Source organism: Parabacteroides sp. MSK.9.14 (assembly GCF_019041495.1).
Lineage (GTDB): Bacteria > Bacteroidota > Bacteroidia > Bacteroidales > Tannerellaceae > Parabacteroides > Parabacteroides merdae.
This window is the reverse complement of record NZ_JAHPXO010000010.1, coordinates 57,672-115,342: the sequence shown is the minus strand read 5'-3', so window position 1 is coordinate 115,342 and position 57,671 is coordinate 57,672. Positions and strand designations below refer to the sequence as shown.

At 45.7% G+C, this 57,671-nt stretch carries 42 protein-coding genes and 2 tRNA genes (2 of these 44 cut by a window edge); 34 read left to right on the top strand and 10 right to left on the bottom strand.

The annotated features are described in order from the left end of the window. Window positions 1-365, top strand: partial view of a uracil-DNA glycosylase family protein gene (locus KTG12_RS07540; protein ID WP_005646132.1) — the 3' portion only. The gene continues 229 nt to the left of window position 1, outside the view; the window shows 365 of its 594 coding nt (coding positions 230-594); the start codon falls outside the window, past its left edge; its stop codon occupies window positions 363-365. A 34-nt stretch (window positions 366-399) separates the two neighbouring features. Here the strand turns inward: KTG12_RS07540 and KTG12_RS07535 are convergent, their stop codons facing one another. Continuing rightward, a complete protein-coding gene (locus tag KTG12_RS07535; RefSeq protein ID WP_022322407.1) occupies window positions 400-1,902 on the bottom strand; it encodes a glutamine synthetase family protein in 1,503 nt (500 codons plus the stop codon). Between the two features lie 175 nt (window positions 1,903-2,077). Between KTG12_RS07535 and KTG12_RS07530 the strand changes: the two genes are divergently transcribed. Beyond that, window positions 2,078-2,153, top strand: a tRNA-Trp gene (locus KTG12_RS07530). 8 nt (window positions 2,154-2,161) lie between these two features. On the opposite strand, the gene KTG12_RS07525 is transcribed toward KTG12_RS07530, so the two are convergent. Beyond that, complete coding sequence (locus KTG12_RS07525) at window positions 2,162-2,497, bottom strand: helix-turn-helix domain-containing protein (RefSeq protein WP_005640764.1); 336 nt, start codon at window positions 2,495-2,497, stop codon at window positions 2,162-2,164. Between the two features lie 335 nt (window positions 2,498-2,832). Here KTG12_RS07525 and KTG12_RS07520 point away from each other — a divergent pair, with 335 nt between their 5' ends. The 21 genes from KTG12_RS07520 (at window position 2,833) to KTG12_RS07420 (ending at window position 34,001) form a co-directional block, all read left to right on the top strand. After that, window positions 2,833-5,916 (top strand): TonB-dependent receptor, encoded by a 3,084-nt coding sequence (locus KTG12_RS07520; protein ID WP_005650890.1) that lies wholly within the window; start codon window positions 2,833-2,835, stop codon window positions 5,914-5,916. 12 nt (window positions 5,917-5,928) lie between these two features. Beyond that, on the top strand, window positions 5,929-7,863 hold the full coding sequence (locus tag KTG12_RS07515) for a RagB/SusD family nutrient uptake outer membrane protein (RefSeq protein WP_046452383.1): 1,935 nt from the start codon (window positions 5,929-5,931) through the stop codon (window positions 7,861-7,863). Between the two features lie 444 nt (window positions 7,864-8,307). Further along, complete coding sequence (locus tag KTG12_RS07510) at window positions 8,308-8,691, top strand: DsbA family protein (protein WP_022322405.1); 384 nt, start codon at window positions 8,308-8,310, stop codon at window positions 8,689-8,691. A 37-nt stretch (window positions 8,692-8,728) separates the two neighbouring features. After that, window positions 8,729-10,816 (top strand): BT4734/BF3469 family protein, encoded by a 2,088-nt coding sequence (locus KTG12_RS07505; protein WP_138273218.1) that lies wholly within the window; start codon window positions 8,729-8,731, stop codon window positions 10,814-10,816. A 274-nt stretch (window positions 10,817-11,090) separates the two neighbouring features. Then, the gene (locus KTG12_RS07500; RefSeq protein WP_005640751.1) at window positions 11,091-12,257 is read left to right on the top strand and encodes a Gfo/Idh/MocA family protein; all 1,167 of its coding nucleotides are present in this window, start codon (window positions 11,091-11,093) and stop codon (window positions 12,255-12,257) included. A 32-nt stretch (window positions 12,258-12,289) separates the two neighbouring features. Next, a complete protein-coding gene (locus KTG12_RS07495; protein WP_005640749.1) occupies window positions 12,290-15,388 on the top strand; it encodes a glycoside hydrolase family 2 TIM barrel-domain containing protein in 3,099 nt (1,032 codons plus the stop codon). Between the two features lie 216 nt (window positions 15,389-15,604). Then, window positions 15,605-17,185, top strand: coding sequence for an SUMF1/EgtB/PvdO family nonheme iron enzyme (locus KTG12_RS07490; RefSeq protein ID WP_046452387.1), 1,581 nt, complete (start codon window positions 15,605-15,607; stop codon window positions 17,183-17,185). Window positions 17,186-17,220: 35 nt separating this feature from the next. Continuing rightward, complete coding sequence (locus KTG12_RS07485; RefSeq protein ID WP_005640744.1) at window positions 17,221-18,606, top strand: Gfo/Idh/MocA family oxidoreductase; 1,386 nt, start codon at window positions 17,221-17,223, stop codon at window positions 18,604-18,606. A 3-nt stretch (window positions 18,607-18,609) separates the two neighbouring features. After that, window positions 18,610-19,551: a sugar phosphate isomerase/epimerase gene (locus KTG12_RS07480; protein WP_005640742.1), complete on the top strand. Its 942-nt coding sequence runs from the start codon at window positions 18,610-18,612 to the stop codon at window positions 19,549-19,551. Between the two features lie 24 nt (window positions 19,552-19,575). Further along, on the top strand, window positions 19,576-20,265 hold the full coding sequence (locus KTG12_RS07475) for a hypothetical protein (protein ID WP_005640741.1): 690 nt from the start codon (window positions 19,576-19,578) through the stop codon (window positions 20,263-20,265). Window positions 20,266-20,276: 11 nt separating this feature from the next. Next, entirely contained in the window at window positions 20,277-20,855 is a 579-nt protein-coding gene (locus tag KTG12_RS07470; RefSeq protein WP_005640738.1) for a LuxR C-terminal-related transcriptional regulator, read from the top strand. 84 nt (window positions 20,856-20,939) lie between these two features. Next, window positions 20,940-23,264 (top strand): TonB-dependent receptor, encoded by a 2,325-nt coding sequence (locus tag KTG12_RS07465; protein ID WP_138273216.1) that lies wholly within the window; start codon window positions 20,940-20,942, stop codon window positions 23,262-23,264. Window positions 23,265-23,267: 3 nt separating this feature from the next. Next, the gene (locus KTG12_RS07460; protein WP_138273215.1) at window positions 23,268-25,349 is read left to right on the top strand and encodes a TonB-dependent receptor; all 2,082 of its coding nucleotides are present in this window, start codon (window positions 23,268-23,270) and stop codon (window positions 25,347-25,349) included. A gap of 245 nt (window positions 25,350-25,594) precedes the next feature. Further along, window positions 25,595-26,800, top strand: a complete 1,206-nt coding sequence (locus KTG12_RS07455; RefSeq protein ID WP_046452391.1) for an MFS transporter — start codon at window positions 25,595-25,597, stop codon at window positions 26,798-26,800. Then, window positions 26,797-28,164, top strand: coding sequence for an oxygen-independent coproporphyrinogen III oxidase (gene hemN / locus KTG12_RS07450; protein WP_046452392.1), 1,368 nt, complete (start codon window positions 26,797-26,799; stop codon window positions 28,162-28,164). The genes KTG12_RS07455 and hemN overlap by 4 nt, the downstream gene beginning before the upstream one ends. Before the next feature lie 4 nt (window positions 28,165-28,168). Further along, entirely contained in the window at window positions 28,169-29,545 is a 1,377-nt protein-coding gene (gene hemG / locus KTG12_RS07445; protein ID WP_046452393.1) for a protoporphyrinogen oxidase, read from the top strand. 29 nt (window positions 29,546-29,574) lie between these two features. Next, on the top strand, window positions 29,575-29,964 hold the full coding sequence (locus KTG12_RS07440; protein WP_046452394.1) for a DUF2007 domain-containing protein: 390 nt from the start codon (window positions 29,575-29,577) through the stop codon (window positions 29,962-29,964). 13 nt (window positions 29,965-29,977) lie between these two features. Next, window positions 29,978-30,160, top strand: a complete 183-nt coding sequence (locus tag KTG12_RS07435; RefSeq protein ID WP_005640727.1) for a hypothetical protein — start codon at window positions 29,978-29,980, stop codon at window positions 30,158-30,160. Between the two features lie 173 nt (window positions 30,161-30,333). Beyond that, a complete protein-coding gene (locus KTG12_RS07430) occupies window positions 30,334-31,668 on the top strand; it encodes an NADP-specific glutamate dehydrogenase (RefSeq protein ID WP_005640725.1) in 1,335 nt (444 codons plus the stop codon). A 165-nt stretch (window positions 31,669-31,833) separates the two neighbouring features. After that, window positions 31,834-33,264, top strand: a complete 1,431-nt coding sequence (locus KTG12_RS07425) for a phosphotransferase (protein WP_005640721.1) — start codon at window positions 31,834-31,836, stop codon at window positions 33,262-33,264. Next, window positions 33,261-34,001: a nucleotidyltransferase family protein gene (locus tag KTG12_RS07420; RefSeq protein WP_138273213.1), complete on the top strand. Its 741-nt coding sequence runs from the start codon at window positions 33,261-33,263 to the stop codon at window positions 33,999-34,001. Before KTG12_RS07425 ends, KTG12_RS07420 begins: the two co-directional genes overlap by 4 nt. A 527-nt stretch (window positions 34,002-34,528) precedes the next feature. On the opposite strand, the gene KTG12_RS07415 is transcribed toward KTG12_RS07420, so the two are convergent. Next, window positions 34,529-35,104, bottom strand: a complete 576-nt coding sequence (locus tag KTG12_RS07415; protein WP_005640715.1) for an RNA polymerase sigma-70 factor — start codon at window positions 35,102-35,104, stop codon at window positions 34,529-34,531. Between the two features lie 158 nt (window positions 35,105-35,262). Between KTG12_RS07415 and KTG12_RS07410 the strand changes: the two genes are divergently transcribed. The 5 genes from KTG12_RS07410 to KTG12_RS07390 all read left to right on the top strand — a co-directional run bounded on the left by KTG12_RS07410 (window position 35,263) and on the right by KTG12_RS07390 (window position 43,575). Then, entirely contained in the window at window positions 35,263-36,282 is a 1,020-nt protein-coding gene (locus KTG12_RS07410; RefSeq protein WP_005640713.1) for a FecR family protein, read from the top strand. Window positions 36,283-36,522: 240 nt separating this feature from the next. Then, on the top strand, window positions 36,523-39,831 hold the full coding sequence (locus tag KTG12_RS07405; RefSeq protein WP_173022569.1) for a SusC/RagA family TonB-linked outer membrane protein: 3,309 nt from the start codon (window positions 36,523-36,525) through the stop codon (window positions 39,829-39,831). A 20-nt stretch (window positions 39,832-39,851) separates the two neighbouring features. Beyond that, the gene (locus KTG12_RS07400) at window positions 39,852-41,396 is read left to right on the top strand and encodes a SusD/RagB family nutrient-binding outer membrane lipoprotein (protein ID WP_138273210.1); all 1,545 of its coding nucleotides are present in this window, start codon (window positions 39,852-39,854) and stop codon (window positions 41,394-41,396) included. A gap of 81 nt (window positions 41,397-41,477) precedes the next feature. Beyond that, window positions 41,478-42,551, top strand: a complete 1,074-nt coding sequence (locus tag KTG12_RS07395; RefSeq protein ID WP_119215921.1) for a metallophosphoesterase — start codon at window positions 41,478-41,480, stop codon at window positions 42,549-42,551. Between the two features lie 28 nt (window positions 42,552-42,579). Next, a complete protein-coding gene (locus tag KTG12_RS07390; RefSeq protein ID WP_138273209.1) occupies window positions 42,580-43,575 on the top strand; it encodes a metallophosphoesterase family protein in 996 nt (331 codons plus the stop codon). A 231-nt stretch (window positions 43,576-43,806) separates the two neighbouring features. On the opposite strand, the gene KTG12_RS07385 is transcribed toward KTG12_RS07390, so the two are convergent. Then, complete coding sequence (locus KTG12_RS07385; protein WP_216945422.1) at window positions 43,807-46,767, bottom strand: PEP/pyruvate-binding domain-containing protein; 2,961 nt, start codon at window positions 46,765-46,767, stop codon at window positions 43,807-43,809. A gap of 371 nt (window positions 46,768-47,138) precedes the next feature. Between KTG12_RS07385 and gdhA the strand changes: the two genes are divergently transcribed. Further along, complete coding sequence (gdhA, locus tag KTG12_RS07380; RefSeq protein ID WP_138273208.1) at window positions 47,139-48,473, top strand: NADP-specific glutamate dehydrogenase; 1,335 nt, start codon at window positions 47,139-47,141, stop codon at window positions 48,471-48,473. 80 nt (window positions 48,474-48,553) lie between these two features. Here the strand turns inward: gdhA and ruvC are convergent, their stop codons facing one another. Both ruvC and KTG12_RS07370 read right to left on the bottom strand, forming a co-directional pair. After that, window positions 48,554-49,111: a crossover junction endodeoxyribonuclease RuvC gene (gene ruvC, locus KTG12_RS07375; RefSeq protein ID WP_005640695.1), complete on the bottom strand. Its 558-nt coding sequence runs from the start codon at window positions 49,109-49,111 to the stop codon at window positions 48,554-48,556. Then, window positions 49,108-49,422, bottom strand: a complete 315-nt coding sequence (locus KTG12_RS07370) for a DUF4286 family protein (RefSeq protein ID WP_005640693.1) — start codon at window positions 49,420-49,422, stop codon at window positions 49,108-49,110. The genes ruvC and KTG12_RS07370 overlap by 4 nt, the downstream gene beginning before the upstream one ends. A gap of 83 nt (window positions 49,423-49,505) precedes the next feature. Between KTG12_RS07370 and KTG12_RS07365 the strand changes: the two genes are divergently transcribed. Continuing rightward, window positions 49,506-49,579: transfer RNA gene (locus tag KTG12_RS07365), tRNA-Ala, on the top strand. Between the two features lie 63 nt (window positions 49,580-49,642). Here KTG12_RS07365 and KTG12_RS07360 read toward each other — a convergent pair. From KTG12_RS07360 to KTG12_RS07345, 4 genes are all read right to left on the bottom strand, one after another. Beyond that, entirely contained in the window at window positions 49,643-51,217 is a 1,575-nt protein-coding gene (locus KTG12_RS07360) for a sulfatase (RefSeq protein ID WP_119215922.1), read from the bottom strand. Between the two features lie 132 nt (window positions 51,218-51,349). Next, on the bottom strand, window positions 51,350-52,702 hold the full coding sequence (locus KTG12_RS07355) for a Gfo/Idh/MocA family protein (RefSeq protein WP_005640686.1): 1,353 nt from the start codon (window positions 52,700-52,702) through the stop codon (window positions 51,350-51,352). 326 nt (window positions 52,703-53,028) lie between these two features. Continuing rightward, window positions 53,029-53,814, bottom strand: coding sequence for a porin family protein (locus KTG12_RS07350; protein WP_005640685.1), 786 nt, complete (start codon window positions 53,812-53,814; stop codon window positions 53,029-53,031). Between the two features lie 14 nt (window positions 53,815-53,828). After that, on the bottom strand, window positions 53,829-54,947 hold the full coding sequence (locus KTG12_RS07345) for a PCMD domain-containing protein (protein ID WP_005640683.1): 1,119 nt from the start codon (window positions 54,945-54,947) through the stop codon (window positions 53,829-53,831). Window positions 54,948-55,122: 175 nt separating this feature from the next. On the opposite strand from KTG12_RS07345, the gene KTG12_RS07340 reads away from it, so the two are divergent. The 4 genes from KTG12_RS07340 to KTG12_RS07325 all read left to right on the top strand — a co-directional run. Next, window positions 55,123-56,436 carry a Gfo/Idh/MocA family protein gene (locus KTG12_RS07340; protein ID WP_005640681.1) on the top strand — a complete coding sequence of 438 codons (1,314 nt, stop codon included), beginning with the start codon at window positions 55,123-55,125 and terminating at the stop codon, window positions 56,434-56,436. Between the two features lie 112 nt (window positions 56,437-56,548). Then, window positions 56,549-56,848: an STAS domain-containing protein gene (locus KTG12_RS07335; protein ID WP_005640679.1), complete on the top strand. Its 300-nt coding sequence runs from the start codon at window positions 56,549-56,551 to the stop codon at window positions 56,846-56,848. A gap of 21 nt (window positions 56,849-56,869) precedes the next feature. After that, entirely contained in the window at window positions 56,870-57,280 is a 411-nt protein-coding gene (locus KTG12_RS07330; protein WP_005640677.1) for an ATP-binding protein, read from the top strand. Between the two features lies 1 nt (window position 57,281). After that, window positions 57,282-57,671, top strand: partial view of a sensor histidine kinase gene (locus KTG12_RS07325; protein WP_005640675.1) — the beginning only. 732 nt of this gene lie beyond the right edge of the window; 390 of the gene's 1,122 nt are visible here — the first part of the coding sequence; the start codon lies at window positions 57,282-57,284; the stop codon falls past the right edge of the window.

The window sequence follows — 57,671 nt, the reverse complement described above, 5'->3', positions numbered from 1 at the left end:
CAAAAGCCTTCTGCCGGGAAAAAGGGATCGGAATCGGTGATACGGCTATGGAAATCATCCGTTTAAAGAATAATGCTTCCGACAACTTCCTGCAAGTGGTCACACCGTTGAACCCGGTTGAGGTTCTGGCCAAAATACCAGAATGCGAAGCAATCGTCGTAACAGGTCAAAAGGCAATGGACACGCTTATCGCCACGCTGCCTCCGGTTGAAGAACCCAAAGTCGGCTCCTACTCCCGTTTCACCCTGTCGAGCCGCATTTTCCATCTCTACCGCATGCCTTCTTCCTCCCGGGCTTACCCCAAGCCGTTAGAGGAAAAGGCCGCAGTATATAAACAGATGTTCGAGGATTTAAAGATGATATAAATCAGTCACTTTCGGCTTGATCCTAAAGTAACCATCATCCGCAATGAAAATACCGGTTTACCAGTTCAAGCATTCCTTCCGGATCATTTTTCAGGTCTTCACGTAATGTCGTGTCATCATAACTTTCCAGTTTTTTTATGATACCGTCAATCATGCTCGGACTAAAGACATTATACTGTTCGAATATCCCCCTCTGCTGTTGCAGGCGTTTGGCAGAGGCGGCACAGCTATCCGGCAGTTGGTCCAATGTTTCCAAACGAGCCTTGTTTTCTTCCTGATGAATATTCACGTTCACATAAGTCTTTTCTGCAATATCCAACGCATCCGGGATTTCAAACCCGTAACGGCAAGCGACCGCCAGTCCCGCCAACAACTGATATAAATCGGCCGATCCGTCCGGCGAACGCATTTCGACCGTCTGCTTCTGCGTCGTGTCATAATGACTATCTGCCTCCAACGGGTTTGCCAGCGAACACATATCCTTCTTGGCAGCCCACCCCAACGGAACACGCACTAAAACAGAGCGGTTACGGTCGCCCCAGCAAATATTCGTCGGAGCCTCCTGGTGAGGAACCAGACGGAAATAAGAAGTCGGATTCGTATTGCCGAAAGCCGTAATGGACGGAGCTAACTTCATCATGCCGGCAATTGCCTTACGAGCCGTTTCCGACAAAACGCCATCCTGCAACATCTGATTCTTGCCATCCTTCATAATACGCATATGTATATGCAGACCGGAACCCGCTTTTCCAGCCGTGATCTTCGGAGCAAACGTAATGTTCAACCCGTACTCGTATGCCAGATTACGGATCACCCATTTGGCAATCATCAACTGGTCGGCGGCATCTTCCACCCGCGTAGGCAGGAATTCAATCTCATTCTGTTCATATATTTTACCATTCAAGGTAAAATTACCAACTTCCGAATGCCCGTATTTTATCTGTCCTCCCGCTTGTGCGATATATTGCATACATTGCGTACGGAACTGGTTGAACTTCGCATAAGGCCCCGATTCATGATATCCGCGTTGATCAGTTGCCGGGAACAAATCTTCCTCATCCGCAATCACATAATACTCCAGCTCTCCCATCGCCTCGAACTGCATACCTGTCACATCCGAAAACGCCTTGCTTGCCTTGTGCAGCGTATATTCAGGCGAGCTTTCCAGCGGTTCGCCATCCTTATTAAAGAACGAGCACAGCATGCTCAACGTCGGCAATTCGGAAAAAGGATCGATAAACGCCGTACGGAAACGCGGAATCACATACAAGTCGCTGCTACCCGCCTCGATAAACGAAAACAGGCTAGAACCGTCCACACGTTCCCCGCAGGTCAGGATTGCATCCAGATATGCAGCATTGTTAATAACAAAATTCAATGTTTTCAAGCGCCCGTCACCGGCAGGATACATAAAGTTCACCATCCGGATATTCTTCTCTTTAATGTACGATACGATATCCGCCTTTGTAAATTCGGCAGATGGCTTCTGAAGGAACTCAACCAAAAGGTTGGCATTCATGTCTAATTCGTCTTTCATGTCTTTGTCGATTGTTTGTATAATTATATACCCGATTAACAACTCTATTACACCAAAGATAGGAAAGAAATTCCGGGAATCACCAAAGAATCGAGAAAATAAGTGGTTTCATCAACTATTTTTCGTACATATAGTTGGAATTATAGAATATTCTCTTACCTTTGCACCCGCAAACACGGAAGTAGCTCAGTTGGTAGAGCACTGGTCTCCAAAACCAGGTGTCGGGAGTTCGAGCCTCTCCTTCCGTGCCAAAAGGAAATCATTTCGATTTCAACAATTCCGCAATCTGTTCCCCAAACACAATATTCAATATCTGATCTTTTTTATCGCTGTCCAATTTTATTTGCAGAACAGCTTCGGTCGATGTTCCATTTCCTTTCGCCATAACATATTTATCGGGAAATGTAATAACATCTATTACAGACATCTGCAAAGCATTTGCAATTTGCAATAGCGTATTATATTTCAATTCGCGTTCACCCGACATGATCAAGCTAAATCCAGCCTGCTTCATACCAATCTGCATAGCAAGATATTCCTGCGAATAGCCTCTATTTCTTCGAATTGTATCTATATTCTCCAATATACTGTTCATACTTTCAAATTAACAATTGTCTAAGAAGAAAATAAGCATACATCGTAATATTTTATTGCGATTATTTTTGCATATATAACATTTTGCAATATCTTTGCTGCTGATACAATTCAAAACTATTAACGAGGATTGTGTTTACAAAACTCATTCTTAAATCAATCAAGAGAGTTGTTAACCTATAAAGATATAATCAAATGTGTAAATTTTTATCTAAAATATATGTTCCACCTAATACATGTTGCCTATGATCTATCATCTCTAAATTCCGTTTTTTTAGCTGGATAGCAATATCCATATTAGTTTTTTAACCTTATATTCATTTAATATCCAAACACATGGAAAGATATTCTTTAAACCATTTATTCAGGATGCTCGGCTGTTTTATGCTTTGCATCATGTTTACAGCAACGGCATTCGCACAACAAAAGACTATAAAAGGAACTGTTGTGGATGCGACCGGTGAGCCCTTAATCGGTGTCAACGTATCAGTAAAAGGGACAACAATCGGTATAATCACCGATATTGACGGCAATTACACATTGGAAGTTCCCTCCAAATCAACTATCGTCTTTTCTTACATCGGCTATCAAACTCAAGAGGTTGCAGTAAGTAACCAATCAACGATCAATGTAACTTTAAAAGAAGACACTCAAAAACTGGAAGAAGTCGTAGTAGTCGGCTACGGCACACAAAAGAAAGTGACTGTAACCGGTTCTGTTGCCAGTGTATCCGGCGAAGAACTGAAAGCCTCACCGACAACCAACCTTACCAACGGCATGGTAGGCCGTATGCCAGGTGTTATCGGTTTTCAGACAGCTGATGAACCGGGTGGTGGCGGTACCACAATTCGTATACGTGGTACAAATTCTTTAGGCAGTAATGACCCATTGGTTGTAATCGATGGTGTGCCCGACCGTGATGGTGGTATGAACCGATTGAACCCGACTGAAATTGAATCAATCTCCGTATTGAAAGACGCATCTGCCGCCATCTATGGTGCACGTGCAGCGAACGGTGTAATTTTAATTACAACAAAACGCGGAAAAGAAGGTAAACCAGTTGTTTCATTTAACGCAAGTGCAGGTTTCTCACAACCAACCCGTTTACCCAAAATGACTAATTCATACGAATATGCAACCATGTTGAACGAAGTTCTTCCGGGCTCTTTCTCTGACGAACAACTCGAAGGTTTCCGCACACACGCCAATCCGTGGAAATATCCAGACACCGACTGGTTTGATGAAATCGTAAAAGGCGCCTCTCCGCTATATCGTGCAGACATCGGCGTATCTGGTGGTACAGAAAAAGTAAAATATTACGCAAACTTCGGAGCTAATGGTGAAGACGGTTTGTACAGAAATTCCGCCAATCGATACGATCAGTACAGTCTGCGTACGAACTTGGATGTCAAGACCAGTAAGTATGTTGATTTCCAATTAGGTGTAACAGCCCGCTTGGAGGACACTAAATATCCGGCTAAAGGAGCAGGTGATATTTTTGGTGCAGCCCGTCGTTCTCGTCCCGACCAGGTAGCATGGTGGCCTTCAGGCGAACCGGGACCTGCAGTTGAACGCGGTGACAACCCGGCTGTAACCAGCACTGACTTGGCAGGTTTCGACCACTATAAGAACCAGTACATCCAAAACAATTTGTCAGTCAATATAAAAGTACCTTGGATCGAAGGTCTAACTTTACGCGGAAACGGTTCTTACGACATCCACTTCCAAAACCGCCGTTTGATGAAAAAACCGGTGTACTTGTACACATGGGATGGAACAACTGAAGGGAGCGAAGGATTGAGTGCATCCAAACAATGGTTGGACACTCCACAATTGGAACGTAAACACAGTGAGCAAATCGGTTGGATGCTAAACGGATTAATCGACTACAATCGTACATTCGGACAACACACTATAGGTGTTACTTTCGGTATGGAAGGACAGAAAAAGCAATACGAAGAAACATGGGCATTCCGTCAAGGTTTCATCTCCGATTCCAAACCGGAATTGAGTTTAGGGGGTGAAGAAGGGCAGTCTGCAAGAGGTTATTCTTGGAAAGAAACCCGATTGAACTATTTCGGACGTGCTTCTTATAACTACTTGGAACGCTACTTATTCGAATTTGTTTGGCGTGTAGATGGTTCTTACCGTTTCCCGAAAGAGAGCCGCTATGGATTCTTCCCCGGCGTTTCTTTAGCTTGGCGTGCTTCTGAAGAAAATTGGTGGAAAGATAATATCCGCTTTATCGATTACTTCAAACTGCGTGGTTCAGTTTCTCAGACAGGTAACGATGCATTGGTAGATGGAGATGGCAACTATGACCACTCCATCCAATATCTGACTACTTACGCATTCAACAATGCCGGTACTGTATTCGGTGGCCAGGAAAACAAACGTCTCTATCCGAGCCGTACTCCCAACCCGAATATCACTTGGGAAGTGGGTACAACTTACAATGTCGGCTTAGACTTCAAATTCTTGCAGAATCGCCTGAGTTGGGAAACAGACGTTTTCTATCACAAACGAACCAACATGCTGATCTCCCGTAATGCTTCTCTGCCTGAAATCACCGGTATCACATTACCTCGTGAAAACCTGGGAGAAATGAAGAATAGAGGCTTCGAATCATTGGTCAGCTGGCAGGATAAGATCGGAGAAGTCGAATACGGAGCATCTCTGAACATGACGTATGCACGCAACGAAATCACTTTTTGGGATGAAGTACAAAATGTGCCCGAATACCAATTCTCGACCGGCAGACCGGTAGGTAGCCGCAATATGTTACTCTACGTTGCAGACGGCATTTTCCATACACAAGCAGAAATTGATGAAGCACGTGCAAAAGGGTTATTATATTCAGACAACACCGTTCCGGGTGACATCCGTTTTAAAGATATGAATGGTGACGGTAAAATAGATGGTTTGGATCGTATCCGTCCAGAGAAGAACCAGGAACCTCGTTTTGTTGCCGGTCTGACCCTGACAGCCAAGTGGAAAGGCTTCGATTTGATGATGTTATGGCAGGGAGCAACCGGGGCTGAAGTGTATATCGAGACATGGTCAGGCTTAGTTGGCAACTTCTTGAAGAGCGACTACGACAAACGTTGGACACCGGAAAATCCGTATTCGGAAGGACCGCGTACATGGGACCGTGAAAACCAGTATTGGATCAACAACGACAATACCTATTTCATGAGAAATGCCAACTACCTACGTCTGAAAAATATTGAATTGGGTTATACATTCAATTTCGAAGGATTGAAAAAAGCGGGCATTTCCAATTTGCGTCTTTACACCAACGGGACCAACTTGATTACCATCGACGGTGTTAAAGATGCAGACCCAGAACAGCGTGACGCCAGTTTAGGAGGCTATCCTTTGAGAAAAATCATCAACTTCGGAGTTCAAGCAACATTTTAAAAGATAATTATTATGAAAACAAAATTGAAATATATCTGCCTTTCGGCAGCAGCGGGACTGACACTTTCACTTAGTTCTTGTTCCGACTTCATGGACCTCACACCTGAAGACCAGTATGACGAAGCAACAGTCTGGTCGGATGCAGATTTAGCAAAAACGGTTGTCAACGATGTCTATTCGTACGTATGCGACATAGCACAAGAAGTAAATCCAGACGCCTGGACAGATGATGCTTTCTTTACGCACGTATACGGATGCCGCGATATCAACGAGGCGACCGTCTCACCGAGCAACTTGGGCGCTTACGACCGTGACGACTGCCCGTTCAAATGGAGCAAGCAATACAAAGGAATCTATCGTGCCAATCTGGTTTTGGCAAATATCGACAACGTTCCTGAAAAGACCGGTGTAGACTTGAATATATTGAAAGGAGAAACTTATTTCCTTCGGGCATATATCTACACTGAGTTGCTCCGTGGTTTCGGTGGCGTACCCATCGTAGACAAAGTGTATAGCATTGAAGAAGCTTCGGCCTTAAATTTACCACGTGCCAATGTTGCGGATGTAATGGATTTTATTCTGAAAGACATCGAACAAGCTACCAGCCTATTACCTGAACAACAAACCGGTGTCAATTTAGGTCGTGCTACCAAAGGAGCAGCTAAAGCATTAAAAGCACGTCTGTTACTGCATGTAGCCAGCCCATTGTTTGCTGATCGTACCGTCAATAAATTAGAGTGTAACCAATATACAGGTGACCGTCAAGCATTATATCAACAAGCATTAGATGCCGCTAAAGATGTTATCAATGACAGCAATTACTCTTTGATTGACTGTAATGCCGGTACCATCAAGGAAATTGCAGAAAAATTCCATAACATCATTATCACGAACAACGAAGAGACTATCTGGTCGAAACAGTATGTAAACAAAGATTTGAATGCCGACAACTGGGTTCGTAACCGTGTAGCCCTATTGCATGGGCCGAACGGTTATCACAACTGGGCCGGAACAGCTCCGACACATGACTTGGTGATGGCTTTCGAAACAGAAGAAGGTAAAATCCCGAATACGCTATTGAAACCGGGTGAATCAACCACCGAAAATCCGTATATGAACCGTGAACCACGTTTCTATGCAACTATCGGTTATGATGGTGCAGAGTGGGGACGCCCCAGAGCTTCCGATGGAGCCGTGTTCGATGCGACTCCACTGGGTAACCTGCAATTCGGTTATTATGAATTAAGTGAAGGCGGCAATAACGTCAATGCCATATATTCAGTTGATGACGATAACAATCCCATCAAGCAGGAAAAATTCAATGGTATGGTCGGCGTTGATACCCGTATGGGACAGATCGAAAACTGGAATGGTACTTACACCGGCTATTTGGAAAAGAAATTGATCGACGGTTCTGTAGCAGCCAACGAACACAACTTCCAAACTTGTCCGATGCCTTACATCCGCTTAGCCGAAATGTATCTGATTGCAGCCGAAGCCTGTATCGAATTAAACAAATTGGATGAAGCAGTCATTTATATAGACGCTATCCGTGGACGTATCGGTCGGCCGGATACCAAAGCCACATTGGCTGTTCGCGGACAAACATTCAACCAAAGTGATCTGCGTGAATTCCTGCGCCATGAACGTCGTGTCGAATTAACTTATGAACATTCACGTTATTATGACATACGTCGCTGGATGATTGCACCGGAAATCGGAAACAAGAAATTAACCGGTGTATCAATTGTCGGCCGTTTAAAACCGGGCAAGACAGCATCTTTACCGTATGTTCATGACGAAGAAGTCTATAATTACACCTGGACAGTTCTCAATCTGAACTATATTGAGAAACGAAAATGGGACAACAAGATGTATTTCGCACCAATCAAGTTAGAAGAGACTTTACGTAATCCGGCAATCATACAAAACCCGTATTACGAATAATATCTACTCCTAAACAATCAGACTAGGGAGGAAGTAAAAAACTTCCTCCCTATTTTTTCTTGTGTATATTTTGTAATATCACTCTATCACTTTTTCATGATATCATATTAATTATCAACCGATAAAGAAGTGATACATGCCCTTTTTTATGTATCACTTCCCTATCACCATCCATCACTTGTCTCGTCCTGATTTTGGTTGACTGTGTATTAAAACAAGTCTCATTTATTTTTTAAAAAACCATTGATTTTCTTGCATTTCCTCTATATTTTTATTATCTTTGTAAGGACTTAAAGTCATATACATCCGGATGTTTCCAACCCCTACACCCCCATGTACAGACCGCCGTCACCCGGGTGTTCAGAAATGTAAATCCGGGTGTAAAGAAAGTTAATTAGACACTTCTCTCAGTTTTATTCATTGGTTTTATCAAAAATACAGCTTATGTCACACGCTTATGTAGTACGTCCCAAAGTGGACAAAAGCGGAGAAACAGAAAAAATCCGCTATTATGGTGTCCCGGTAACATCCGGGCAAGTATCGACCGAACAACTGGCTACATGTATCTCTACCCGGTGCACGCTTTCAAGAGGCGAAATACTGGCTGCCATAATCGAAATCGGACGCGAAATCCAGTTCCAACTGGATATGGGGTACACCATAAACCTTCACGGCATAGGAACATTGTTCCTCTCGGCCGGAAGTGAAGGATATGAAAACCCGAAAGACTGCACGCCTCATCGCGTGAAAGCTAAACGGCTATGCATCAAGGCTGATCCGGAAATGAAGAAGTTCATGAAAAGACTCAAGTTTGAAAGGTGGAAATAATTTGCAAGTAGAAATTCATGATAAAAAACAATCAAAGATGAAGGTAACGTTATATCGATATGAAAAGGAGACGCTCGTCATGCGTTCCGTTGAAATGGAAAAACTGCAGGCTGCCCTACGAACAGAGAATCTCAACAAACCGGTCAGCACCACACGCAACAAAGCCATGTTTACACTGCCCGGCACGCAAAACAGCTACATACAGAAACTTCCGGTGGTCGTTTTCGGAGGGACTTTCCGCAAGACAGGCGAACCCGCCCCTCCCATGCGCGACTATTCGGGATTGGTGCTGCTCGAAGTAAACCATCTTTCCGACTTGCAAGAAGCGGTACAAATCCGGCAACAAGCCGCCATGATGCCGCAAACGCTACTGGCATTCGTCGGCTTTAGCGGGAAAAGCGTGAAAATAGTGATCCCGTTCACACTGCCGGACGGGACGCTTCCACGCTCACCCGAACAGGTCAAACGATTCCACTCGCAAGCCTACTTGACGGCAGTCAAATACTACCAGCCACAATTAGGACGTAACATCACACTGAAAGAACCGGTCCTACAGCACGGATGCCGCATGAGCTACGATCCGCAGCCGGTATACAACCCCGATGCCGTCGCCATCCGGATCGAGCAACCGATGCGGATGGCGGATTCGGAAGAGATCCGTATCGTCCCGGAAGAACCATCCGAACCACTTCAAAGGCTAATGCCCGGTATGTCACGCAACTATCGGATCGCTACACTGTTCAGCATAGCGATGGTAGACGCCATCCGAAAATCAGGACAAATAAAAGACGGGGATCTCAAGCCGGTCTTTACCCTATTAGCCGATAATTGCCTGAAAGCCGGTATCCCGGAAGAGGATGCCGTACAATGCACACTGCTTTACAACGATCTGAGATCCAAAGAGATGGAAATCCGCATGACTTTCCGATCCGTCTACACACTGAAAGAAGCGCTCGCCGGAAAAACATTCATGCCTGAAATCATGTCGCTGACTTTGCAATTAGAAGAATTCATGCTGCGCCGTTACGAAATCAGAAACAACAAGATGAGTGGCGAAGTGGAATACCGAGACAAATCGCTCCTACGTTTCACATTCAGCCCTTTCACCCGCGAAGTCCGCAACTCCATCTGTACGGAAGCGCACAAAGAAGGGTTGAACGTCTGGGATAAAGACATCGAACGATATGTTTACTCGGACAACATACCCACTTTTTTCCCGATAGAAGAATATCTCGGACATCTGCCCAAATGGGATGGCAAAGATCATATCCGGAAGCTTGCCAAACGCGTACCTTGCAACAATATCCGATGGGCAGACCACTTCCACAGATGGTTCCTCAGTATGGTAGCGCACTGGTTAGGGTTGGACCGGGAACATGGCAACAGCACTACTCCCCTACTGGTCGGCGACCAGGGATGCGGCAAATCGACTTATTGCCTGAACATCCTGCCTCCCGAACTGCGGCAGTTCTACACAGACAGCATCGATTTCAGCAAGCGCCGGGATACGGAGTTGGCTTTGCACCGCTATGCCCTGGTAAACATAGACGAGTTCGATTCCGTCAAGGATACGCACCAAAGCTACCTGAAGCATATCCTGCAAAAAGCGAATGTCAGTACACGGCTGCCCTATCAGACGGCCAACAGGAATTTAAGACGTTACGCCACATTCATCGCGACAAGCAACAACTTCAATATCCTGACCGACCCGACCGGTAGCCGACGTTTCATTTGCATCGAAGTCACAGACACCATCGATTATATACAACCGATCGACTACGAGCAGCTGTATGCACAGGCGATGGAAGCATTGGCTAACGGCGAACGCTACTGGTTCACACACGAGGAAGAAACCGAAATAGTCGCCAACAACCGGCAATTCCAGCAAATACCGCCCGAAGAACAACTGTTCCTGCAATATTTCCGACTCCCGAAAAAGAATGAGGTAGGCGAATTTCTTCTGTCGATAGAGATTTTAGGGCGGATCAAGCAGAAACAACGTGATTTCAGCTACACAAAAACCGTCATTTCCAACTTCGGACGTCTTTTGAAGCGAAACGGCATTCCTTCGAAAAGAAGCAACAGAGGCACTATATATCAGGTAGTTGAACTAAGCAAGTCCTAAAAAGACTTTTAACTTATAAAAAAGCGGTGACATATGAGTGATATAAGCGTGATAGATATTTCAAGCACCAATTGCATATCATCATACTAATATACAGTCAGTTAAAAATAAAAAGTGATACAGTGATATTGATTTTCGGAATCAAGTTTTTTTTGTATATGACATATACACTTCGCATAACAAATTATTTATTGCAAAACACATTGCACTTATTACAACATTTTGTAACTTTGGGCAATATCTCAATTCACCGAATTGCTAATTTAATAATATCATGAAGAACAGAAAATTAAGAATGGGAATGGTTGGAGGAGGTAGTGACGCCTTCATCGGGGCGATCCACCGTCGCGCAGCCTTTATGGACAATCAGATCGAATTAGTTTGCGGATGTTTCAGCGTAGACCCTGAGATATCCAAAAGCTCCGGTTTATCGTACTTTTTGCCGGAAGACCGGATTTACAGCACTTACCAAGAAATGTTCGAACACGAAATGACCTTACCGGAAGGAGAAAGGATGGATTTTGTCACGATCGTGACTCCCAACCGTTGGCATTTCGAACCAGCTATGATGGCTCTTGAAAGAGGGTTCCATGTGGTCGTGGATAAACCGATGACGTTCTCACTCGAAGAGGCCAAACAACTACAGAAAAAAGTGGAAGAGACCGGATTAGTGCTGGCTCTGACACATGTATACTCGGCCTATCCGGCAGTAAAAGAGGCGAAAGCCCGTATCGCGAAAGGCGAACTCGGAAAATTGCGCCGCGTCTATGTAGAATATACGCAAGGATGGCTTTCCGAACGTATCGAATTGCTAGGTGGCAACAATGCCGGATGGCGCACGGACCCGAAACGTTCCGGCAAAGCCGGTTGCATAGGGGATATCGGAACACATGCCTGGCATTTGAGCGAATATATTACCGGACTGAAAGTCAAAGAACTATGTGCCGACCTGAAGGCATTCGTTCCCGGACGTCCGATCGATGACGACGGGGCGGCATTCCTTCGCTACGAAAACGATGTGACAGGCGTCTTGACCGCAACACAGATCGGAACTGGCGAAGCCAATAATATCCGCATCCGTATTTATGGTGAAAAAGGCGGACTGGAATGGCGCCAGATGGAGCCGAACACGCTGACATTGAGATGGAGAGATCGTCCGACTGAAATATTGGATATCGGCAACAACGGTTACCTGACCCCCGAAGCCCTGTGGAATACCCGAACTCCGGCAGGACACCCGGAAGGTTTTATCGAAGCTTTTGCCAATATCTACCGCAATTTCTCACTTACCGTCAGAGCTATCAAAAACGGAGAAACACCCAGTGGAGACTGCTTGGATTTCCCGACCGTATACGATGGCGTAAGAGGTATGCAATTCATTGAAACAATGGTGGAAGCCGGATATAACGACAATGTAAAATGGCAAAAATGGATTGATTGAAATCCTGAAAAACCGTAAATAAATAACATCTTATGAAACTAAACGTACTTGCTTGCTGCCTGTCCCTGCTCGGGACGGCAGCTTTCGCTCAAAAAAACGAGTGGAGAGATCCTAACGTAAACGAGATCAACAGAGCTCCCATGCACACCAACTATTTCGCATACGAAGACGAAAACAGTGCATTGAAAGGATGTAAGGAATCATCCGGGAATTTTATGACCTTGAACGGTAACTGGAAATTCTTCTGGGTAAAAAATGCAGATATGCGCCCGACAGATTTTTACCAGGTGAACTTCAACGACAAGGGATGGGATAATCTGAAAGTACCCGGCTTGTGGGAACTGAACGGTTATGGCGACCCGATCTATGTGAATGTCGGGTATCCTTGGAGAAGCCAGTTCAAGAACAACCCGCCTGAAGTTCCTACGGAAAACAACCACGTAGGTTCTTACCGTAAAGAGATCATGGTTCCGGCAGACTGGAAAGGAAAAGAGATATTCGCTCATTTCGGTTCTGTCACATCAAACATGTATCTTTGGGTGAACGGACAATTCGTCGGCTACAGTGAAGACAGCAAACTTGAAGCCGAATTCAATCTGACCAAATACCTGAAACCAGGGAAAAACCTGATCGCATTCCAGGTGTTCCGCTGGTGCGACGGGACTTATCTGGAAGACCAGGATTTCCTCCGCCTCTCCGGAGTAGGCCGCGACTGCTACCTCTATGCCCGCACTCCGAAATACATTCAGGACATCCGCGTGACTCCGGATTTGGATGCACAATATAAAGACGGTACTTTAAATGTTTCCCTGAACCTGAAAGGCAGCGGGACAGTCGACCTGAAACTGTTAGATAAGGCCGGCAAAGAAGTCGCTACTTCGTCGGTCAAAGGTTCGGGCAAAGTTTCCACCGACATGGCAATAAGCAATCCTGAGAAATGGACTGCCGAAACTCCGGTTCTCTACACACTGATCGCAACTTTGAAAAACGGCAGCAACACGACTGAGGTTATTCCGGTGAAAGTCGGTTTCCGCAAGATCGAATTGAAAAACGCCCAGATATTGGTAAACGGACAACCAGTCTTGTTCAAGGGAGCCGACCGGCACGAAATGGATCCGGACGGAGGTTACGTCGTATCGCCGGAGCGCATGATCCAGGACATCAAGGTCATGAAGGAATACAACATCAATGCCGTACGTACTTGTCATTATCCAGACAACAATTTATGGTATGACCTCTGCGACAAATATGGTATTTATGTCGTTGCTGAAGCAAATGTAGAATCGCACGGTATGGGATACGGTGACAAGACGTTGGCTAAAAACCCGCTGTTCGCCAAAGCACATATGGAACGCAACCAGCGCAACGTCCAGCGTGGTTATAATCACCCATCCATCATTTTCTGGTCATTAGGCAACGAGGCCGGCATGGGTCCAAACTTCGAAGCTTGTTATACCTGGATCAAGAACGAAGACAAATCACGTGCCGTGCAATACGAACAGGCACGGACAAGCGAATTCACCGATATCTATTGCCCGATGTACCGCGACTATAAAGGTAGTGAAGAATATTGCAAGGGAGACATCGACAAACCGCTTATCCAATGCGAATATGCGCACGCGATGGGCAACTCTCAAGGGGGATTCAAAGAATATTGGGATCTGATCCGCAAATATCCGAAATACCAAGGTGGCTTTATCTGGGATTTCGTTGATCAGTCTTTGCGTTGGAAAACAAAAGACGGCGTTCCTTTCTATGCTTATGGCGGCGACTGGAACAAATATGACGCTTCCGACAACAACTTTATGGACAACGGCTTGATAAGCCCGGACCGCAAACCGAATCCGCATATGCACGAAGTCGGGCATATCTACCAGTCCATCTGGGTGACTCCGTCCGACTTGGCTAACGGTGTCGTAAACGTATACAACGAAAACTTCTTCCGTAACCTAGACGGTTACTATGCAGAATGGGAATTGCTGGCTAACGGCGAAGTGGTTCAGACAGGCATGGTCAAAGACCTGGAAGTAGCTCCGCAACAGACCAAGTCCATAAAACTGAATTATAGCACAGAGGGCATTTGTAAATGCAAAGAACTCTTGCTGAATGTGGCCTTTAAGTTGAAAAAAGCGGAAACATTGCTGCCTGCCGGTTATACGGTAGCCAAAAACCAGTTGACGATCCGCCCGTACAATGCTCCGAAACTGGATTTGCAGAATGTACACCAAGTGAACATTGAGACTGTCATTCCGACCATTAAAGATAATGACATCAATTATCTGATCGTCGAAGGAGAGAATTTCCGCATGGACTTCGATAAGCATGACGGTTTCTTGTGCAGATACGATGTAAATGGCATGACGATGCTGAAAGAAGACGGAAAACTGACTCCGAACTTCTGGCGTGCTCCGACCGACAACGATATGGGAGCCAACCTGCAAAACAAATATGCCGCCTGGAAAGAACCGGGATTGAAACTGGTTTCTCTGACAAACAAAATCGAAAACGACATGGCTACTGTCAATGCCGAATACACGATGGATGCAGTAAAAGCCAAATTGTATCTGACTTATACGATCAACAACGAAGGCGCAGTGAAAGTCACACAGAAAATGGTAGCCGACAAATCGGCTGAAGTTTCCGATATGTTCCGCTTCGGCATGCAGATGCAGATGCCTAAATGCTTGGATCAGATCAACTATTACGGCAGAGGTCCGATCGAGAACTATTCCGACCGTAACAACGTCACCGACCTGGGTAATTACAGACAGACTGTAGACGAACAGTTCTACTCTTATATCCGCCCGCAGGAAACAGGAACCAAAACGGATATCCGTTGGTGGAAACAGACCAACAAAGGCGGCAACGGACTCATGTTCATTTCGGAAGCTCCGTTCTCGGCTTCAGCCTTGAATTATTCGATCGAATCACTTGACGACGGAGTACAGAAAGACCAGAGACACTCCGAACTTGTACCTCAGGCAAACTACACCAATATGTGTATTGACAAGGTACAAATGGGATTGGGTTGCGTCAACAGTTGGGGAGCGCTTCCACTGGAACAATACCGTATCCATTACGGAGATTATGAATTCTCTTTCATCATGAAACCGATTCAATCTAATTTATAAACAGCAATAAATGAAGGGAGCTGTCCCCGCATTTCCATTCAAGAAGCGGGGACAAGTTCCTATTTTTACAAAAATTGGTAAAAAAGCATAATCACTATGCATATTTCGTTAAATAGTGGGTGCAAACTTTTATTTTATGTAGAAAAAGACTACTTTTATTGCCGATTTTTAAATCTAATTCAGGACTAATTGTAAAATCGTTTACCATAAAAACAAATGGCTACTAACAACAATTCTAATCGCTATCCTTCCGAAAAAGGGAGATTTTTCAAAGGAAAAACCTTCATTCTTTTGGTCGGATTACTTCTCGGGGCAGGCATTATGGTTGCCGTATATAAAACATCCGTCTATTTCTCTTCCGATGAATCTTGTATGATGTGCCATGTCCATCCGCATGCGGAAGACAGCTGGAAGCTCTCCAAACACGTAAATAACGGAAGCGGCGTTAAAACACATTGCGTGGCTTGTCACCTTCCGCCTCAAAGCGACACCTGGAATCATTATACGGCTAAAGCCAAATTGGGATTGAAAGACGTATGGTCCTTCATGACAAAAGACAGTGCGGATTTCGACTGGAACACCAAGTCGGAACTGGAACATGCCGTCAAATATATTCCGAACGAATCCTGCAAGGAATGCCATCAGAACTTGTTCCCGGAAGGGATTAACCAGGACGGCATTACTGCTCACCTTTATTATGACGAAAACGAAAAGAAACTGGATTTACAGTGTATCAGCTGCCACCTCGACGCCGGACACTATAATCCGGATTATAAACACGGCAAATTAACAGGTATTCCCGGAGCCGCCACGGCTACTGTTGATACCAGCCTTTATTTCAAGACGGCGACACCTGTCACATCTTTTACCGATTATACGGAACAAATTCCGGGTACGGCCGTTGCATTCAAAATGGTCGCCATTCCGGGCGGTACATTCAAAATGGGTAGCACCGATAAAGAACCGTTCCATAAGGCAGATGAAGCTCCGGTTCGAAACGTTACGGTCAGTCCGTTCTTTATGGCTGAAGTAGAAGTGACGTGGGATCAGTATTGGGCATTCTACGGACAAACCATGAGCGAAGGACGTACTCCGCCCGAAACCGTATATGCAAATAACAGCAATCCGGATGTCGATGCCATTTCCGGCCCGACTCCTCCGTTCGGATTCCCCGACCAGGGATGGGGCGCAGGTGACCGTCCGGCTATCACGATGACACACTATGCTGCAGAAACATTCTGCCAGTGGCTGTCCAAACAAACAGGGAAAAAATACCGCCTGCCGACCGAGGCAGAATGGGAATATGCAGCCCGTGGAGGAACGGAAACTCCTTATTTCTTCACCGGGAACCCGAAAGATTTTTCAGACCAGGGATTCTGGCGTAAGTTCTTCGATGCAAAAACAGACAGCATCAGTTCATTCGTGATTTACGCGAAGAACAGCAAAAACAGAACTCAAGAGCCGGGCGAAGTGAAAGCGAACCCGTTCGGTTTGAAGAATATGTTGGGTAATGTAATGGAATATTGTGCCGACAAATATGATCCGAAGGCTTACAGCAAAGGGGGCGATAACGTGACCAACCCGTTAATCACAGAAGGAGAAGAATGGGTTGTACGCGGCGGTAACTACACTTCCGATGCGGCAGACGTTCGTTCTGCAGCCCGCGATTATACAAAGCATGATGCCTGGTTGAAGACTGATCCGCAACAACCGAAGAGTATCTGGTGGTATTCGGATATCCGCGGTATCGGTTTCCGTGTGGTTTGCGAACCGGACCCGGCAATTGGAGCGAAATAACAGATGTTTAATTGATACCTAAAAATTACTATATCATGAAGAAAGAAAACAGTATTAGCAGAAGATCGTTTTTAAAAAGTACAGCTATGGCCGGAGCACTGGGTGCAATCGGCACAGGTAGTGCAAGTGTATTAACCTCATGTGCAGGCGGCGGCGAAAGTGCAGCTGCAAACAAACCTCTGAAAGAACCTGGAACTTATTATATTCCGGAATTGCCCGATAAGGCTACTGACGGAAAAGAACTGAAAGCCGGTGTTATCGGTTGTGGCGGACGCGGTTCCGGTGCAGCAGAAAACTTCTTGGATGCTGCAAACGGCGTGACAGTCGTTGCCGTTGCCGATACATTCAAAGAACGTGTAGACGCTTTGGCCGACAAGCTGAAAGAAAAAGGATGTAATATTCCTGAAGACAAACGTTTCGTTGGTCTGGATGCATACAAACAATTGATCGATAGCGGTGTCGATGTTGTCATTATTGCAACTCCTCCCGTATTCCGTCCGGTACATTTCCAATATGCGGTTGAAAAAGGCAAACATTGTTTCCTGGAAAAACCGATTTGTGTCGACCCGGTAGGCTATCGTACGATTATGGCAACCGCCAAACAGGCTCAGGCAAAGAATCTATGTGTCGTAACAGGTACACAGCGTCATCACCAGCGCAACTATGTCGAATCTTACAAGAAGATCATGGAAGGTGCTATCGGTGAAATTACGGGTGGTGTAGTTTACTGGAATCAGAGCATGTTGTGGTTCCGCGAACGTCAGAAAGACTGGAACGATTGCGAATACATGATCAAGGACTGGGTAAACTGGAAATGGTTATCCGGAGACCATATCGTGGAACAGCATGTGCACAACATCGATGTATTCACATGGTTCAGCGGCTTGAAACCGGTTAAAGCTGTCGGTTTCGGTTCTCGCCAACGCCGTATCACGGGCGACCAGTATGATAACTTCAGCATCGATTTCACAATGGAAAACGGCATCCACTTGCATAGTATGTGCCGCCAGATTGACGGTTGTGCCACTAACGTCAGCGAATTTATCCAAGGAACAAAAGGTTCTTGGAACAGTGCTGAAATGGAAATCAAGGACAATGCAGGTAACGTCATCTGGAAATACGATGGTGAAGCAGAAAAGAACGCACATACACAGACAAATCCATATGTATTGGAACATGTAAACTGGGTAAACTGCATCCGTGGCGGCAAACCTATCGAACAGGCTTCAGAAACAGCTGTTGCCAACATGGCTGCTATCATGGGACGTGAATCAGCATACACCGGTGCAGAAACGACATGGGATGCAATGACTGCTTCTCCTCTGGATTATACTCCGAAAGACCTGAACTTAGGCAAGATGGATATGAGTGGATTTACAGTTCCGGTTCCAGGAAAACCTCGTGATGAAAAGAAAAAATAAAATATGGCACTGAACAGAAGAAACTTTTTAAGAGCAACTCTGGCAGGCGCGGCTGTTGCAGCCGGTAGTTCAGCTTTTGCTGCCTGTGGCGGCAAGGCTGCTTCTACAGAAGGTTGTCCGGCAGAAAAGGGATCATGTCCAAACAGCAAAGCCGAGTTGAAGATATCCTTTCAGGAAGGGATTGCACCGGGAGCTAATCTCAACGAGAAATTTGACTTGATGGAAAAGTTAGGTGTCGTTGGTTTCGAACCGGGCGGACGTGGCCTGAAAGATCGTGTAAAAGAGATCAAGGAAGCACTAAACGGACGCAACATCAAAGTGAGCGCCATCTGTGCTGGTTTCCAGGGGTTCATCCTCTCGACAGATCCGGCTATCCGCAAGCAGTGCATGGACACGATGAAAGAGATCATTGCTCCTGCAGGCGAACTGGGTTCTACGGGTGTGATCATCGTCCCGGCTTTCAACGGTCAAAAACCGGCTATGCCTCATACGCAGGAAACGCGGGATTTCTTATGCGAACAATTCAATGAAATGGGTAACTTTGCAAAAGAGCACGGGACTACAGTTATCTTTGAACCGCTCAACAGGAAAGAAGCATTCTATCTTCGTCAGGTAGCGGATGCAGCTTCCATCTGCCGCGACATCAACAATCCGGGTGTACGCTGTATGGGTGACTTCTGGCACATGACTTGGGAAGAGACTTCCGACATGGGAGCTTTCCTTTCTGCAGGCGAATATCTGCAACACGTGCACGTTGCCAGCCGTAAACGCCGCAGCATGCCGGGTGAAGACGGAGAAGCAGATAACTACGTTAACGGCTTCAAGGGCCTGAAGATGTTGGATTACGACAAATATGTAAGTTTCGAATGCGGATGCCAGGGAGACCGGAACGTTTTGGTCCCTGCCGCAGTGGAACTATTACGAAAACAATGGGAAGAAGCATAAAATATGCCATTAGTATATCCTAATATGCAAATGAGTGAGGTGGTGGAAGAGCACCCCTCACTCATTCCTGTCATTAACCGTTTTGGAATCCGCCTGGGCTTAGGCGACAAATCGGTAAAGGCGATTTGTGAAGAATACCGGCTGGATACCGACTTCCTCTTGACGGTAATCAACACGTTTCTCAACGAGGAATACTTCCCGGAAAAGAAGCTACAAACTTTCCATACTTCACAGATTATCGATTATCTGACTAAAACCAACCAGTATTACCAACGCTATCAAATCCCGAATATAGAAAGGCATCTCGGTTCATTCATATCGATGAGTACGCCGGGAAACAACACGCTCAACCTGATCGGAAAGTTTTTCTCATCCTTCAAAGAAGAGCTGACCTCACGGATCGAAAAGGACGACCGGGTCTGGTTCCCCTATTGCCTGTCATTAAGCGAAAAACTGAAAGATTATCCATCTTCCGGGCAGGTCGAAGCATTGCACCTCGGAACGGAACAGCGATTGGAAGATCCGATAGAGGCCTTGTTGGCGGATCTGAAAAGCATCATGGTCAAGCATCTTTCCGGCGACTATAATGAGAACTTATGCTACGCCGTCATATTTGCCATCAGCAGTTTGGAAAAAGATATCAAACAACACAACCGCATCCGCTACCGGATATTGACACCGATGGTTTCGGCTATGGAAAAGTTGTGTATTTAACAAACAGCCGGATGCATCGCAACAAGCAAATAGCAATCATATTATCCGACACGCTACAAAGCATCGGCCTGCAAAGCATGCTGACCGACTATTTTCCACCGGTAGAGATCAGCCACTACCCTACTTTCGAGGCATTTTCGACTTCCGGCAACGATACGTTCGACTACTACTTTACAAATGCCGCTTTATTTGTCCTTTATGCAGACTTTTTCCTTCCCCGCCGGAGCAAGACGATGGTCCTGATCGACGAAACCGAAGGTGAAGGGGGACTATCGGCAACCAGCCATATCACGATCAAGGCCTCGCAGGAAGTCATCATCGAGCAGTTGGAACAACTTTTTACCGGAGAAAACAACAGTATTTCCAGCGACAACAACAAGGAACTGTCCACCCGCGAAACGGACGTCCTCCAATTAATCGTCAAAGGCAGCACCAACAAAGAAATTGCAGACAAGCTGAACATCAGCCTGAACACAGTCCTCAGCCACCGCAAGAACATCACGACCAAGCTCGGCATCAAAACAGTATCGGGACTTACCTTCTATGCCATCATGAACGGCATTATTTCAGGCGACGACATCGAACTTTAAAATCACTACATGTAGTGATTGATTCCCATTCATCTTTACCGTTCCTTTGCAACCGTAAAATACTAATAGTTTACAATTAATACGATGAATCAACGCTATCTGTATGTCCTTGTCGCAGGCGCGCTTACGTGTTTGCAACCGATTAAAGCCGAACGGGTGAATGAAAATGTGAACGACACGATCAAGACCTATAATATAGGTGAGGTGATCGTCACTTCTTCCACAAAGGAGACGAACGATCTCCGCACGCTTCCGGGAGCCGTTTCCATCCTCTCGCCCCAAGCGATAGCAACCAGGCAGATAGATGCTCTCAAGGATATCAGCGCTTTCGTCCCCAACCTTTATATGCCGGACTACGGTTCGAAAATGACTTCGGCCATTTATATACGCGGAATCGGAGCGCGTAGCAGCGGGCAATCCATCGGATTATATGTCGACAATGTCCCCTATCTGGATAAAAGCGCTTTCGATTTCGAGCTGAACGATATCCAACGCATCGAAGTTTTACGGGGACCGCAGGGAACCCTTTACGGACGTAACGCAATGGGGGGCATCGTCAATATCTACACCCTCTCCCCCTTCGATTACCAGGGGACAAAAGTCACGATGTCGATGGGCAATTACGGGGCGGCCAAAGCCAAAGTGTCCCAATACAGCAAGATCGGAGAAAACATCGGGATCTCGTTAAACGGGTATTACGACCGTAACGACGGCTTTTTCATCAACGAATATAACGGCACAAAGGCCGATAAGGAGGAATCGGCAGGCGGCCGATTCAAATTAGAGGGGTATATTACGGACCATCTGAAGGCGCAATATACATTCAACTATGACTATGTAACGCAAAAAGCCTTCCCCTACGGGCAGTACGACCCGCAGACCGGGACTGTGCAGCCGATCCGCATCAACGATCCGAGTTCCTACTGGCGCCGCACGCTGAACAACAGCCTGTATCTGGAATGGAAAACAGACCGTTTTATCCTCTCTTCCACCACGGCCTACCAATATCTGAAAGACGACATGAAGATGGACCAGGACTATACGGAACAGTCTGTTTTCACCCTTCACCAAAAGCAGAAACAATATGCCTGGAGCGAAGAACTGGCGATCAAATCCAATACAAAAAGCAATTACCAATGGAGCTTCGGCGCCTACGGTTTTTATAACAGCCTGAACACCGACGGTCCGGTCGTCTTCAAGAAAGACGGGCTGACGGGCATTTTGCAGAAAGCGTTCGACGACATACTGGCGAATAACCCAAAAGCACCGAAGCTTACTGTCCAGGGGGACGAACTGAACCAGATTTATTTCCCCGGAAACTTCGACACGCCGACCTACGGCTTCGCGGCTTTCCACCAATCGACCTACAATAACCTCTTTGTCGAAGGGCTTTCCATCACCGCCGGTATCCGCCTGGATTACGAGAAAGCGAACCTGGACTATCATTCAGCAGTAGACAGCATGAAGATCGGTGTGGAAATGGGCCCGATGAAAATGACGCTACCGGTCACGACGACTATGGACGGCAACATCTCACAGGATTTCCTGCAAGTATTGCCGAAGGTTTCGCTCCGTTACCAGTGCACACCCGAAACATTCACGTATCTCTCGGTCGCCAAAGGATACAAGACAGGAGGATATAACGTGCAGATGTTCGGCGATCTGGTCCAGGCCCAAGCCAAATACGACCTGATGTCGAAGTTTGCTCCCGACAAGGCCGAACAGCCGGGCGAAGTGAAAGACATCGCTTCCTACAAACCGGAACACAGCTGGAACTACGAAGCAGGCATCCGCAGCGAACTGGTCCGGGGCAGGCTGAGTGCGGAACTGACCTTCTTCTACATGGACATCCGCGACCTCCAACTCACCAGCTTTGCCGAGAACGGCAGCGGGCGCATGATCACCAACGGAGGAAAGGCGAACAGCTATGGCGTGGAACTGAGCCTGCGCAGCCGTATCACGGACGGACTCACCGCAGACCTCAACTACGGTTTTACCCGTGCCACTTTCCGCGATTACATCTTCACGGACAAGGACGAGAACAGCCAGATCGTGAAAACGGACTGCAAGGATAATTTCATTCCTTACACGCCACGCCACACCGTCAGCCTGGGATTGCAATACACGAAACTACTCCACCGGAAGATGATTGACCAGTTCATCGTATCCGCCCAGTTCACCGGAGCAGGCAAGATCTTCTGGACGGAGAAGAACGACATCAGCCAGCCGTTCTACGGCCTCGTCAATGCCAAAGTGGGCATCCGCAAGGGAATCGTCAACCTCAACCTGTGGAGCCGTAACATCACGAACACGGACTACCAGGCGTTCTATTTCGAATCGTTCAACCAGTCGTTCATCCAGAAAGGCAAACCGTTCCAGATCGGCGGCGAAATCACCGTTACATTTTAAGACATGAAACTATTATACTACCTCCCGATACTGCTCTGCCTCGCCTATACGGCAAGAGGGGAAGAGATAGAAAAAGATACGGCGAAGATCCGCAATGTTGAACTGAACGAAGTGGTCGTGCAGTCGTTCAAGCAACAGCGCGACCTCCGGCTGGAACCCCTGTCGGCATCGGCCGTGACGGGGACGGCGATCCAGAACCGGAACATCACGGGGATCAAAGAGTTCAGTTCCTTTATCCCGAACCTCTTTATGCCGGACTACGGATCGAAACTGACCTCGCCGGTCTATATCCGCGGGATCGGATCGAAAATCAACGCTCCCTCGATCGGGCTTTATGTGGACGGTATCCCCTATTTCGAAAAATCGGCTTTCGATTTCGATTTCAACGAGGTGGACAGGATCGAGGTGCTGCGCGGTCCGCAAGGGACGCTCTACGGTCGTAACACGATGGGCGGCATCATCAACGTCTATACGAAATCGCCCTTGAAATACGAGGGGACAAATGTCTGGCTTTCCAACGGTAGCTACGGTTACCGCGATTATGCCCTCTCTCATTATAAAAAGATCGGAGAAAAGTTCGGATATGCCATCTCCGGTGATTACCGGAACAGCGACGGCTACTTCACCAACCTGTTTACAGACAAGGAAGCGGACGACATGAAGTCCGGCTCCGCCCGCATCCGCCTGGAATGGAAGCCTCAGAAGAACCTTTCTTTCGGGCTAATGAGTTCGTTCGACCGTTCAGTCCAAGGCGGCTATCCCTACGCCGTCTGCGATTCGGTCACGCATAAACCGGGCGAAGTCGACTACAACGATTACAGTTTCTACAAACGGACGCTTTCGACGACCGGCTTCTCGGCAGATTACCAGGGGACGGGCTACAGCATCAACAGCCGGACCGCCTTCCAATATCTCTCGGACCATCAAGGCATCGACCAGGATTTCTCTCCCCGAAGCATCTATTTCGCGCGTCAGGATATGAAGCAGAAAATGTTTTCCGAAGAACTGAACATCAAATCGACAACTCCCGGACGTTACAAATGGCTGTTCGGCGCCTTCGGTTTCTGGCAGGGGATCGACAACACCGTGACACTCGATTATTTCACCAAAGACTATGCGACACGCAAGCTGTACGACACGCCGGCCTATGGTGTCGCCTTCTACCACCAATCCACAATCGACGACCTGCTGACGCGCGGCCTGTCACTGACTTTCGGTATCCGCTACGATTATGAGCATACCTCCAACGATTTCCTTTTCTACAAAGAAACGGACGGCGGCAGCGAACAGATGGACGCCTTCGACAGCCGGCTCAAGTTCAGCCAGGTCACGCCGAAGATCGCCCTGCAATATATGTTTCCCTCCACCGGCATGCTCTATGCCACCGTGACGAAGGGATATAAGACAGGCGGCTTCAACACCTCTTTCGACCGTGAGGAAGACCGCACGTTCCGCCCCGAAACCAGTTGGAACTACGAGTTTGGAGCCAAACACCCGTTCCTCGACAACCGCCTGAACGCCGAGTTCTGCTTTTTCTGGATCGACTGGAAAAACCAACAGATTTACCAGATGCTCGCCACCCAGAACGGGCAATTCCTGCGCAACGCCGGGCGTAGCGAGAGCAAAGGCGTCGAGGTCAGTCTGCAAGGGAATCCGGTCAACGGGCTGATGGTGCAGGTGAACTACGGCTTCACACATGCCACCTTCAAAGATTACAAGGACGAACGGCGAGGCATCGACTACAGCGGGAATTTCCTGCCGATGGTCCCGCGCCACACTTTCGCTGTCGGAGCCGATTATACGATCCCGAACCCTTGCCGTCACATCGACCGCTTCACGGTCAGCGCGAACTACACCGGGACGGGACGCATCCTGTGGAAAGAAGACAACAAGGTTTCGCAACCTTATTACGGACTGTTGAATGCAAAAGTATCTGCCACAAAAGATTTTATTACCTTTGCGATCTGGGCGAAAAATATGACCGGTGCAGACTATTCGGCTTTCTATTTCGAGACAGGCGGAAAGGGCCTGGCACAAAAAGGAAGGCCGTTCACGATCGGCGGGAATATACAATTGAGTTTTTAAAAGTCTCGGCAGAAGTTCGGGCGACACTTTAAAAGTTCTTAAAGTCCCCGACCGAACTTCGGACAACACTTTGAAAACTCTTAAAGTCCCGGCCGAATTTCGGATGACACTTTGAAAACTCCAAAAGTCCCGGCCGAATTTCGGACGACACTTTGAAAACTCCAAAAGTCCCAGCCGAATTTCGGACGACACTTTGAAAACTCTTAAAGTCTCGTCCGGAAGCCGGATGATTATATAACGATATTATGATACAGAAAGATAAAACATACAACCTCGCGACCTTCTTCTGCCTCTACATTGCGCAGACGATCCCGATGAGTTTCTTTTCCACCGTCATCCCCGTCATGATGCGGCAGGAGGACTTTTCACTCTCGGCCATCGGGCTTCTCCAGCTGATCAAGCTGCCCTGGATCCTGAAATTCCTCTGGTCGCCGATGGTAGACCGCCATGCCGTGACGACGGGCGACTATAAACGGTGGATTTTTTCTTCCGAACTGATCTACGCCGGCCTGATCTTCGCCGTCGCTTTCCTTGATTTCCATACGGACTTCTATACGATCGTCACCTTGATCATCATATCCTTCGTCGCCTCCGCCACGCAGGATATCGCGACCGACGCGTTGGCGGTACTCGCTTTCAGCCGGAAAGATAAAAGCCTTGCAAACAGCATGCAGTCGATGGGAAGTTTCGGAGGTTCGATGATCGGGGGCGGTGTCTTGCTCCTGCTCTTCAAGCAAATCGGCTGGAACGGTCTGCTGCCTTGCGTCGCGCTGTTCGTCATCGCCGCCCTTCTGCCACTCTTTTTCAACAAAGGCATCCGCATCCAGCCGAAGGAAGCGCACGAACGGGCCAAAAAGGCAGATGTGATCTATTTCTTCGCCCGCCGGAGCATCTGGAAACAGATCGGTTTCCTCTTTCTTTACTATTCCGGCCTGATCGGTACGCTCGCCATGCTGAAACCCTGGCTGGTCGACCTGGGCTACGACATGAAGGAGATCGGGGTGATGAGCGGAGTCGCGGGGACATTCGTCGGGTTCCTCTCCTCGTTTGCCGGAGGGATGATCGTACGGCGGATCGGCCGTTTCCGCGCGCGCATCCTGTTCGCGGTGTTTGTCTTGATGGCGACACTTTACTTCCTCGGACTCTCCTACGTGCATCCGACGACGCCCATGCTCTACGGCGGGATTTTCCTTCTGTGGGGCAGCTACGGGATGGCGACGATCGTGGTCTATACGACAGCAATGGACAGTGTACGCCCCGGGCGCGAAGGGACGGATTTCACGATCCAGACGGTCATCACGCATCTCAGCGGCATGTTGATGGCCATCCTGAGTGGAAGAATTGCAGATCATACGGGTTATCACGGACTCTTCTTCTTCGAGGCAAGCATCGCCCTGATATCCCTCATTTATATAGTAACGGTTTTCAGAAAAGATAAAAATACGATATGAAACAAGAACTTTTAGATAAATACAATGTGCCGGTTCCCCGGTACACCAGCTATCCGCCGGCAAACTATTTTCATGACGGGTTCACAAGCCGGGATTATGCGGATGCCATCCGTGAATCCAACCGCCAGCAGCCGGAATCGGTTTCCTTCTATTTTCATATTCCTTTCTGCCAACGTCTCTGCCATTATTGCGGATGCAATTCTTACGCCGCTCCCAAGCCTGAAATCATAGATCGATATGTAGCCGCATTACATAAAGAGATCGACCTGATACTGCCTTTACTCGACAAGAAACGTAAAGTCTCGCAGATCCATTACGGCGGAGGAACCCCGACATTTCTTCCGGCTCTTGAGCTGAAAGAGTTGAACGCACATGTTTCAGATACGTTCGAATTGATTGAAAATCCGGAAAAAGCAATCGAATGTCATCCTGGCTGGATGACAGGGCAGGATTGGGAGAAACTGGCAACCGCGGGATTCAACCGGTTTAGCATCGGCATCCAAGACTTCAACAAACAAGTCCTGCAAACCGTACACAGGCAAGCCCCGCTGCTGCAACCGGAAGAAATCGTAACGATCCTGCGCTCATGCGGAGTACGCATCAACATGGATTTCCTCTACGGCTTGCCCCACCAGACGGAAGCGAGTTTTGCCGAAACGATCGAAAAAGCCGTTTCCCTGAAACCGGACCGGCTCGTCACCTTTTCGTATGCGCATGTGCCCTGGGCTTTCCCCCGGCAGAAGGTATTGGAAAAAACCGGACTGCCTTCGGGCGACGAGAAGAGCCGGATGTTCGAAGCGGCCCGCAAAATCTTATGCGAAGCGGACTACCAGCCGATCGGGCTGGATCATTTCGTCCGCAAAGACGACGAGTTATACACAGCTTTGCTGAACGGACAACTACATCGTAATTTCCAGGGATATTGCACGCGCCGCACAACCGGTCAGGTCTATGCTTTCGGCGTGACAGGGATCAGCCAGCTCGGAACGGCTTACGCCCAGAACACAAAAGACATCATGGAGTATATCGAGAAAGTCGAAGCCGGCATCTTGCCTGTCGCCAAAGGATATCTCCTGAGCCGGGAGGAACAGATCACACGGGAGGCAATCGAAATGTTAATGTGCAACTACCGGATCGACTGGAACGAACTGTCGGAACAGCTTTCCGTCCCCGCCCGCTCCATCAAGCAGGCAACCGCCTATGACGAAGCCTGTCTACGCGAATTTGCAGAGGACGGATTGGTCGAGTTTGACGAAAATCAAATCAGGATGACACCTGAAGGCAGGCTTTTCGTCCGAAACGTAGCGGCTTCGCTGGACAAGCTGATGCTCGGAACAAATAAATCATTTTCTAAACCGGTATAACGCAATGGAACCCCAACAGACAGATATTTTGATTATCGGCGCCGGACTGACCGGATTGACAACCGGCTTCTGGTTGACCCGCGCCGGAAAAGACATTCATATCCTCGAAAAGGCTGATCGCGTCGGAGGACAAATCCATACGTTCCGCGAAAAGGATTTTGTCTACGAAAGCGGCCCCAATACAGGTGTAGTCTCCTATCCCGAAGTCGCCGAACTATTCGAAGCCCTCTCCCCTGCCTGTGCACTGGAGACTGCCCGCGAAGAATCCAAGCGCCGGCTGATCTGGAAAGGGAACCGGTTCCGGGCTCTCCCGTCCGGACTGTTCAGTGCGGTCACGACTCCTCTGTTCACGCTTGGCGACAAGTTCCGTATCCTCGGAGAGCCGTTTCGGGCAAAAGGCAATAACCCGGATGAATCTGTCGGCGAGTTAGCTGCCCGCCGCCTGGGTAAATCGTTCCTGCACTATGCGGTAGACCCGTTTCTGTCCGGTGTCTACGCCGGCGATCCGATGAAACTCGTCACTCGTTATGCGCTCCCGAAGCTCTGCAACTTGGAACAGCAATACGGGAGCTTCATCCGCGGAACCATCGCGAAAGCCAAGCAGCCGAAAACAGATCGCGACCGTCTCGCCAGCAAGAAAGTATTTTCAGCCGCCGGAGGATTGGACAAACTGACCGGTGCGATGGCCGAGGCAATCGGTCCGGCCCGCATCACACTTTCGGCCGCCGACGTCACGGTCCGCCCTTGTGCAGACAAATGGATGGTTACCTATTCGACAGCCGACGGCGAACAGACCATTATTGCGGAACGGATAATCACAACCACCGGTGCTTATACATTGCCCGCCCTGTTGCCTTTCGTCCCGAAAGAAAAGATGGAGCGGATCAGTAACCTGCATTATGCACCGGTCGTACAGGCCAGCGTCGGGTTCCGCGACACCGGTGCATTACGCTTCGATGCGTTTGGAGGTCTGGTTCCTTCCTGTGAGAAAAAAGACGTACTCGGAATTCTTTTCCCCTCCGCTTGTTTTACCGGACGGGCTCCGGAAGAGGGTGCTCTCTTCTCGTTCTTTATCGGAGGCGTAAAGCATGCCGACCTGACGACCTGGCCGGAAGAGGAGCTGAAAGCACTCATCAGGCGCGAGCTCCACACCATGCTGAAATTCCCGGAAGAGACAGAACCCGATATGATCCGTATCTTCCGTCACGAACATGCCATTCCGCAATATGAACAGAGCAGCGGCTCCCGTTTCGAAACGATCGACGAACTGCAAGCGCGCTACCCCGGCCTTACGCTGGCCGGAAACATCAAAGGCGGCATCGGCATGGCCGACCGTATCCGCCAGGCTACAGAAATTGCGGATAAATTAATAAACGGGTAAATCATCATTTACATTAACAACATATTAATATGGAAGATAAAATAGTCGAAATAGCCCGTTTCTATGAACCGGAAGCAGCACAGATGATCGAATCCCTCCTGAAATCGGAAGGGGTCAACTGTTACCTGAGAAACGAATATACGAGCCGGATCCAATACCCGGTCAATGTGGGCGGCATCCGCATCGAACTGCTTGAAAGCGAAGTTCCCCGTGCAAAGGAGATTCTGGAAGCAAACGGATACGAATTTCCGAAAGAAGACGAAGAGGACGAGCAGCTCCAAGCCGTTTCCGGTTGGGTACGCCACGTTCCGTTCCTCCGACATCTGCCCCTCGAAAAACAGATCATCGTTCTTTTTATCCTTGTAGCCGTATTCCTGGCCTTGGTCATTTACTTCGGCTCGCTTGTTTCATCCAACTAAACAATTGTAAACTATGGCACGCAGAAAGATTACAAATAGTCAAGCCGTATGTATCACTCTTTTGTGGGGTATCCTTTGCTACATGATGCTTGCATACAGCGAAAAGATAACCTTCGACATCGTTTTTGCCTTGGTTGCGTCAGCTATCATTGTGTTCGTCCCTATCTATAAGAGCAGAAGGCGAAGAGACGAGTGACATTTAGTTACTTTTACCCGATTAAAATACCGAAATGATATTTTTAATGCATTTTTTCTTTCAAATATTTGTTTGTGTAAAATTTTAGCTTACCTTTGCGAGGTCATTAAAAAAACGGCTACCGGTTAACAAATTGATATTACAAATATAACATTCTAAATAAAATCAGTCTTATGAAGGCAAGTGAAGTTTTAGACAACTTAAAGAGAAGATTTCCGAATGAACCGGAATATCATCAGGCAGTTTCAGAAGTATTAGGAACAATCGAAGAGGTTTACAACGAACATCCCGAATTCGAAAAGAGCAACCTGATCGAACGTCTTTGTATTCCCGATCGTATTTTCTCCTTCCGCGTAACCTGGATGGATGATAAGGGACAGATCCAAACCAACATGGGATACCGTATCCAGCATAACAATGCGATCGGCCCGTACAAAGGTGGTATCCGTTTTCACGCTTCTGTAAACCAGTCGATCCTTAAGTTCCTGGCTTTCGAACAGACTTTCAAGAACTCGCTGACAACCCTGCCGATGGGTGGTGGAAAAGGAGGTTCCGACTTCAGCCCGCGCGGTAAGTCAAATGCTGAAATCATGCGTTTCTGCCAGGCTTTCGTATTGGAATTATGGCGTCATATCGGCCCGGACACGGATGTTCCCGCAGGTGATATAGGTGTTGGCGGACGCGAAGTCGGCTATATGTACGGAATGTATAAAAAACTGGCTCAGGAAAACACGGGAACATTCACCGGTAAAGGACGCGAATTCGGCGGTTCACTGATCCGTCCCGAAGCTACCGGTTACGGAAATGTTTACTTCCTGCTGGAAATGCTGAATACAAGGGGAATCGACATCAAGGGAAAGACCGTTTGCGTTTCAGGTTCAGGTAACGTAGCCCAATATACCGTTGAAAAACTGATCAGCCTCGGCGCTAAAGTCGTGACGATGTCCGACTCGGACGGTTACATCTACGATCCGGACGGTATCGACCGTGCTAAGCTGGATTACATCATGGAACTGAAGAACCTCTATCGCGGCCGTATCCGTGAATATGCAGAACAATATGGTTGCAAGTATGTGGCAGGTGCTCGTCCTTGGGGAGAAAAATGCGACATTGCAATGCCGAGTGCGACTCAGAACGAACTGAACGGAGAAGATGCCAAGACATTGCTCGCCAACGGTTGTATCGCCGTATCGGAAGGAGCCAACATGCCTTCTACTCCTGAAGCTATCGACGCATTCCTGGAAGCTAAGATCCTGTACGCTCCGGGTAAGGCAGCCAATGCCGGCGGTGTATCTGTTTCCGGTCTGGAAATGACGCAGAACGCTCAGAAACTGAGCTGGAGCAGTGAAGAGGTTGATGCCAAACTGAAAAGCATCATGCAGAATATCCACGAACAATGCGTAAAATACGGCAAACAAGCCGACGGCTACACAAACTACGTGAAAGGTGCAAACGTTGCGGGCTTCATGAAGGTAGCCAAAGCGATGATGGCACAAGGCATTCTTTAATCAATTGGCAATTAAAAAGAGAGACAATTAGAGATTAATGGTCATAAAGAAGGCGGGCGTTCCGGTAAAACGGTACGTCCGCCTCTCTTATTTCCCAACAAAATTGTCAATTCTCAATTGCCAATTGTCAATTGTTTGCTACTTTAGTGCCGAAAATAGAAAAACATGATTACTGAAGAATTAAAACAACTTTACCAGACACATACCGGTTCACCGGCAACTGATATAACCGAACTATCCTCTTCCGGCTCTAACCGCCGGTATTTCAGATTGTCAGGTTCCGTTTCCCTGATCGGAGTTAGCGGAACTTCCATAGAGGAAAACAATGCCTTTATTTATATGGCCGCGCATTTCCGGGAAAAGAGATTGCCCGTTCCCCAGGTTTATTGCTGGTCGGTTGATAAATCGTTCTATCTCCAGGAAGACCTAGGCGACACCTTGCTCTTTCAAGCAATTGAGAAAGGACGGAAAAGTTGTTTCTTCGACGAGACGGAAAAGTCTTTGCTGCACAAGACGATCACACTTCTGCCGACTCTGCAGTTTAAAGGTGCGGAGGGGTTCGACTTCAGCCAATGCTATCCTCTACCCGAATTCAATAGGCGTTCGATCCTTTGGGACCTGAACTATTTCAAATACTGTTTCTTGAAAGCTACCGGAATGGAATTCCAGGAAAACCTTTTGGAAGATGATTTCCAGAAAATGAGCGATGTCCTTCTGCAAGACCATACACCGACATTCATGTACCGGGATTTCCAGTCGCGCAACGTGATGGTAAAAAATGGCGAACCCTGGTTCATTGATTTCCAAGGAGGACGCAAAGGCCCGATCTACTATGATGTCGCCTCTTTCCTCTGGCAGGCGAAAGCCAAATATCCCGCTGAGTTGAGACAGGAATTGATAGCCGACTATCTGCAAGCACTACGCGGGTATATGGACATAGACGAAAAGCATTTCTTCCGGCAATTACGCCATTTCGTTCTTTTCAGGACTTTACAGGTCTTGGGAGCCTACGGTTTCCGGGGATATTTCGAAAAGAAACCGCATTTTATCCAAAGTGTCCCCTTCGCTATCGACAACCTCCGGCAACTTTTGAAAGAAGATTATCCGGAGTATCCCTATTTATGTACCGTACTACGGGAGCTGACAAACCTGTCTCAGTTCTATGACGACATCCAGAAGCATACGCTCAAAGTCAAGATCGTCAGTTTTGCCTATAAAAAAGGAATTCCCAACGATCCGAGTGGCAATGGCGGCGGATTTGTCTTTGACTGCCGCGCCATCAATAACCCTGGTAAATACGAACGTTACAATCATTTTACCGGATTGGACGAACCGGTGATCCGTTTCCTCGAAGAAGACGGAGAGATCACTCGTTTCCTAGATCATGCTTATGAAATTGTGGATGCTTCTGTCAAACGTTACATGGACCGAGGATTTACCAATCTGATGATCTGTTTCGGTTGCACGGGGGGCCAGCACCGTTCGGTCTACTCCGCCCAGCATATGGCGGAACATATTCATTCTAAGTTCGGTGTCCGGGTAGACCTCGTACACAGGGAACAAAACATTGAACAACTCTTTAACTCAATATTATGAAAGCTATGATTTTCGCTGCCGGTTTGGGAACACGCCTCAAACCGCTGACCGACAGTACTCCAAAAGCATTACTTCCTATCAATGGGAAACCTATGCTCGAACATGTAATCCTCAAATTGAAAGATGCCGGCTTTCACCAGATAGCCATCAACGTTCATCATTTGGGAGACCAGATCATCAACTTCCTGGCAGCCAACAATAATTTCGGTATCCAGATCCATATCTCCGACGAGCGGGATTATCTGCTCGATACCGGTGGGGGAATCAAACACGCCGCCGCCTTTTTACAAGGCAATGAGCCGTTTCTGATACACAATGTCGACATCCTGTCCGACATCGACCTCCGTGCGCTTTACAATCATCATGTAGAGACAAATCCGTTGGCGACATTATTAGTCAGCAAACGCAACACCTCCCGCTATCTGCTTTTCAATAAGGAAAATAAGCTATGTGGTTGGCGCAACCGCGAGACGGGCGAAGTAAAGTCGTTCTACCCCGATTTCGATCCGAACCAATATAACGAATATGCCTTCAGCGGGATACATGTACTGTCTCCTAAAATATTCGACTGGATGGAAGAATGGACCGGTAAGTTTTCGATCATCAACTTCTACCTCTCCATCTGCGCCAAGGCCAACATCCACGCCTACGCTGACGAAGACCTTCATCTGATAGATGTCGGCAAACCAGAAACATTGCAGGTGGCCGAAAAATGGATGAAAACACTTATTGTATAATATCGTTTATTTAACAAAGATATGCTTCTTTCGTAAATCGCTTCGCAATCCGGCTTTTTATCTTTCTAAAAGAACTTCCTGCCGCAAGGTGCACAGTTTTTCCAACAAAGACGGTTTTCATTGGCCCGACGACCGTCTTCATATATAAAGATCTCGGCACCTCACGGCAACGAGGACGGTCTCCATTCCTATGACGACCGTCCTCATGCCCATAAAGCCCTGAATTTCTTATCAAATATCCAGAACCTCCACCAATCTCTTTTGCCACAAGCAATTCTCAAGGGGTTAAGCTTTTCTCAAATGTAAGCGTTTCTCCCCTTTCTATCTCTCCCCAAACAACATACTTTCATTTTCTGCCTATATCACATTTTCGTTTATCAGCAAAACAGAAAAAAGCAGTATCAAAATATCAAACTAAAACGATCTGATATCTTAATCGAAATAGAAAATACGGGAAGGCAGAGGTTATTGTCCAATTTTCTAATGAACTGGAATCACAAAAAAGTTTGTTCTATACAACAATTGTTTTAAAGAATGGCAAGTAATATCGGTAAATAATCCTTTAACTCTACACGAAGCAACTTCAATGCCTGCTGAATACGATAATCGACTGTCTTGGAAGAAACTTCCAGACACGTCGCTATTTCACCATACGTCATATGCTGGAAACGATTTAACTCGAATGCTTCCCGGTAACTGTCGGGAAGCCGTTGCAACGCCTCTTCTATCTTACGACTCAGTTCCTCCACGATATAAAAATCAGGATCTTCATATTCTAATTGTTGATTGTCGTACAATGTATTAATAATCTTCTGTTTTATTTCATTTCGGCTGATCAACGTCAAACAACGGTTCTTCACAGCTTTAAACAGATAGCTCTTCGGAGAGATCTCAAACGTATGCATCTCCCGATTCTCCCACAGCCAAACCATCACATCCTGTACAATTTCCTGCCCGTCGTCATACTCGACAAACCGTTGGGCATAAGCACACAAGGAAGGGTAATACTTCAAAAAAAGGACATCGAACGCTTTTTCATCTCCCCTTTGGATTTCCTGAAAAAGAGTTTCGTCTGCCACTATATCAGAAATATTACAAGACATACAAATCACTGTTCTATAAGTTTTAATCGGAAATATTTATACTTATTTGCAAATATAATATTTTCTAATCCAACGAACAATTACAAATACATGAAAAAAAATCACTTTTCATTTAGGAGATTTCATTTTTCGTCAGTCATATTTATAAAAGGACAATTATGGACAAACATAAACAAATAAACGAATCGATACTTTTGGGTTATTTCACCGGAACCCTCTCCATACCTCTGCAACAAGAAGTAGAAGATTGGATCTCTGCATCAGAAGAAAACAAAAAAATAGCCCGGGACATACAATCTATATGCCTGGCAACTGAGACATTGACTTGTATCCGGCAAACAGATTCAGGTACAGCCCTGAAAAAAGTAAAAAGCAAGATACATTCCCACCGGAAAATTTCTCTATCCGCCTGGATACAACGTATTGCGGCAATCCTCATCCTTCCGCTTATCATTTCCACTATATATTTCGCATTAAAAAAAGATCCGATCGAATATATAGAAATCAGAACTAATCCAGGAATGGTCGCTGCAGTCAATTTACCGGACGGAACAAAAGTATGGTTAAACTCACGTTCCTATCTGAAGCACCCGACGCGTTTTACAGGTAACACACGTGATGTTGTGCTGAACGGTGAAGCCTACTTTTCCGTCCATAAAGACAAAAGTAAACGTTTCACTGTCAGCACCCCATTTGATATCAAAGCAGAAGTACTCGGTACCGAATTCAATATGGAAGCCTATGCAGCCGACAGCAGCGTAAGGACCACCTTGGTATCTGGCTCCATTCGACTTTCATTTTTAGACGATAATCAGAAGCATAAATCATTTTTAATGAAACCGAATGAAGAATTCACTTATAACCAATATACTAAAAAAGTTAAAGTCGACAAACCATATATTCCGACACAAACTTCCTGGAAAGACGGCTTGGTCGTATTCCGGAACACACCATTTAACGAAGCATTGAAAGTGTTAAGCAAACGTTTCAATGTCGAGTTCATCGTAAAAAACGACAAGTTATATAACAACTCCTTCACAGGACCTTTCGATGGACAGCACTTACAACTAATCCTCGAACATTTCCGTTTGGCTTCCGGTATTCAATATCGCTTCATAGACCCTCAAACTGGGCAAGAAGGAAATATTAAAGAAAAAACGATCGTTGAATTATATTAAGTGTAACCTTATTTATCAAATCTCATGAAAGAAAATAATCCCCCTTGAAAACAAAACATACGGGAAAATATTGGCGTATTTCCCCGTATGAAAATCCATCGCAAACTTGTTTGGCGACAAGTATAAGCAACTTTTTTATAACTCTAAATCATTTACAAATCTATGACAAATTATTTTTGCTTCCAACATTTCAGGAAGATGAATGTTAGGTTCATGCTCCTGAAGAAAATACCATTATGTATGAAACTATCCGTAATAATGTTATTTATCTGTGTCGGATTAGCCTACGCGTCCGATAGCTACAGTCAAAATGTTCTTTTAAACATAGATGTGAACAACAAATCTGTACAGGAGGTACTGGATGAAATTGAAAAACAATCAGACTTTCATTTCTTCTACAATAACAAACAAGTTAATACCTCACGTATCGTTAGTATAAAAAGTAAACAAAAAAATGTTTTTAATGTATTGGAACAATTGTTCTCCGGAACCAATATCAGCTATAAAGTTTTAGATAAAAGTATTATTCTCTCCCCCAAAGAGGTACTAGTTGCCCAACAGAAAAGCAGAAAGATCACCGGAGTTGTCACCGATGGAAAAGGCGAACCTGTTCCCGGCGCCAATGTCATTCAAAGAGGGACAACGAACGGAACAATTTCCGATATCGATGGAAAATTCAGTTTAGAAGTACCAGATAATGCGACATTGGTCATTTCCTTTATCGGATACGTAACCAAAAATATTGCCGTCGGACATAAAGAAATATTCAATATTACCCTACTCGAAGATTCACGCAAATTAGATGAAGTTGTTGTTACAGCCTTAGGAATCAAACGAGAAGAAAAAGCTCTGGGATATGCTGTTCAAAAAGTGAAAGGAGATAATCTGCCTTTAGCAAAAACAGTAGATGTGACAACATCCTTAACGGGAAAAGTGGCTGGTTTGAATATTCAAAATAGTACGGAATTCAATGAAACACCTAAAATCAAACTACGTGGAGAAACTCCACTAATCATTGTAGACGGTGTTCCCTATGGAAACATCACGTTAGACGAAATTGCATCCGACGACATTGAATCTATCGATGTATTAAAAGGTGCAACAGCCTCTGCATTGTATGGTGCTCGCGGAACAAGTGGAGCCATAATGATAACTACGAAAAAGGGGGCCAATGAAGAAGGCTTGAACATCAATATCAATAGTAATACAATGTTTTTTTCCGGATACCTCGCATTCCCTGAAACTCAACATTCTTATAGCCGTGGTTTCGGAGGTAAATACAACAATGACTATGTCTGGGGAGATAAACTGGATATAGGACGCACTGCTATTCTTTGGGATCCGTTCAATTATGAATGGCGTGAACAGGAATTGGTATCAAAAGGAAAAGATAACTTCAAAAACTTCCTGCAATTCAGCATGGTTACAAACAATAATGTCAACATTTCTCAAAAAGGTAAATACGGTTCATTCCGAGCCTCCATCACAGAAGTATACAATAAAGGACAATACCCCAATCAGAATTTGAACAAAATCACATTCTCTGTCGGAGGAGAAATGACTTGGAAAAACTTTAAAATGGACGCTTCGGCAGCCTACAATAAACGCGTTTCCACCAATGACCACGGATCCGGATATAGCGGTAGCTACATATACGACATGGTAATCTGGGGAGGTTCCGAATATGACGTACGCGATTATCGCAATTACTGGGTAAAAGGAAAAGAAGGTATGCAACAGAACTGGTATGATGACAGTTGGTATGACAATCCATGGTTCAAGGCTTATGAAATTACAGACGCTTACGACATCGATGTTGTCAATGCCGCTTTGAATGCAAGCTATGAGATCACTCCCTGGTTAAAAGCAATGGTTCGTTCAGGGGTCGATGTGTATACAAAACGGAATGAATGGAAAAATCCGATCTCTGCTAATCAGGCCTGGGATAAAAAAGGATTCTTTGGAGTAAGCCGTGGTACGGATATGAGCATAAACACAGACGCTATGTTAATGGCAGATAAAACTTGGGGTAAGTTCAACATGAATCTGCTAGGCGGTGGAAACATTTATTATACACGCTATGACTTTATGAGTAGTAAAACAAAAGGAGGGCTTTCTATTCCAGAATTCTACTCCTTAAATGCCTCTATCGATCCAATCGAAGCAACCAGCGAACTACAACAAAAACGAGTTAATAGCGTCTACGGCAAAGCATCCCTTTCATGGGCAAGCACTTATTTTCTGGACGTAACCGGAAGGAATGATTGGTCTTCGACCCTTTCTTCTGACCAGCGTTCTTACTTCTATCCATCCGTTTCAGGAAGTATTGTTTTATCCGAGATTGTCAAATTACCAACTTGGTGGGATTTCCTAAAAGTTCGGGCTTCATGGACAACAGCCAAAGAGGATGCCAAGATATATGCCAATAACAACGTATATTCTGTCAGTACAAATGTATGGGACGGACTTTCAACAGCGTCTTATCCATCCAGTAAGATCGGTGGACAAGTACGTCCAAAGAAATCGGAAGTATGGGAAGTCGGAACAGCCACTAACATGTTTAAGAACCGTTTATTCCTTGACTTTTCTTATTATCGTAAAATGGAATCCGATTTTATTATCGAAGGAGGAGTCAGCAGCGCAACTGGCTTCAATAGTATTCAAACCAATTTTAAAGAAACGCGTCTTCGCTCCGGATTCGAAATTACCATTGGAGGAACACCTATTCAGACCAAAGATTTTAGTTGGGACATCCTAACAAACTGGTCACACGACCAATATACCTACAAAACGATAGACCCAGATTATTCGACTAAAAAACCATGGGTCAAAGAAGGAGCTAGCTGGGATTGGCTTGCCGTTTACGATTGGGAACGTGATCCAGAAGGAAATATCATTCATAATGGAGGTATGCCAGTTAAACAAAACTTTCAAACAAAGATCGGAAATACTACTCCTGATTTAGTTTGGGGTATCACAAACACATTCAAATACAAAAACTTCACACTCAGCTTTACGCTTGATGGTCGTGTCGGCGGTTTATCTTACTCTAAAACTCATCAAATGTTATGGAATACAGGAGCTGTCATTGACACTGATACACAATGGCGTTATGAAGAAGTCGTAAACGGAAATAAAACCTATATCGGACAAGGGGTAAAAGTTGTTTCAGGAAGTGTAACTCGCGATCCAGATGGCAATATCATAGAAGATACACGCGTGTTTGCTCCTAATGATGTTGTTGTCTCATATGAATCTTATATCAGTAAATATCATGATTCACATCACAATGCATGTCGCCAGAATATACTGAAAGAAACGTTCTTCAAGCTCCGAAATCTTTCACTCACATATGATCTGCCATCCACATTGTGCCAAAAGATGAAAATGAAAAGTGCTTCTATTGGTTTCACCGGTCAAAATCTGTTCCTTTGGGCTAAAGAATACAAATATGCAGACCCAGATAAAGGAGGAGACTCTTCTGGTACAGAAAGCTTAAATTCCCCATCCCAACGCTATATGGGATTCAATTTAAAAGTTAATTTCTAATCTGATAAAACAATTCAATTATGGAACTGAAATATAAAGCAATCGCTTGCTTTCTGATAGGAATATTTTCATTATCAGGATGCACATCTACTTTTGACGATCTGAACACCAATCCGGATACAACAACTAAAGTAAACGCTTCCATGCTTGCCTCCAAAGTCATTCTTGACATGACCAAATCGGCAAGTAACTGGAGAAATGAATTTCTGGTCAAACGGATGTTTTGGGGAGAACAAATCGACGATGGACAATATAACCGTTTTGGAAAAGGCAGTTTTGATAACATCCAAACTTTAACAAATGCCTGGAAAATGGTTGAACTATCCTCTGAAGATGATTTGGATGCTCATACAGGTTTATATTATTTTCTGAAAGGCTGGTATTTCTATCGTACAACGATGGATATGGGAGATATCCCTTATTCGGAAGCTCTGAACATCGAAGAACATCGTTATCCCCAATATGATGAACAAAAAGACGTATTTAAAGGCATTCTTGAAGACCTTGCTCTTGCCGACGAATATTTTGCAAAATCCAAACAAGCTTTTTCCGGAGATCCTTTCTACCAGGGAGATCCGAAAAAATGGAGAAAAGCGACAAATGTTTTACGTTTAAAAGTCCTAATGTCTCTATCCAAACGGGCAGACGATACACAGGAGTTGCAAATAAAAGAAACGTTCTCCAAAGTTGTTTCAGAAAATAATCTATTTAAAAGCAATGAAGATAACCTACAGGTCATCTACTCTGACAAAGATGGTCAAAAAAATCCCTATCACGTAACGGGAACTCGTAGTATCGACTATTATGCCGGCACACACACATTAATTGATCCTTTAAAAAGATTCAAAGATTACCGATTATTTTATTATCTGGCTCCAGCAGAAGGGTTGACAAACGAATTATACCTGCCAGCAGGAGAAAAACTTTTAAAGCCAAATGACTGGAATGCCTATCCTGCAGTGGATGCCGCTGGCGTATACGACATTGAAAAAGAAAAAATCGCAAAACGTATGCACTCCCGTCCCAATGACGTATACCGTTTGAGTTATGTCGGAGTACCTTGCATCCGTTTAGGATATGCAGATATGAATTTCCTTCTCGCAGAAGCGGTTGAAAGAGGATGGATCACCGGCTCTGCAAAACAATATTATGAGGAAGGCATTCGAGCTTCTTTCCTGTTTGTCCGTACCACTGTCCCTGCTGAATACAACAACGGAGTAGAGATTACAGATGATTATATTACATCATACCTGAAAGGCGAATATGTAGCCTATAACACAAACGGGTCTGTAACAGATCGTCTGAAGCAAATCTGGATGCAAGCTTTTCTGGCCAGATACTTCCATATAGCCACAGATGATTACTACGAATATCGCAGAAACGGATACCCGGAATTCCCAATCAATCCAGAAACAAACCTAAATAATGCAAAAGATAAAATTCCAATGCGTTACATGTATCCAGAATCTGAAACCAACTACAACAAAGAATCATTGTATAAAGCTTTGGATCGCCAATGGGGAGGAGTTGACGATGTCAACAGTATTATGTGGCTTCTGAAATAATTTATTCATATAGAAGAGAGCACCGAATATAAAAACATTCATTATATTCGGTGTCTCATTTTTAATTTATATATATATATCATGAACAAAAAACTTTTTTTTATCTTAACGATTATTCATCTCAATATTTTTTGTATATCCGCCCAGATCTACCCTGTCCGGCCTCAACTATCCGACAAGCATTCTTTTTCCATGATCCTGCTGCCTGATCCGCAGAGTTATAACAAGTTCGATGCTAACCAACCGCTATTCGAGCTACAGACAGCTTGGATTGCCAACAGCATCGAACCTTTGAATATCAAAGGAGTTCTGTGTACCGGTGATTTGGTTGAACAGAACGAGATACGGATTCCGGACGGCATAAACGGAAATCAGACAAGCGAAGAACAATGGCAGGCCGCATCCAGGGCATTTGAACGGCTCGACGACAAAATATCTTATGTCGTTTGTACCGGGAATCACGATTACGGATATGAGAAAGCAGAAAACCGCCTCTGCCACCTTCCTGATTATTTCCCTTCCGAGCGGAATAGCTGCTGGAAAAAGTCATTGGTCGAGACAGGCCTGAACTATCAAGGTATTCCGACTCTTGAAAATGCAGCTTATGAGTTCGAGACAGACACATGGGGAAAACTATTGGTCATATCACTCGAATTTGCTCCGCGTGACGAGGCGATCGAATGGGCGGCCAAAGTTGCCGGTAAAGCCAAATACAAAAATCATAAAGTGATCCTGCTGACACACTCCTATATGTCACCGGAAGCCAAACGTCACATCAAGGAAAGCTACAAAATATCACCCGCCAATTACGGAGAAGCCATCTGGCAGAAACTGGTCTATCCTTCCTCCAACATCTGCATGGTGATATGCGGACATGAATGCGAGATAGCAGACTACAAGGGCAATGTCAGCTTCAGGACTGACAAAAACAGCACAGGCAAGAATGTAGCCCAAATGATGTTCAACGCCCAGACCGCCGACGGTCAATGGCATGGCAACGGGGGAGACTGCTGGCTCCGCATCATGGAGTTTATGCCGGATGGAAAGACGATTAAGATCAAAACATTCTCCCCCCTGTTCGCACTTTCTCCCCTGACATCCGAAAAGGCTTGGAGAACAGATTCATACGATCAATTCGACATCACGATCGAATAAACCATTCATAAACAAAAACCATCTAAAGATGAAACAACTTCTTATTATTCTTTCACTTGTGCTCGGATGCCTGCAACCAGGCTACACACAGAAACCCGTCTTGAAATTCAATAAAGACGGCAAGTTCAAAATCGTACAGTTCACGGACGTACATTACATTCACGGGAATCCCAAGTCAGCCGTTTCTCTCGAACGCATCAACGAAGTACTGGATGCGGAAAAACCGGACTTAGTGCTATTCACAGGTGATGTCATCTACGGTCAACCGGCAGAGGAAGGGATGCGCACAATCCTGAACTTAGCGGCCAACCGCCAAATACCCTTCGGAGTGACATTCGGCAATCACGATGACGAACAGGGACTTACCCGTACTCAGCTATTCGATATCATACAGACAATACCTTACAACCTGACCGATTCCGTGGCAGGAGTCACAGGAGTGACCAACTTTATTCTTCCCTTGAAATCGTCCGATGGAAAGAAAGACGCAGCCATCCTGTATTGTATGGACTCTCACTCATATTCACAGATCAAGGGAATAGGCGGCTATGATTACATCAAGTTTGACCAGATCCGATGGTACCGCGAAAACAGCGCGAAATACACAAAGCAAAACGGCGGCACTCCCCTGCCCTCGCTGGCATTCTTCCACATCGCCCTGCCGGAATACAACCAGGCCGCATCAGATGAAACGGCCATTCTGGTCGGAACCCGAAAAGAAAAAGCCTGCGCTCCGCAACTGAACTCCGGCATGTTTGCCTCGATGAAGGAAATGGGGGATATCTTAGGTGTATTTGTCGGACACGATCATGATGACGACTATGCTGTTTTCTGGAAAGGCATCCTGCTTGCCTACGGCCGTTACACCGGTGGCGACACGGTGTACAACAACCTGAGCAACGGTGCCCGCGTAATCGAGATGACTGAAGGATCAACCAATTTCAGAACCTGGATTCGCCAAAAAGACGAGGAGGTGATCAACACGGTAAACTATCCTTCGGATTTCATCAAAAAGAAAGACTAAATCAGGACATAATCCGACCGTTTTCAAAACATAGGTGTTTTGAAAACGAATCATGCATGTTTCTTCCTCAAAACACCTATGTTTTGAAACCAAGACGAAGGTGTGTAGAAATACAATAGATATAACTTAGGCATGGATTACATGAAAAAAATAAATTTATCTATGTAATCCGTGCCTAAAAGATCATGACAAAGGAGTTTTAACACATTTACGTTCTCTTTATTTATCATTTTACTTTTCTGGTTTCAACACCACTCCCAAACTCTTCTTGCCGTCCATCTTGATTACGACCGGTTTATCGAAACGGACATGGCGAAGGTATTCGGTTTCCTCCACCGCTGGTAAGGAATTCAGATATCCCTCATCAAACCAGCCATCACCCTTAAACGGGTTGATCGTAAAGTAACCGACACCAAACGAAGTCAGATTTTGGAAAAAATGCGTTCCCTGGCTCGGATCGACACGATAATTCTCCAGCCCGCATTCCACTATAACACGTGCATTGCTGATATGAGGCCATTTCACCGGAATGCCCAGCCAGGAGTCACTACTTCCCCAACGACCAGGACCAACCAAAACATAATTCTTTTCTTCTCCTGTGAACTGGCGGTTCATCTTCTCGATATCATAGGCTATCGACTGGTTGTTGGAGGAACAGAAAGCACCGGTCTTTACATATATAATATCCTGCACATCCGTCACAATGCCATGTCCCAAAACGCTTGTCGATGTAAGTATTGTATCCTCTTGTTCCACAAGCGTCAGGTCTTCTTCCATTACCTCCTTGTTATCCACGATCGGGCGAACTTGCAACAGATAGAATGTAGCGAAACCGGGATTCTGCGGATCTATATTTACCGCAAACTCAATCTCGATAGGCCGCCCCATCTCATCCTGTCCGACATGCAGTATCTGATCGAGCGTATCGGCCAACGGAAAAACCTCATGTTGAAGAACATTCACAAAAGACAATATCTTACGCCCGCCAGGATAGTAACCGTCACGAATAACCTGATCATAAGGATCGTATGTCGAAACAATAAACTTCAGAGAACCGTCCGCATCCGCGTCTTTCAGATTTAGACGAAGCAAATTAAACGAATCATCCACAGAAAACTGATCTGCCAGATTCTTCAAGTCAAGTGCATAAAAACGAGTTTGAGTCTCACGGAGCGCAAAGTCCATCGTACTCATCTGCAAAATATTGTGCGGATGACGAGGAGAGAAACGTAAAGTCTGCCCTCCGTCTACGATATATTTTCCAAGCCCCAAAGCAATATTGGCAATTCCGTCTTCCGCCTTTTCATTTCCAATCGGGTAGAAATTCAACGAACGTGCGACACCAGAGATAGTAGGATAGAAACGGTCATTATACCGGTTCCCTACTACTTCCTGTAGAACGATCGCCATCTTTTCCTGGTCGATAAGGTTCGATGTCGCCGTCATATATGCCTTGCTGTCACGATAAAAGACAGAAGCGTAGACTGCTTTGATCGCGTCGCTTAACGTACGGAGCATATCATATTTATCTTCCAGCTTGGGTACCATGTAAGTAGAATAAATCCCAGCGAACGGTTGATAATGGGAATCTTCCAGAAGACTAGACGAACGGACGGCAATCGGACTTTTGACAACATCGAAAAACGCCATCAGGTCTTCAATCAGACGGGCGGGAAGGCTGGCACGCAGGAAATATTTCAGGATCGTTTCGTCATCCACTTCACTCAGTACGACCGGATACAGTTCGTTTGTCTCCATAAATTCGTCGAAGATGTCTGTACAGATCACGACCGTCTTCGGAATGGTCACAGCAAAGTGATCGTGTTCCAACTTGGGATAACGCTTTACCATCGCCCCAATAAACGCCAGGCCCCTGCCCTTTCCTCCCAGCGAACCGTCGCCTATACGGGCAAAGTTACTATATTCGTCGAAGCGCTCCTTCTGATAGACTGCAACAACACCGGAATTCTTCATCCGACGGTACTGCACGATCAAGTCGAAAATCAACTTGCGCGCCTCATCCATATCCTTGTAGTCGCTCACATCCACACGCTTCAACACCTCTGCCGGCGGAAACATGGCACGGGAATAGAAGAAGCGGGAAAAATGGTTACGACTCAGATGATAAACCAGCGAATCGTCCGGTATCTGAAAGACCTTCTTTTGCAAATCCTTCAAGTCCTTGATGCGCATGATCTCCTCCTTCGTCTGTGGATTCAGGATGACGAAATCGCCGAAACCAAAACGCTGCATGATCTTCTTCCTCAGATCCTGCGGATAACTCTTGGAATTTTTGTCGATAAAGGAAGCTCCCAGTTCTTTCGCATACACTTTGTTGCTTGCCTCCGACGATTCCAAGACAAAAGGGATGATCAGGCCGGTCTTCCGCACATACTGCCCGAACTTGTATCCGGCGTAAGGATCTTTCACTCCGTCGTGCATGAAGCTCATGTCCGAGATGATCCCCAGCATATTATCGCGGTACTGGTTGAAGATGCGGACAGCCTCCTCATAGGTACGCGCCAACTTGATCTTGGGACGCCCACGCATACGAAGTGTACGCTGATGGTCGTTCAACGCCTCTTTAGCAAACATCTGGCTCTGTTCCAATACAAATTTATACAGATGCGGCAAAGCCGAAGAATAGAAACGGACGGAATCTTCCACCAACAAGATAATCTGCACACCGACACTGGCCGTATCGTCCGGCGCATTCATCTTGTCCTCGATCAGCTTGATTATGGCGAGCAACAGCTCCGCATTTCCCAACCAGCTGAACACATAGTCGATCGCACTCAAATCTTCATTGGCAATCCGCTTGGATACCTCTTTCGAGAATGGGGTGAGGACTACGATCGGTATATTGGGGTAATGAATCTTGATCTCCGTCGCCGCCGCAAAGATATCGCGGTTATCCATATTCGGCATGCAGATGATCAGTTCGAAGTTACGGTCTTTCAACTCAGTCAGTGCCTCCTCCTCTGTCGTCACCTGTGTGAAACGAGGCGGGTAACGAAGGCTTAGTGACGTATATTCGTTGAATATCTGCTCGTCCACCCGCCCATCGTCCTCCAGCATGAAGGCATCGTATTTAGTAGCGATAAGCAATACATTATATATACGCTTATTCATTAGATTGGCGAATGATGTGTCTTTAAACACAAGGTTCTTAAAGTCCGGTATTCCGCTCATAATGATTCGATAGAATTAACGGCCTCAAATGTAAGGAAAAAAACAATCAACCGAAAGCATGTGACAAGATTTGAGCAAGTGGCACATCCGTTCCCTCAGCATGGCACAGACGTTTCCTTAGCATGGCACAAGCATTTCACCTATATGGCACAAACGTTTCACAGCAAGGAAACGGCTGTGCCAACAGCACCACACATTTCCTGGCACAAAGTGAAACCGGAATCCCATCCGTAGGAATCCGGATTTTCACTTAAAGAACATTGTTCAAAAACATAAAAAGAACTATCAAAAAGTAAGCAAAACATTTTGTCAACCCAGGCTATTCCCTATATTTGCAAACAGAATGTTATCTTAAAAAGAAATTATATACTATGAAGACAGAAGTAATCTTATCAGCACTGGAAGCAAAACATCCGGGCGAAAAGGAGTATTTGCAAGCAGTAAAAGAAGTTCTTCTTTCAATTGAAGAAGTGTACAACCAGCATCCCGAATTCGAGAAAGCTAAAATCATCGAACGATTGGTTGAACCGGAACGTATTTTCACCTTCCGTGTGCCCTGGGTAGACGACAAAGGGGAAATACAAGTCAACTTGGGATATCGTGTGCAATTCAACAACGCGATCGGCCCGTACAAGGGCGGCATCCGCTTCCATCCTTCTGTCAACCTGTCCATCCTGAAGTTCTTAGGATTCGAACAGACTTTCAAAAACGCTTTGACAACATTGCCGATGGGCGGTGGTAAAGGAGGATCCGACTTTGCTCCTCGCGGAAAAAGTGATGCGGAGATCATGCGTTTCTGCCAGGCATTCATCCTCGAATTATGGCGTAACCTCGGACCGGACCGCGATGTTCCGGCGGGTGACATCGGCGTAGGAGGACGTGAAGTCGGTTATATGTATGGCATGTATAAGAAACTGGCTCGCGAAAACACCGGTACGTTCACAGGTAAAGGTATGGAATTCGGCGGCTCTATCCTCCGTCCCGAAGCAACCGGTTTCGGTGCCCTCTACTTCGTTCACCAAATGTTGGAAACTCATGGTATAGATATTAAAGGTAAGACTGTTGCTATCTCCGGTTTCGGAAACGTCGCTTGGGGAGCTGCCACAAAGGCTACCGAACTGGGTGCAAAAGTCGTCACGATCTCCGGCCCGGACGGCTATATCTATGATCCGGACGGCATTTCCGAAAAAAAGATCGATTATATGCTGGAACTGCGTAACTCAGGTAATGATATTGTAGCTCCTTACGCCGAAGAATTCCCCGGTTCGACCTTCTATCCCGGCAAGAAACCCTGGGAACAGAAAGTGGATATCGCACTGCCTTGTGCCACCCAGAACGAACTGGACGCAGACGATGCACGCAAGCTGATCGAGAACAAGACATCATGCGTAGCCGAAGTATCCAACATGGGATGTACAGCTGAAGCTGTCGACCTGTTCATCGAGCATAAACAACTTTTTGCACCGGGCAAGGCTGTCAACGCTGGCGGTGTCGCCACTTCCGGCCTGGAAATGACTCAGAACGCCATGCATATTTCGTGGACAGCTGCCGAAGTCGATGACAAATTGCATCAGATCATGAGCGCTATCCACCAACAATGTGTCGAACATGGAACAGAGGATCAATATATCAACTATGTGAAAGGTGCGAACATTGCAGGCTTCATGAAAGTGGCCAAAGCAATGATGGCGCAAGGTATCGTATAGATCGATGTGTATTCAATATACATAGAGAAGTGTGTCTATGAGAAGGGGGATGCCTGTAATTGCAGGCATCCTTTTTTGTATCAATGAACTTTACCCGGATTCTTCGCGATAAAGTCCTTCCATCCGGTATATTTCTTTTCCTGTATCGGATTATTCGTCTGGAAATAATGGCAAACGGCAGCTGCCAATCCATCTGTCGCATCCAATTGCGGCAACATGGATGCTTCCGGAATATGCAGGTAGCGCTGTAACATCCCGGCCACTTGTTCTTTTGCAGCATTCCCATTTCCGGTAATGGACATCTTGATCTTTAGCGGGGCATATTCAAATATCGGGATATCCCGTTCAAGTGCGGCAGCCATAGCGACTCCCTGTGCACGCCCCAATTTCAACATACTCTGTACGTTCTTCCCGAAAAACGGAGCTTCAATGGCCAGTTCGTCCGGATGATACTGATCGATAAGTCCCAAGACCCGCTCAAAAATCTTACGGAGCCGCAAATAATGATCCTCGTATTTATTCAATTGGAGTATCCCCATAGCTTCCAGTTTGGGTTTGTTTCCTTCAATCGTCAGCACTCCGTAACCCATCACAATCGTCCCAGGATCAATGCCCAATATGACACGGTCTTTCGTCATTTCTCCCAATCTATCTCTTCCAGTAAAGTACTAAAGCCGGCAATCTTATGACCGAAACGAGCAACCAATGCGCGGTGAAGGTTATTTCCTTCATTCTGCAACCAGAAATTCAACGTATCGACATTCTTAACATGAAACTGGACGGAGAAACTGATGCCTTCTCCTTCTTCAGCCTGCATCACACGTCGCAGGCATGGCCGCTGTAGGAAACCGCTCTCCACGGCTTTCGGGATATACTGTTTTTTCAGATAATCCAAACTTTCATCCAGAATATCTTTTTCTATATGGAACGTTGTATTATAAACAATCATCTTATTTTTTATAAAAAATCTATGGCAAAGATAGTGGTTATATCAGGAAAAGCCCTATATTTGCGCTTGAAAATAAGTCATACGGGGCATTAGCTCATCTGGCTAGAGCGTCAGACTGGCAGTCTGAAGGTGATCGGTTCGAGTCCGATATGCTCCACAACCTTATGGTAAATAACAAAAAAGGCATTCATTTCTGAATGCCTTTTTTGTTATTTCTATCTTATTTCTTCGCAGTTGCCAACTCCGTTTCAATCGGATCGTCGTACTGTTCCTGCAATTTATTCAGTTCGGTTTTCAGACTGTCGATCAAGGCTTCATTGCCCGGTTCATTATAGATATTATGCATTTCCATCGGATCGTTTTGCAGATCATAAAGTTCCCACACATCGATATCATTATAGAAATGGATTAATTTATAGCGGTCGGTACGAACACCATAATGACGTTTTACTGCGTGTTCCGCCGGATACTCGTAAAAATGATAATATAAAGAAGTACGCCAATCTTTCGGCTTTTCACCTTTCAACAAAGGCAAATAAGAATCACCCTGGATATCTTCGGGAACAGGGACGCCCGCCACTTGAAGGAAAGTCGCTGCATGGTCGATATTCTGGACCATTTCGGGGATGTCGCCTTTAACACCGCCGGGAAAACGAACCAACATCGGTGTACGGAAAGATTCTTCATACATGAAACGTTTGTCGAACCAGCCATGTTCACCCATATAGAATCCCTGGTCGGAAGTATAAACGATAATAGTATTTTCCAATAAACCGCTTTTCTCCATATAATCCAACACACGCCCCACATTACGGTCTACGGAATGGATCACACGCATATAATCGTGCATGTACTGTTGGTATTTCCATTCAGCCAACGCCTTCCCCGTCAACTTCTGTTCCTTGAATTTCTTAATAATAGGATCATAATGTTTGTCCCAAGCTGCCTTTTGAGCCGGAGTCATCCGGTTATATAAATTACGGCCATTTTCTTCAAGGCCGGTAGTCGTATGGATCTCATTTTCCTTATCTGCCATCTTCAAGTCATAGACGAGATCCATATCCTTGATAATATTCATTTCCTGTTCGGATGCGGCAATACGCCCTTCATATTTGTCATAAAATGTTTCGGGAACCGGGTAAACGACATCTTCATACAAATCCAAATCACAGGTATCCGGCATCCAGGTACGATGGGGCGCTTTGTGGTGGAGCAAGAGACAGAAAGGTTTATTCTTATCACGTTTGTTATCCAGCCAGTCCAAAGCTAAATCCGTCGTGATGTTCGTAGCATAGCCTTCGATCTGCTTTTTCTCTCCGTTATCGATAAAGTACGGATTATAATAATCCCCCTGTCCGATCAAGATATTCCAGTAATCGAAACCGGTAGGATCGGATGTCAGATGCCATTTCCCTACAACTGCAGTCTGATAGCCGGCTTGTTGCAACAACTTCGGGAATGTCTGCTGGCTGCCGTCAAAACGTTTCGTATTGTCGGTAAAGCCATTCTTATGGCTATGCTTGCCCGTCAGCAAACAGGCACGACTGGGACCGCTTAAAGAGTTGGCGACGAAACTGTTCGTAAACCGTACGCCTTCATTAGCAATCCGGTCGATATTCGGAGTTTCGATAAAACGATGATCGTAAGCACTAACTGTCTGATAAGAATGATCATCGCACATGATATAGAGAATATTCATAGGCTTCTCCGACACCCCTTTTTTGTCCTTTTGGACACAGGCAGGAAGAGTTACGGCTACCAAACCTGTCAAAAGAAATAGTTGATTAGTTTTCATGATACATTATGTTTTTTGTCTGGATTTGGCAAAATTAAACAGAGCGAACGGAATAATCACTATCCGGACTAAAAAATATATAAAAAAGTCCCGAAACTTTATTCCGGGACTTTCCTTTACCTCTTACCTTTCTTATTTGTCATAATACGGCAATTTGTACGGATTTCTGTATTCGTACCAGTACAAACGATGTGATTCGGCTTCCCTATCGCCATTAAAGCTCAACGTTGCCGGATCCCAATGAACAGGACGTCCCAGTTCACGGGCAATGTTTTGCAAGCAGCAAAGCGTATTCGTACTACAACCGACTTCAACCGGAGCAATCGGATTCCGGCGTGAACGAACGCAATCGATAAAGTTCTGCATATGCGGAGAGCTTACTTCATATTCTCCCTTCCCGACTTTCTTTTCCTCTTTCGGCAACAAGGAAGGATCGGAACATTCGATATAACCGCGAGCGACTTTCAACCACCCCTTATCGCCGATAAACTTGATACCTTGCGCGTTGGCATTATCTTCACGATAAGGTTGTTCGGTCATCACGATACCATTAGCATATTTCATCGTCGCATATTCTGTGCCTTCATATCCTTTCGGGATAAACTCTACTGGACCGGAGCCGTCCATACCGATGGCCGCCTGTGCAATATCGAACATATGAGCCCCCCAATCGGCTGTATATCCGTTTCCGGTTTCCTGATACCAGCGCCATGCCCCCCACAACTTCTCGTTCTGTTCGGGTTCAAGAGAGATAGGAGGACAAAGATCAGGATGATAATGAATCTTCGGATCGTTCAACGGTCCCATCCACTGATTGAAATTCAGATTACCGGGGACATCCATTTCCGGCAAGTCCAATGGCTTGGGGGGTTCGCCGACACGGGCGTATATCTTTTCGATATGGCCGATCTTACCGGCACGAACCAACGCAATCGCATCCTGAAACTCCTTACTCGAACGCTGCTGGCTACCGATCTGAAAAACCCGATTATTATCGCGTACGGCACGAGCAACAGCCAGACCTTCCGTAATCGTATAAGCCAACGGCTTCTGGCAATAAACATCCTTACCGCTCTGACAAGCATGGATAGCAACCAATGCATGCCAGTGGTCAGGTGTTGCCACTTCAATCACGTCGATATCCTTACGGTCCAGCACATCTTCATAAAATTCATACATATCGCAACGGGGAGCTACATTCAGAGACTTCTGCCAAGCCTCGACACGACGTTTGAAACGTTCACGTTTCAAGGAATCCACGTCACAACAGGCAGCGACCTGCACCCCAGGACAAGTAGAGAAACTCTTAAAATCGGATAAACCTTGTTGCCCTAATCCGACAAACCCTAAAACGACACGATCACTCGGTGCGATACGCACCCCATTTACAGCCCAGCTGGGCAGGATAGTCAAACTTGCCAATCCAAGAGCGGAAAGGCCGAGAAACTCTCGACGGGTTACACCCTTCTTAGTGTTTTCTTTCATGGTAATTCAAAATATATTGGACTAAAAAATTATTCGGACAAATATAGGTATTAAATATCAAAACAACACATCTATCCCATCTAATTTGAATGAATAGGGCCTCTTTTGGAAATCATTCTTGCGGGTAATATTTTTTAACATTCTATTTGATAGCAAATTTCCTGATTAAGGTATCAAAATGACAATAGAGGAAAGAAGGTAGAAAAAAGGGTTCTTTTGGTGTGATTGCCCTATAGAAAAGATGTCGTTTATTAAAAAAATTATGGCTTTCCATTTCATAATTATGAATCAGGAAAGCCATAACGATATATCAAAATACGTTTGTATCAGAAAGCGTAGCCGAAACCGACGTTCAGGTAAATCGGATACATGGCGAAAGTAATTGTATCGAAATCTTTCTGAAAGATATCATTCAATCCCCAAGTCAGGTCTGCATAGACATTCAAATGCTTAAAAGCACGCCATTCGGCACCTAACTGCGCACCCCATTGGAAGCGGCGAAGGTTTTTCGAGAAGTCATAAGGGGCATTTTTTCCATCGGCAAAAACGACCTTATTACCGGTAGGATCACCTTCGCGCAAATAACCATCATACACGTTTCCGGAAAAATCACCCTCCAACATATAGGCAAAATACGGTCCCAGATTCATACTGAAGCGACGATTAAACTGATGAGTAGCCAAAACCGGAAAAGACAGATATGTATTCTTTACATTAGTCTTCACATATCCAGTCCAATTTCCTTTTATGCGTTCACCCCCTTCACCGATGATTTCCATTCCATAATTTTTCACATTGGCATTCGTTTTCATCCCTTTGCTATCCAAACGAATACCGATTCTCATTCCCCATTTTTTTTCTTGATCGAACCACTTTGTCACATTCCCCTCTATCGCAACAGCCATAGTAGGATTATACCCCGTTATATCACGAATCTCAACGGGCAATGGTATCGGAGCCGTTCCCCCTATGTTAAAGCCGGCTTTTACCTCATACTCCAAACCGATCAATGCAGAATTGATAATTCCCTTATTCCGGTCTTCTTGTCCAAAAACCGAAAACGTTACCAGCAGCAAGGCCAGTACACAAATTGATACAATATTCTTTCTCATCACAATAATCTTTTTTAATCTGCTGCATGAATCAGTTCCACTTCATCGATATGCAATGTACTGCCGACAGCACCTCTGAAATAATCCCCTTCAATACTGGAAGAAAAGACAATAGCCACATTATATTTACCAGCTTTCAGTTTATCTTTATCTACAGTTTTTCCAGTCTTTGTCACAAATGGCAAATAAAACTCCGTCCACTCATCCGTTTCCTTCCGGTCTTTCTCATCAATGCGAGCTATGGATATCAAATTAGGATGATCAAAACGGTTCGTTGCATCCAATGTTTTTGTCTTTTCATCTGTCTCGTAAAAGATTGCATAAATATCCCACGTATCCTTTTTATCTTTTACAATATTTCCATTCTCATCTTTATAAACTTCACCTGCCTTATACTTATAATACCCCTTCAAGTAGGTCGGTATATGCTCGAACGGAACTCCGAACATTGTTGCTTTCAATGGGTCGGTCAATGCGTTCCCTACACTAAACGTACCCATAAAAAGATTACCGGCAGCAATAGGCATACCCAACTTCGAACCGAAATCCCCTGTCGACTTTGTTTCCAACTTTACGCATTTGCCCATTTTTCCTTCCGCATAAGAAGAAGTCGGAAATGATGCCGGATCTTCCGTACCTGCACCAGTCAAAGCAAAACCGGTATTTCCACTGGCCCAATCCATTACCCATTTTCCCTCAGAATCATTCTCATAGAAAATATTATAAACATATTTCAAAAGCGAACTCTTGTAATCCTTTACATTCTCAAAATGATATTCCGAGCTAATTCCGGCAATAATATAAGTAACTTGATATTCTTTCTTCCAATTTCCATCTTCAGAAGTTACCGTATAAAATTGCGGAGTCGTAAAGTCACGTTCGGTCCCGCTGGCCGGAGAAATGGTTGCACCGGGAGTCAATGTAAATTCAGGTGCCTGATGTGTCAAATCGGCATCGGCCGTTACCATCAATACTACCTTATTATTTTCTATAATTGGATCACGTTTCAAGATATCTCCCGGCACTGTACAAGTCAATATATCCGCTTCTGCATTCAACGCTTCGTCACGAATACACGAAACCAGCGTAATTCCCAGCAAAAGGCATACAATAAAATAAGTTACTCTAATCATCTTATGTCTGTTTTACAAATAATAGGTTTTCCTTAAAAAGCAAACCGGATACAAAAATACGCTCCTTTTCCCAAAAAGCCACCGTATTTATATTTTTATCACAGTTTTTATTGTATCGCTCACCTATTATTTATACATTTGGCTCAACAACTTATAATATCTAATTCATAAGACCATGACAACACGCAGAGATTTTATCCGGCAAGCGACCTTATTAGGAGCCGGACTTTCCATGAGTCCATTCTTTATCAACGCGACTCCTGGAAGTGTAGGAGCGAACGACAAAATACGCGTCGGACTAATTGGCTGTAAAGGAATGGGATTTTCAGACCTACAAGCCTTCCTCCGGAATCCGGAAGTCGAGTGTATCGCATTATGCGACATCGACGACGAAGTTCTCAACAGTCGCGCGGCTGAAACTCAAAAAATCACAGGCAAGAAAGTTAAAAACCTATATAAAGACTGGCGGAAACTGATCGATAACAAAGATATCGACGTTGTCATTGTCGGTACACCCGACCATTGGCACTGCCTGCAGATGGTAGCCGCCTGTGAAGCCGGTAAGGATGTTTATTGCGAAAAGCCGTTAGGCAACAGCATTGAAGAATGTAACATTATGGTTCGCGCCGCCGAGAAATACAACCGGGTTGTACAGGTAGGACAATGGCAACGCAGTGATCCGCACTGGCAGGATGCCATGGCATTCGTACACAGCGGGCAATTAGGCAAGATACGTACCGTCCGCGTGTTCTCGTATCAAGGTTGGTGTCCTTCCATCCCGGTCAAACCGGACGAACCCGTTCCCGCAGGAATCGACTATGACATGTGGCTGGGTCCGGCTCCCAAACGTCCGTTCAACCGTAACCGTTTCCATTTCACCTTCCGCTGGTTTTGGGATTATGCCGGCGGACTGATGACTGATTGGGGTGTGCATCTACTCGACTATGCACTATATGGAATGAACGTTACAGCCCCCAACTCTATCATGGCTTCGGGAGGCAAATTCGGATATCCGGATGACGCCTGCGAAACACCGGACTTGCTTCAAACAATTTATACATTCGATGACTTCACCGTCATGTGGGATCATGCAATCGGTATCGACGACGGAGCTTACGGGCGCAATCACGGCCTGGGATTTGTCGGAGAAAACGGAACACTGGTTGTCGATCGCAGTGGCTGGGAAGTAATCCCCGAAAAGGTAAGCGGCAAAGCCCGCATGGAAGCGGTTCCATTGAAGAAAGCATATGGTGAAGGCGGTTTGAACCTGCATGTCAAGAACCATCTGGAATGTATCAAATCGCGCAACCGCAACTGTAATGCCAGTATCGAAATCGGCGCCCATATCGCCAAGTTCTCCCAATTAGGCAACATCGCCTACCGTACCGGCAAGAAACTGACTTGGGACGGAAAGAGTTTCCATGACGCAGAAGCAGACAAATATTTATGCAAGGAATACAGGACACCTTGGGAGTTACCGAAGATTTAAACCAAAAGGGGTTGTGTCAAATACAGGCACAACCTTTTTTATACAATAACTTGCTCACGTAATGGATTATCTATACTTTTGCTTGAACGAAAAATCAGAATAGGAACAGATTATGAAGATAACAATAGAAAACGGGAAAGAAACAGTCATCAATCTTTCCGGACAATTGGATACGTTAACCTCCGTCGATCTTGAAAAAGAGATCGCTCCCATCCTGCAGGGGGAAGCGCAAACGGTAGTGCTCGACGGTGCGGAACTGACCTACATCAGCAGTGCCGGACTCCGCCTGCTCCTTACACTGCAAAAAGGGATGAAGAACAAAGGAGGCTCTTTCCGGCTGAAGAATATTCAGAATGAGATTATGGAAATCCTGAATATCACCGGATTCTCTCACATCCTCACGATCGAATAACAAGTATCTTTATTCCGGCAGATGACAAATACGCTACATATAAAGAATGAGCTGAAACAGCTAACCCGTCTATACGCGTTTCTGGACCAGCAAGCCGGTACTTATGAACTGGGAGAACTACAGTCGATGCAAATCAAACTGGCACTCGAAGAAGCCGTGACCAACGTCATCCAGTATGCCTATCCCGACAAAAAAGACCAGGACATCCGTATCGACATGAGCTACGAGAACAAACGGCTGACAATCGTCATAACCGATACCGGCATCAGTTTCAACCCTCTCGAAAGACAGGAGCCGGACCTTACTCTCTCATTGGAAGAACGCCCGACAGGCGGCCTCGGAATTTATCTGGTCAAGCAACTGATGACGGAAGTCAGCTATAGTCGTTCAGCCGGGAAAAATATACTCACAATGGCAAAAGACATTTGTTGATATGGCAGACTTCGACATTAGAGATATAGCAGCGCTCAAAGTAAAGCTGCAAATCATAGAGAAGCTCGTATTGGCCGACTGGATCTTGATTATCCTGTCGATGTATTACGACTGGGGAGGATGGATCACCTGCCTGATCGTTATTCAAATCATCCTGTATATCTACAAATCGAAACTGCGCAAACAACTGAAACAGAAAGAGTATCTCGCCAAAGTGGTAGAAGAGCGAACAATCGAACTCCGTATCCAGCGCGACCAAGTGCTGAATGAATCCAAGAAACTATCCGACGCCCTCGACGCTCTGGCGAAAGCACAGGACGAACTGGTCCGCAAGGAAAAACTGGCTACTGTCGGACAATTGACGCAAGGGTTGGTCGACCGCATCCTGAAC

Coding starts and splice junctions, on each gene's coding strand:
- KTG12_RS07535 (WP_022322407.1), bottom strand. CDS start 1,902: ATGAAAGACGAATTAGACATGAATGCCAACCTTTTGGTTGAGTTCCTT.
- KTG12_RS07525 (WP_005640764.1), bottom strand. CDS start 2,497: ATGAACAGTATATTGGAGAATATAGATACAATTCGAAGAAATAGAGGC.
- KTG12_RS07520 (WP_005650890.1), top strand. CDS start 2,833: ATGGAAAGATATTCTTTAAACCATTTATTCAGGATGCTCGGCTGTTTT.
- KTG12_RS07515 (WP_046452383.1), top strand. CDS start 5,929: ATGAAAACAAAATTGAAATATATCTGCCTTTCGGCAGCAGCGGGACTG.
- KTG12_RS07510 (WP_022322405.1), top strand. CDS start 8,308: ATGTCACACGCTTATGTAGTACGTCCCAAAGTGGACAAAAGCGGAGAA.
- KTG12_RS07505 (WP_138273218.1), top strand. CDS start 8,729: ATGAAGGTAACGTTATATCGATATGAAAAGGAGACGCTCGTCATGCGT.
- KTG12_RS07500 (WP_005640751.1), top strand. CDS start 11,091: ATGAAGAACAGAAAATTAAGAATGGGAATGGTTGGAGGAGGTAGTGAC.
- KTG12_RS07495 (WP_005640749.1), top strand. CDS start 12,290: ATGAAACTAAACGTACTTGCTTGCTGCCTGTCCCTGCTCGGGACGGCA.
- KTG12_RS07490 (WP_046452387.1), top strand. CDS start 15,605: ATGGCTACTAACAACAATTCTAATCGCTATCCTTCCGAAAAAGGGAGA.
- KTG12_RS07485 (WP_005640744.1), top strand. CDS start 17,221: ATGAAGAAAGAAAACAGTATTAGCAGAAGATCGTTTTTAAAAAGTACA.
- KTG12_RS07480 (WP_005640742.1), top strand. CDS start 18,610: ATGGCACTGAACAGAAGAAACTTTTTAAGAGCAACTCTGGCAGGCGCG.
- KTG12_RS07475 (WP_005640741.1), top strand. CDS start 19,576: ATGCAAATGAGTGAGGTGGTGGAAGAGCACCCCTCACTCATTCCTGTC.
- KTG12_RS07470 (WP_005640738.1), top strand. CDS start 20,277: ATGCATCGCAACAAGCAAATAGCAATCATATTATCCGACACGCTACAA.
- KTG12_RS07465 (WP_138273216.1), top strand. CDS start 20,940: ATGAATCAACGCTATCTGTATGTCCTTGTCGCAGGCGCGCTTACGTGT.
- KTG12_RS07460 (WP_138273215.1), top strand. CDS start 23,268: ATGAAACTATTATACTACCTCCCGATACTGCTCTGCCTCGCCTATACG.
- KTG12_RS07455 (WP_046452391.1), top strand. CDS start 25,595: ATGATACAGAAAGATAAAACATACAACCTCGCGACCTTCTTCTGCCTC.
- hemN (WP_046452392.1), top strand. CDS start 26,797: ATGAAACAAGAACTTTTAGATAAATACAATGTGCCGGTTCCCCGGTAC.
- hemG (WP_046452393.1), top strand. CDS start 28,169: ATGGAACCCCAACAGACAGATATTTTGATTATCGGCGCCGGACTGACC.
- KTG12_RS07440 (WP_046452394.1), top strand. CDS start 29,575: ATGGAAGATAAAATAGTCGAAATAGCCCGTTTCTATGAACCGGAAGCA.
- KTG12_RS07435 (WP_005640727.1), top strand. CDS start 29,978: ATGGCACGCAGAAAGATTACAAATAGTCAAGCCGTATGTATCACTCTT.
- KTG12_RS07430 (WP_005640725.1), top strand. CDS start 30,334: ATGAAGGCAAGTGAAGTTTTAGACAACTTAAAGAGAAGATTTCCGAAT.
- KTG12_RS07425 (WP_005640721.1), top strand. CDS start 31,834: ATGATTACTGAAGAATTAAAACAACTTTACCAGACACATACCGGTTCA.
- KTG12_RS07420 (WP_138273213.1), top strand. CDS start 33,261: ATGAAAGCTATGATTTTCGCTGCCGGTTTGGGAACACGCCTCAAACCG.
- KTG12_RS07415 (WP_005640715.1), bottom strand. CDS start 35,104: ATGTCTTGTAATATTTCTGATATAGTGGCAGACGAAACTCTTTTTCAG.
- KTG12_RS07410 (WP_005640713.1), top strand. CDS start 35,263: ATGGACAAACATAAACAAATAAACGAATCGATACTTTTGGGTTATTTC.
- KTG12_RS07405 (WP_173022569.1), top strand. CDS start 36,523: ATGAAACTATCCGTAATAATGTTATTTATCTGTGTCGGATTAGCCTAC.
- KTG12_RS07400 (WP_138273210.1), top strand. CDS start 39,852: ATGGAACTGAAATATAAAGCAATCGCTTGCTTTCTGATAGGAATATTT.
- KTG12_RS07395 (WP_119215921.1), top strand. CDS start 41,478: ATGAACAAAAAACTTTTTTTTATCTTAACGATTATTCATCTCAATATT.
- KTG12_RS07390 (WP_138273209.1), top strand. CDS start 42,580: ATGAAACAACTTCTTATTATTCTTTCACTTGTGCTCGGATGCCTGCAA.
- KTG12_RS07385 (WP_216945422.1), bottom strand. CDS start 46,767: ATGAGCGGAATACCGGACTTTAAGAACCTTGTGTTTAAAGACACATCA.
- gdhA (WP_138273208.1), top strand. CDS start 47,139: ATGAAGACAGAAGTAATCTTATCAGCACTGGAAGCAAAACATCCGGGC.
- ruvC (WP_005640695.1), bottom strand. CDS start 49,111: ATGACGAAAGACCGTGTCATATTGGGCATTGATCCTGGGACGATTGTG.
- KTG12_RS07370 (WP_005640693.1), bottom strand. CDS start 49,422: ATGATTGTTTATAATACAACGTTCCATATAGAAAAAGATATTCTGGAT.
- KTG12_RS07360 (WP_119215922.1), bottom strand. CDS start 51,217: ATGAAAACTAATCAACTATTTCTTTTGACAGGTTTGGTAGCCGTAACT.
- KTG12_RS07355 (WP_005640686.1), bottom strand. CDS start 52,702: ATGAAAGAAAACACTAAGAAGGGTGTAACCCGTCGAGAGTTTCTCGGC.
- KTG12_RS07350 (WP_005640685.1), bottom strand. CDS start 53,814: ATGAGAAAGAATATTGTATCAATTTGTGTACTGGCCTTGCTGCTGGTA.
- KTG12_RS07345 (WP_005640683.1), bottom strand. CDS start 54,947: ATGATTAGAGTAACTTATTTTATTGTATGCCTTTTGCTGGGAATTACG.
- KTG12_RS07340 (WP_005640681.1), top strand. CDS start 55,123: ATGACAACACGCAGAGATTTTATCCGGCAAGCGACCTTATTAGGAGCC.
- KTG12_RS07335 (WP_005640679.1), top strand. CDS start 56,549: ATGAAGATAACAATAGAAAACGGGAAAGAAACAGTCATCAATCTTTCC.
- KTG12_RS07330 (WP_005640677.1), top strand. CDS start 56,870: ATGACAAATACGCTACATATAAAGAATGAGCTGAAACAGCTAACCCGT.